Origin of the sequence: Binatus sp. (SeqCode), from assembly GCF_049584895.1 — a bacterium.
GTDB lineage: Bacteria > Desulfobacterota > Binatia > Binatales > Binataceae > Binatus.
Genome location: NZ_JBAUYR010000084.1, coordinates 1 through 56,637, shown reverse-complemented (window position 1 = coordinate 56,637; position 56,637 = coordinate 1). Strand labels below are relative to the sequence as shown.

Here is a 56,637-nt window from a genome sequence, read left to right as displayed (position 1 = left end):
GACAAGGTAACGCATCGAGTAAGAATCATACTTGGCTAATCAGTCAATCGCAGCGGGCTTTTATCGGGACTGCGCCCGCTTGATCAGCCGCGAGAGGGCGCGCACGCTCTCGAAATTTTCCGGCACGACTTCCTCGTCGCGGATCTCGATTCCGAAAGTCTCCTCGCAGAACGCCACTGTATTGATGACTGCCTGCGAGTCGAGCAGGCCACGATGGAACAGCGAGTCGCCCGGTTTGAGATTGCGGACCTTCCGCGCAGAGGGCAGCTGAAGCAGAAATTCGCGAATGATGTTTTCGACGCTGGTAGTGGGCATCACGCGCTCTCGCGCAGACTACGACGATCGACTTTGCCGTTGCTCATCAACGGCAGGCTCGCGCGAAATACTATCGCTTCGGGCACCATGTAGGAGGAGAGCTCCGCCGCGCAATGACTGCGCAGAGTTTGTTCGTCGGCGGCCGAACCGTCCTTCAACACCACTATCGCTTTCAGCCGATTGCCGGTCTCTGGATCGGGGACGGCGATCACCGCCGCTGCCTGAACCGCAGGATGACGACAGAGTGCAATTTCGATCTCCGGAGTTTCAACCCGGTGGCCCCGCACCTTTATCTGTTGATCGGCGCGGCCGAGCAGTTCGAGCGTTCCATCCGCACGCTGGCGCACGATATCTCCAGTGCGACATGCGAGCACACTGTCATCGGGGCTTAGCGTGACGGTGCGCATGAACTCTGCGGTCATCTCGGGAAGTCCGTAGTAACCAAGCATCAGGCACGGGCCGGCGATCCACAGCTCTCCGATCGCACCGACAGCGACGGGATGTTCATTTTCGTCGAGCACCAACAGGCGAGTATCGGCCGAAACCTTGCCGATGGTGCGAGTATCAATCTCTTTAGGCGGAAATTTCACTTCGTGCACCGAGCGAAGCTTCGCCTCAGTGCGGCCGTACATGATTACGAAACGAACGTGAGGCAAAAGGCGCATCAGTTCGTTGAGTCGCTGGGCCGGCAGGTGTTCGCCTCCTACCACGATAGTTCGGAGCGCGGTGAAGTCGAGCCCGCTGAGATTGCCGCGGTTCAGCAGCATCTGGAGCACACTCGCGACTACATACATAAGGGTGATGCGCTGATCGCTCCAGCTTTTCGCGACCGCGGCCGGGAAAGGCGCCAGTTGTGGCGGGACTGGATATACGGTTGCACCCGCGCGAGCGCCGCCGAAGATCTCGAACGTCGACATCGCGCTACTTAGCGGAGTGCAGCCCGGGATGCGGTCCTCGATCGAAAGCCCGAAGGCAGTTACCGTCCACTCCGCCTGGCCGACCAGAGCGCGATGCGAAATCGCCACTCCCTTGGGCGCCCCGCCGGAACCCGAAGTGTACTGCACAAGAGCGAGGGCGTTGTCGTAGATGTGTACCGGCGCCGGATCCGCACTCTCGGCCTCGACCTCGTTCCATCTCAGAGAGGACCACAACGCGCCGCGAACCGGACCAGCGCCATCGCCGGAATAGAAAACCGCGCGCATCGGAGCACCGGCGCTGAATTCATCGTGCAAATCATCGGCGCGGTCCATTGCGGTGACCAGAGCGCGGATCTCGCAATCACGCGCGATGGTTGCAAGGCGTGACACTGGAGCGCTCGGGTCAATTGGCACGAAGGCCGCGCCAGCCTTGAGGATGCCCCAGATAGAAGCGATCGCCTCGAGCGACTTTGGCATCCACATACCCACCCGATCTCCGATGCGGACTCCCTGGCGGATCAGCGCGTTAGCGATCCGGTTGGCGCTCGCGTCGAGCTCGGCATAAGTGAGAACCTGATCGTCCATCGACAGCGCCGGGTGCGCGGCGTGACGCGATGCCGCCGCGTAGAGAAAAGACGGCAGCGTTGGCATCGACCTAGGAATCCTGGGCGCTCGGCTGAAGCGGCTCGCGCAGTTCCGCGCGCTCACTTCGCGCGGGATGAAACTCGCGCAGCCATGATATCGCACGCTCGATGACCGCGGTCTCGCCCTCAGTATTATGAATGCGACCCGGCCAGATCTCGATTTCGAGCCGCGTGCGCGTTTCGCGGTCGAGCTGCGAGAATAGAACCTCCTCGGCCACGGCGAACTCCGCTCGCAGCCGGTCCTGTTCTGCGTAGAGAAAGAGCGCGCGGGCATGCGATCGCACGAGCGCCCTGAAGGGAATCTTGAAACTGTTCAGAATCTTTGGGGCACGCGCGCTCCTGACCTTCGATCGCAGATGCAATGCCGCAGTGCGCACGCGGTTGGTCGCGTACGATCCGCCAAGCTTCTCCTCCAGCACAGTTGCAGTGGCAAAGAAGATGCCGGAAATCGAGTCGGCCTCATCTTTGAACGAATCGAGCGCGGTCAGCGCGTCGTAACAGTAGCCGGCCAGGAGAAATTGCTTCTGCCCGTGCGCTTCACGCAGGTGACGAATCGCGGCGACCACGTCTTCGCCGGGCGGCTCAGTGCGGCTTGGCCGCTCAACTTCGCCGGCGCTCTCGCCGCGGCCTCGCAGGTCGAATCTCAGTACTGCGAATCCCTCGGCGGCAAGGATTCGTGCGGCGAGTACCAGATGGCGGCGAAGTCCTGAACGTGGGCGGCCCGGGAACACGATGCAGTCTCGCGCAGGTGGCGCGTCGGGAGCAGGCGGCGTGAAGATCCCGTGCAGTGCGCCCTTCGGGCCAGTGAACACTACAGGTTGCTCGTCGCGCGCGCGGCTTAGCGTGGCGGGAGTTTCACGCCAGTTCATCGAGCCAGTCCCCCGTCTGTCGTGCGATTTCTTCCGGCGCCCACCAGGGATCGGTTCCGTCCGTCCCGCGATGTAGAAGTGCACGCACGCTTACGCCGCGCCCGACGAGAGTCTCACGCAACTGGTTATGCGGGCGCGAGAGCCGCGAATGCTTCTGAAACTGCGCTATCAGGGTCGGGCTGCGCCATGCTTCGAGCGCGTCCAGCAGGTACGCATCCTGGGCGCTGTCGAAGAACTTCCGGTGGAGATCGAATGCGAGCAGGGAAATCTTGCCTTCGCGCTTCAGGCGCTCACTCATCTGGTCGACTGTCAGCGACGGCCGCTCGCCATGCGACATTTCGCTATAGATGACGTGGCGCATGGACTTCACCAGATAGTCGCGGCCGTTCAGCGCGGGCTCCCAGAGCGCAAGTGCGGTTGAGCCGGCAATTCTGCGGATTGCATGCGCGGCGACAATTGCTCCGAATCGAATCCCGACCCAAACGATCTGCGACGCGCCGGATCGGCTGCGTGCATAGGTCGCGGCGTTCACAGCGTCATCGACCAAATCCTCGAAGGTTAGGTCCTCGGAGTCGCCTGCCGAATCGCCATGCGCCCGCGGATGATAGACGAAGGCGGAATAGCCGTTGGCCGCGATGATCCGCGCCGCAATAGCCTCGGCCCGCCCCTCGCAATGATTCTCGGAGAAGCTATTACAGAAAAGGACAAGCGTCGGGGAAGGCCGCTCAGCGCGATACGTCACCCCGTACAGCGGGCGACCGTCCGATTCGAAATATCGTCGCTCCTCGGTCCACGCTTGTTTCTCTATGGGTTGCCGCGACAGCATAGTGCGCGCGGAGAATACCACTCAGCTTAGTTAAATTTCCAATAGGCGTTACTCGAAGCGCCTACGATCATGCGGGCCGCTGAAATCGATCGCAGGACCCTTCGGGACGATGCGGGTGGGATTAATTGCCTCATGACTGGCGTAGTAATGACGCTTGATTTGATCGAGGTTGACGGTCTCGGCAACGCCCGGGACCTGGTACAACTCGCGCAGATAGTTCCACAGATTTGGATAGTCGACGATGCGCCGCAGATTGCATTTGAAGTGACCGTAGTAGACGGCGTCGAAGCGGACGAGCGTGGTGAACAGGCGCCAATCAGCTTCGGTCATCCGCGATCCAGCCAGGTAGCGCGAACGCGCCAGGCGCTGCTCGAGTTGGTCGAGCGCAGCGAATAGAGAATCGAACGCCTTGTCGTACGCAGCCTGCGTGGTCGCGAAGCCACATCGATAAACGCCGTTGTTGACGTTCGGATAAACCAGGTTGTTGATGCGATCGATCTCGCCGCGCAAATCATTCGGATAGAAATCGATCGACGCATCGCCCCACGCGTCGAACGCTCTGTTCAGCATCCGGATGATCTCGGACGATTCGTTGTTGACTATCGTCGCACACTTTTTATCCCACAGGACGGGAACCGTGACGCGTCCCGAAAAGCGCGCATTCGCGCGGATGTAGATCTCGTAAAGATAGTGCGATCCGAAAAGATCGTCGCGGGTCGAGCCGGGTGATAGCGAGTTATCGGGCGCCGCGAACGCCCATCCGTTTTCGCCCATGAACGGATCGACGATTGAGATGGAGATCGTCGATTCGAGACGTTTCAGTTTGCGAAAGATGAGTGTGCGATGGGCCCACGGGCAGGCGAGCGAAACGTACAAGTGGTAGCGGCCCGGCTCAGCGCGAAACCCGCTTTCACCCGAAGGTCCTGGCGAGCCGTCAGGCGTCACCCAGTTGCGGAATGCGGAGTCGCCGCGGACGAACTCGCCGCCGCTGCTCTTGGTGTCGTCCCACTGATCCTTCCAGACGCCGTCGATTAAGAGTCCCATTGGAAAGCACCTGCCTGGTTAGACTCCTCTCGCCAACCAATTTTACTCTCTCAGATTCCGCCGGGGATGATTAGTGGTGGACGGGGCTGCTTGTCGGCGAAGTCGAAGACCGTCATCAGATCACCGATCGACGGACCGTTGGTCGGGACGTAGGGATTGTCGGGCGCGGCGATCGGGTTGGGCAGGTTGTCGCGACTCCGCGGCGACAGCGGCGCGAGGTTCCAGTTTTTCTCGATGAATTTCAAGATCGATCCGTGATCGGAATAAACGTGATCGATCCTGCCGGGCTTCACGTAGGGCGAAATCACGAGCATTGGAATCCTGGTCCCATCGCCAAAGAAATCGAGCGGCTGGATGTAGCCGGAATCGTAGTAGCCGTCGCCCTCGTCGAGCGTGACCACGATCGCGGTCGAGGCAAACAAGTCCGGTCTGCTGATGACGTTGTTCGTGATGCTCATAACGAAATACTCGTAAGCGGACACGGCAGAGTCAGCTGGATGCCCCGAATACGGCTCGTACGGCCGCACGAACGAGACTTCGGGCAGATTGCCGTTGTGGGCATCGCGGTAGAATTCCGAAACGTCGACAATCTGATTGCGCAGTGCGGTGGTCATGATGTTCTTGCTGTACTGCAGCGGGTTGCAGATTGAACACCAGGTGTCGTTCGCGCCGGAGTGCTGAGCACCGCCGCGTTTGAGCCCGCCAATATAGTACTTCCACGACACTCCAGCTTTGCTCATCGCCTCGCCGATGTTCGGCAGGGTCTGCGGCGGAAGCGTGTAAGGATGTTGCTTCACATCGACGGGAGTTCCGTCTGCGTTGTATGCCGGCCCGTAGTTGTTGACCAGGTAGTAGTGGCCGGGGTCGCATCGAGAGGGCCGATGGTGCGCACGCAGATACGTCGCGATCGGCGCGACGCCTGGTTGCGATTCGTCGGCGCAGTTCACGTATGAGCCGCTCGCGTAGCCGTCCTGCTTGTACCAATTGTTGGAATTGGGCCACGGATTTGGATCTTCGATCAGGCTCGTGGGAGGCGTCGCCGGATTCCCGTTGCCGTCGCTGTAGTAGGCAAGATCGCCGGTGCCCAGGTAAATGAAGCTGGCGCCGGTGCCTCCCATAATTCCCTGGTGAAAGTTGTCGCTCATCGCATAGTGATCGGCGATAAATTTGAAAACCGGCGCGTCGCATTGCGTCATGTTGTAGAAGCCCATCGAGACCGCGCCTTGACGGGTACTTTGATCGGTAAAAGGAACCGGTGGCGGCTTGCCCTCGCTGCCCGTTCCAACAGTGGTCGCCACCCATGGGAAGAGATCGCTTCGGCCGTCATCGAATTGCTGCCACATCTGAAAAAAACGATGAGCGGGGTCGCCAGTGAACGACAACTGATATGGCGCGTAATGACTTAGCTGGAATGGTCCGCTCGGCAAATCCGCGGGAAATCGTGGATCCGGCTCATTCGGTTTGCGTCCGAACGCGAACGTGGAATTCGGCTGCGGCAGCGTCGCGAATGGACGCGTGCGCATGGGAGCGATCGAGTACTTGTCGGTGACGCTCGCTTGCCATTGTTGCGCCTCGACGAAATGAGGCCCCGGCGTTCCATCCTCGTTGATGATCCCCTTGGAGAGCAGATTCGAAACGGTTTGCCCGCCGACCGGCTGATAGGCGCCGAACAAATTATCGAAGCTGTGGTTTTCTCCAACGATAACGATCAAATGACGAATCGGGGTGATCGGAGTATGAGACGTGCCTTCAGCGGCGCGTGCAATCGAGGACATCAACCAGACTAGCAGCGATACTCCCACGAAAATTTTTGCTGCATTTTGCAAGCTCGTCGTTACTGAGAACATCTGTTACTCTCCGCAGTCTCCCGACCGTAAACCGCTCTGAGATTAGTCGCAACGAGTGCTCGCACACGCATTCGATTCAAGCAGACCGCCGCGATAGACACAGATTGGCAGGACAGGTACTGAACAGACTTGGACACTTAGGAGAAGTTGTTCCTATGGCACGAATAATCGTCAATCCTCCGCCCACTAGTCACAACGTTTTGTCGGCTGATTTTTTGAAGGCGCTAACAGTTTTGCACGACGGCGGTTTTGAACTTCGCAGCGGTACCAAGTTGACCTCCAGGTATGCCGTGCTGGTAGTCGAGGACTCGGCAGCCTGCTCCGCGATCGAAAAGCTCGCCTCAGCGAACCTGAAAGTTGTACGCGATTCCCATTAGCGAAACTTCAATTCATCTGTCACGCACTAAATGAACACGCAGACATAGCGTCCCCGCTTTCGAGCTCCTGTTCATCTCGGCAATTCCGGAATTTTGGAGGAGCAATACTTGAGTGAATCGCTACCCGTCGTTTACCTCGCGCGGCACGGCGAGACCGCATGGAGTCTTTCGGGCCAGCATACCGGGCTTACCGATTTGCCGTTGACCGATCGGGGCGAGAGCAACGCACGCCGGCTTGGCGAACGGTTGAAGGGACTGAGTTTCGCCAAGGTTTTCACCAGCCCGTTGCAACGCGCGCGCCGCACTTGTGAGCTGGCGGGATTTGGCGATCGCGCCGAACTCGATCGCGACCTGGTTGAATGGAACTACGGCGAGTACGAAGGGAAACGCACCGAGGAAATCCGCGCAAAGCGCCCGGACTGGCAATTATTTCGCGACGGTTGTCCTGGCGGCGAGTCACCGGATCAGATCGGCGCGCGTGCTGATAGAGTGGTGAAGCGAATACGCGAGGTCCAAGGCAACGTGCTGGTTTTTTCGAGCGGGCACATTCTGCGCGTACTGACTGCGCGATGGCTGGGCCTGGAGCCCGTCGCCGGCCAATACTTCCTGTTGAGCACTGCGAGCTTGAGCGCGCTTGGCTATGAACACAGTTTGTCCCAGCCTGTCATTAAACTGTGGAACGATACAAATCATGTGGGTTCGTGAGCTATATAAAAAAAGAAATGCTCTGGAGGTAAGATCATGAAGGCTACCGAGACGCTGTACAACCTGGGTCAAAGTATCTGGCTCGACAACATCACGCGCGAACTGCTCGATAGCGGCACGCTGAAACGCTACATCGCTGATCTCTCGGTGACAGGGTTGACCTCCAATCCGACGATCTTCGATCACGCTATCACGCACAGTAAATCTTACGATTCAGAAATTCGGCGCCTCGTCGGCACGGGGCTTTCCGGCGAAGGATTGTTCTTTGAGCTGGCAGTGCAGGACCTGGCGCGCGCCGCCGATTTGTTTGCGCCGATTCACGAACGTACTGCTACCGTCGACGGCTTCGTATCGCTGGAAGTCTCTCCACTCCTCGCATACGACACCAAGAATACGGTGGAGCAGGCCAAGGCCCTTCACAAGAAAGCCAACCGGCCCAACCTGTTCATTAAAATTCCGGGAACGAAGGAAGGTGCGCCCGCGATCGAAGAGGCGATCTTTTCGGGCGTAGCGGTGAACGTCACGCTGCTCTTCTCGCGCGACCATTACGTGGCCGCTGCCGAGGCTTATATGCGCGGACTCGAGCGGCGGGTCGCGGCCGGTTTGAGCCCCGACGTCCGTTCAGTAGCCTCGCTCTTCATAAGCAGATGGGACAAGGCCACGATGGACAAAGTGCCCGACCGCGATCGCGACAAACTGGGCGTCGCTATCGGCCAGCAGACTTACAAGGCCTACCGCGACGTACTCGAGTCGGACCGATGGCAGCGGCTGGAGAACTCCGGCGCTCGCGCGCAAAGGCTGCTGTTCGCAAGCACTGGCACCAAGGATCCCAAGGCCTCCGACGTCCTTTATATCGGCGCGCTGGCCGCACCCAACACGGTCAACACGATGCCGGAGGAAACGTTACTCGCGTTCGGCGAGCACGGTCAGGTAAGCGGAGTTATTCCGCGTGACGGCGCTGATTGCGAAAAAGTGCTGACCGAGTTCGGCCGGGTCGGAATCGACGTCAAGAAGCTTGGCGCCGATCTGCAGACCGAAGGAGCCAAGTCATTTGTCGACTCGTGGAAAGATCTGATGAGCGCAATCGAGACCAAGAGCAAAGCGCTGAAATAGTCGGACCGGGTCCGTCCAAGCCGGTATTTCTTCAGTGGAGGAGAGCCTGCGTCATCTCGATATGGCGAGGCATTCCGATCCGCGCGTAAGTCTCCAGCGCCTCTCCGATTAGCGTTTGCGCTGTTTTGCGATCTCCCTGGGCGCCGCGATCCATCAGCATCATAGCGTGGAACCGGCATATCTCAGCTTGTTCGGGAAGATCGGGAAAGAAATCAGCTTGCCGCTTCGCGACATGAAAATGATGTTCCGCCGTTTCCCACTGATGTGTCCCAGCCGCGGCGAGGCCCGCGATAGTCTGTATGTAACGTGGGATCGGCCAGGCTACTACGGCTCCGGTGTCGATCAACTCGCAAACCAGCGGATAAAGCTGTCCGGCTTGCGCATGCTCACCAAGCATGAAAAGGCCCTCGACCACCATCAGTAGCATCCACCACGCTCCCCTGATGTTTTCCCGCCCGCTGACAGGCAGCGACCCGCGATGCTTTTCGAGCAATGCCAATCCGCCGTTGCGATCGCCGGAATATGCCATCTGCCGAAAAAGAGCGCCCTCGCCGAAGCCCTGGATTGAGCTCATTTGCGGGTCGATACGTGCGGCGGTGTGAGCATGCGATAGCGCAGCCGCCCAGTCACCGCGAACAAAATCCAACGCACTGAGTTGTACCTCCGACAGTACGTCCCAGAAAGGAAACTTTACCTTCGCATCGGACTTCGCCACTTCCTGGAAGCCGGCTTCCAGTTTGGCCAGGTCAGGCTCTTTGACAAATTCGAGCCAGGTTCGAGTGCTGAGGCAAAGCGCGAGTGAATAACCTTGACCAATCTTGTTCGCCAGAGGCTCGAGCACTTCCGCTATTCTGACGGCCTCATCCAGCCGTCCAAGGGTTAGCAATGCCTGATGTAGGACTCGCAATTGCAGCGCGCGCTGCCATGCAGCCGCTTCTGCGCCGGCCAGTTGTTCGCTTAACAGGCCGTCCTCCACCGCCTCTCTCAATCGAAAGAAGTGCATATTTACGATCGACCTGGCGCCCAGCACTCTGGCTTCAAGCTTTGGGTCTGCTAGCTTTGACGCAATCTCCAAAGCTTCATGCAGTGCCGCACACGCCCGCTCGCGGCCTGCGGAAGCCGCGCTGGCCTGCGCGATCGCAGCGAGAAGGCGGGCACGGTTGGCACTGACGTCTGCTCCAAGATAGTCCAGCCCGCGACGAGCAGTTTCGGCTGCCTCCCGGAAGCGGCCAACCCAGATGAACGCATCGGTCAACTCCGCAAAGCTGCTGCCGATCCTCTCCCGGTCGCTGAGATTGGTATAAATGTCGAGCACCTCGCGCAGATCCGCGACTGCCGAATCCCATCGTTCAAGACTCAGCTCCGTCTTCGCGAGGCTCGCCAGCAAGTCGGCCTTCTCTCCCGGGTCAATCGCGCCCTGGTACGACAGCGCCGATCGGAAACTGCGCTCCGCTTCTCCAAACGCCGCCGCTTCAAGCGCGTTCTTGCCCGCCAGCACCAGGTAGCGAACCAGTTTGCGGACATCCGCGAATGTTCCCGCCTTGAGTAGATGCTCCGTGATCTCCCCGGCGCGCTCGCTCACGAAGCGTGGATAGACTCGCTCGATCGCGTCGGCGACTCCCGCGTGCATTTGCTGTTTTCGCGGCGCCGACATCCCCGCAAGTAGCGTCTGACGCACGAGTTCATGGGCGAAGGTGAACGGATTCTCGGGTCCCTGCGAGCTCGGGACGATTATTCCCATCCGCTGCGCTTTTTCGATCACTGTGAACAGTTCGTCAACATCCACCCGGCTGACCTCGGTCAGAAGCCGAAAACTGAAACCTCGTCCGATCATCGCGGCGGCTGTCAGCACGCGCTTTTCCTGCTCGTCGAGTCGCTCCAGCCTGCGTCCGATGATCAAGCGGACATTTTCCGGCACGTCGATCTCGTCGATCTCGAGGTCAGTGCGGAATTGCCCGGCCGCGTCGAACACCTTCCCCTCTTCGACCAGATGCCGGTAGACCTCTTCGATGAAAAATGGATACCCCTGGCTCTCCTCGAAGATGAGGCTCACCAGGTTGTCCGGAACTTGCGCCCGGCTCAGGCCATGCAACATCTCCGCTACGCTGTCCCTTGATAGACCGCCCAGCTTCAGCGGACGGACACCCATCCGAATCAACTCTTCGAGGGTTCTGACCAGGGCCGGATTATGCTCCGAATATCCCTCGCGATAAGTCCCGATGATCACCACTGGCAGTTGAGCGACCCGATTGGCCAGATGAATCAAAAGCGCGAGCGTCGATTCGTCGGACCATTGCAGATCCTCGAGGATTCCCAGCTGCGATCGGCTTTGTGCGCCGCGCCCCAGCGCCTCCGAGAAGCTCTGGAAGAGATAGCGCCGCTTTTGTGACGGCGGCAGTTCCATCGGTTGCGGAATATCCGGAAAAACCCGCCGAAGGCTCGGCGCCATCTGCGCCAGTTCCGCCGCGTTTTCCCCCAACACCCGACGGAAGTCATCCAGCCTCGCCGCCTGCGCCAGCATGCTTTCGATGATCTCGACGAAAGGGAGATACGGAAAAGGTTCGTCTCTTTCGTAGCAGTGCCCCACCGTGCATCGGAAGCCGACCCGCCACGCGTAGTCCGCCATCTCCTTTGCCAGACGGCTCTTACCCACGCCGGGTCCGCCACCGAGCATGATCAGCGATCCGTGCCCGCTCAGTGCGCGATCGATCGCCGTACGGATCGCCAGCAGCTCAGTTTCCCGCCCCACAAAGGAGGTTCGTTGCGCGAATGAGAATGGCGAAACCTCGAGCATCACCGGCGCGTCATGCCTAAGCTCCGCGCGCGCAGGCGCTGCATCGTCACTCGCTTTGGCTGGCGCCGGCGAACCCGGCGTCGCAGACACCTCGGAGAACTCCCACTCGATTGGGAAATCGTCTTCAGTTTGATAGGAGCAAAAGGTACCCGTCCTGATACATCGTGCGAGATGGTCTCCAAGCCCGGCATCGCTCTGCGCGATTCTTTCGATCACGGCCTTGATCGTTTTCGTGATGCTCTGCCGGGCGCGCTCCGAAGCTGACGCCGCCCGCCGATTGCGTCCGCCGAGCCCAACCGCGCGCGAGAGTTCCGAGGTCAGCGCGTCGATCTCTTGCTCTGCTTGTTCCGCGCGCTTGACGTTTCCGATCTCCTTTGCCTCGTCCAGTTCTTCTCGCAGCTCGGAGAGCCGTCGCCGGTAAGCGGCCTTCGCTTGATCGTCGAGCATCTCGCCCGCGTCACCCAGGCTCGCGATATGGATTCCCGCCTTTTCGAGGTTCTCATCCCCGCGCGGCAATCCGTGATCGGATTCGTCGTCGTCGCGCTGACCCGGCATTCCACCTGCCAGATCGAGCACGTGAAATTCCACCGAAGGATGACGCAGCAGATGAGCCAGGTAGCCGAGTCCCTTGGTGTCCTTCAGGCGAAAGGCTTTCCCGCCGTAGCCGACGGTCCAGTACTCGCCCTCTTTGCGGAACACACCTTTTTCTTTTCGCGCGAGACGAGTGATCGGCGCCGAGTAGCCAACGTCAGCCGATCTGGATCGAGCGCTGGGGGTCTCATCTGGCATGAGGATCTGCTCGAGGCGGGGTTCGAGTTAGAATTCAGGGAACCGCGTCTAAAAAATCCTAGCACTCGCGCATTTGCCTGCACACACCTTTCTGTTGTGCAGCGATCTTCCGGGCCCGGACTTACCCGCACAAAACAACCCAAGCATTGTGCGGCGGCTTTTCACGCCTCCACCAGTGACGATTCCAATCAAGCATTTTCCGGATCGCCAACGAGAGATAACAGCCATGGACGCCGCAAAGATTGCTCTACTTGCATCCATTGGCGCCTTCGTGATCGGCTCCGCTTCGGTTGCGTCCGACGTTCCGATTTCCCCCGTCAGGAATCCGCGTGCTGCGTTCAATTGCGTCGATCGAGACCATAGAGCTCCTGAAAGTCCCGAAGGCTACTCGTCGATAGGAATCGCGAAGATCAACGGAATCCGCGTCGCAATTAATATCCTCGAGAACGGTGCGAGGATCGACGATGTTGCCGGCGCAGGCCGCGGCTTTGCCGACGTGTTCGACGGTGCCGGTCATCTCATACGTCGCTTTACCTTCAAAGAGAACCTGAATTCGCCACCACAAATTATCGAATACGTCACGGTGCCTGCGGATTGAGAGAACTTATCAAGGTGTGTGTAGAGAAATGAAAACAACAACATTAGTGGCAATACTTATCGGAGCTTCAGCGATCCTCTTCATCCAACCGGTCTTCGCTCAGACCGACAACGATTCCCCCTCGGAAATTGGAAGCGGCGCCTGGGGATCCACCGATCCGGTCGATTCTGACCGGGTTTCCCCTCCCTCCTACGTCGCTAGCGCACCTTCTTATGATCAGACTTGGGGCGACAACCCGGCTTTGACGCCCGCGCCAGACCTGTCTGAGGTCCCGGCGCCTGTCTATTCCGACGAAGCTACCCCTCCTTTGTACGGCGCTATCAATCCTTCATACATCAATCCCCCGTACGATGAGACTGGGGGCGAGGGCGCCGTCCTTGCCCCCGCGCCCGAGCAGCCCGAGGCCCTCGCGCCGGAATCGATGTACGTGCCGCAGGGCCCCGTCGGCCTCATCGAGCGCCCTGGGCTAACTCCAATCTCCCCGACCAGTCCCGAGCTTTTACCGCCGGACTCTTTTGCGCGCCCTGGCGCCGGATTCGACGGCCGCATTCAGTGAACTCCTGAAACCCTGCGCATCACTGTGAGATCGAATAGCACGGCAATCGTGCGTCGATTTGTCACGCCCTCTGGATTGAGAGGTTAAGGAAAATGGAACCGAGATTTGCCGCAGATTACCGGCATTTTACGATGGTTATGCCCCACGAAACACTAGTGATTCATCCAAACGCGATGCCGTACGGGTCTCACGACGAGGACACCATGGCGCTCGTTCTGGCACTGACCGGACTGGCGCTGATGGCGGTCGCGACGGTTTCGATGCTGATTGCTTTCGCAGTCCTTTAGGAGGATCGCGACAATGATTTCACAAAATTCCACGATTGGATTCATCGGACTTGGCGCGATGGGGCAGCTCATGGCGCGCCGGCTTTTGAGCAGCGGCTTCCCGCTCGTCGTGTACGACCACACCAGTCGCAAAACCGTGATGCTCGCAACCAAGGGTGCCGTGGCAGCCCCAAGCGTTCGCCAGCTAGCCAGGAAGGCAGAGGTAATCATCTCCTGCCTGCCCAATGACGAAGCGGTGCTGAGCGTCTACCGAGGCCCCGAAGGAGTTCTGGCCTGCGCCCACCCAGGCAGCATCGTGATCGAAATGAGCACCATCTCGCCGGATACGTCGCGATCGCTCCACCGGATGGGTATCGAGCGCGGACTCCAAGTTCTGGACGTAGCAGTTTCCGGCAGCACGCCCGCGGCAGAGCAGGGCAGCTTGACGCTCCTCGGCGGCGGCGACGCCAGCGCGTTCGACTCCTGCCAGCCAATCTTTTCCGCCATCGCGAAACAGTATTTCCACATGGGACCGAGCGGGTCCGGCACCGCGATGAAGCTCGTGGTCAACGCATTGCTCGGCGTGAACATGCAGGCGATCGCAGAGGCGGTGGCCTTCGGAGAAAAGGCCGGCCTCAACCGCGAACTCCTGTTGGAAACCCTCGCCAAGACTGCGGTCATCGCGCCTGCGCACCAGGGAAAGCTGCTGCGTGCCGAGCACGATGACTACTCACCGCAATTTCCACTGAAGCTCATGAACAAGGATTTCAGATTGATTCTCGAGAAGGCGGGCGAAGTGGGCGCGCCGATGCCGGCGACGGCGGCCGCGCTTCAGATCAACGCGGCCAGGACCGCGGTCGATGGCGACCAGGATTTCTCGATCGTAATCGGCGAGATGGAACGCCTCGCGCGGGTCCACGGCAATTCTCAGCCGACCAGCCTGATTTCAAGACTGAAGACTCGGGCGGCGCGATGAGCGACTGAGGGCGTCGAGGGAGGCATATCAGCCATGATGTGGATCGTAAGACTGGCGCTGCGGCGGCCGCTGTCAGTGGCGGTCATGGCGCTGCTGATGCTGGTGATGGGCGTCCTGTCCTTCACCATGATGAACGTCGACATTTTTCCCGCCATCAATTTGCCGGTCGTGATGGTGGTATGGAGCTACCCCGGACTGAACGCGGTCGACATGGAGCGCCGCCTCGTGATCATCAGCGAGCGCGCCTACTCCACCACCGTCGACGGAATCGAGCACATTGAGTCGCAGTCGATTATCGGGATCGGCATACTCAAGGTCTATTTCCAGCCGGGCACGGATATCGGCGCCGCCATCGCGCAAATCGATTCGGTCTCTGAGACCATCCTGCGCCAGGCGCCGCTCGGCACTACCGCCCCGAATATCATTTCCTACAACGCCGCCAACGTTCCGGTTGCCCAACTCAACATCTTCAGCGAGACGCTCTCGCAACAGCAGCTCTTTGACTACGGTCTGAATTTCATTCGTCTGCAACTTTTCACGATACCTGGATTTTCGTCGCCCGCGCCGATCGGTGGCGTGCAGCGGGCGGTCGTCGCCAACCTCGATCCGAAGCAGATGTACGCCAACGGCCTGTCACCGGTGGATATCGGCAATGCTCTCTCGACCACCAACGTTGTCATTCCATCGGGCACCGCCCGCATGGGCAACTACGAGTACGACGTCGACCTGAACATGAATCCGACCAAGGTGTCGGAGTTCAACCGACTGCCGATAAGAGTAACCAACGGCATCCCGATCTTTCTCGGCGATGTCGCTCCCGTCAGCGACACGCATCAGCCGCAGACTAACGTCGTCCGTATCGATGGGCGGCCTGCAACCTTCCTGCTGGTGATCAAGCATGCGGCCGCCTCGACGCTGTCAGTGGTCGATGCGGTGCGGAACCGTATCCCGGAAATTCTTGCGGTCGCGCCCAAGCGCCTGAAGGTGGCGCTGACCTTTGACCAGTCCGCATTCGTTCGCGCGTCGCTGTGGGAGGTGGTGCGGGAGGCGGTGATCGCGGCGGGACTGGTGGCGTTGATGGTGCTGATATTCATCGGATCGCCCGCCAGCATGCTGATCGTGATCGCGTCGATCCCGCTCTCGATTCTCACCTCGATCGCATGCCTGCATCTTGCCGGCCAGACGATCAACACGATGACGCTGGGCGGGATTGCGCTTGCGGTCGGGATGCTGGTCGATGATGCAACCGTCGAGATCGAGAACATCCATCGCAATCACGCGATGGACAAGCCGCTGCTGGTCGCGATTCTGGACGGCGCTCATCAGATCGCCACGCCGACCTTCATCGGCACGCTTTCCATCTGCATCGTGTTCTTCCCGGTCGTGCTGCTGACGGGAGTCGCCCGATTTCTTTTCACTCCGCTCGCGCTGGCCGTCGTGTTCGCGATGCTGACCTCGTACCTGTTGTCGCGCACGCTGGTCCCGGCGATGGCGTCCCACCTGCTGCCGGAGAAGCATCAGGAAGTCCACGGCAACAATCTCTGGCAGAAGTTCCTGCGTGGGTTCGAAGCCGGCTTCGAGCGCATCCGCAAGCACTACGTGTCGGCGGTCACCACCTTCATCGAACATCGCGGCCTCGCGCTGACCTGCGCCGCGCTGATGATCGTCGGGACCCTCCCGCTTCTGTACGTGACGGGCGAAGATTTCTTTCCGACGGTCGACGCCGGACTCATGAAATTTCACGTGCGCGCGCCGAGCGGAACCCGGATCGAGCGGACCACGGTGATTGTGGACGATATCGAGCGCTCGATCAGGCAGATAATCCCCGCCGACGAGCTGCAGCAGATAAGCGACGACATCGACCTGCCGCAACCCTATGCGATGGCGTTTTTCCCGAGCGACAACATCGGCCCTCAGGACGGCGAAATCCTGATCCAGCTAAAGCCCCAGCATCATCCGACCGCCGTCTACCAGGATCGCATCCGCGAAATGATGAGCACAAAGTTTCCGAACGTCGAAGGCTACTTCATGGCCGCGGACATCGTGAACCAGGTGTTGAACTTCGGGCTGCCGGCGGCGATCGACGCTCAGATCAATGGCAACGATCTCCACTCCGACTACAACATCGCCACCCGTCTCGCCGCGAAGATGGCGCTGATTCCGGGCGTCAACGACATGCGGATTGCGGAACCGCTCGACTACCCGTCGTTTAAGATCAAGGTCGATCGATCCAAAGCGCTCGAGCTGGGGGTAACCGAGCAGCAGGTCGCGTCGGGACTGCTCTCGTCGCTCAGCGGCGACACTCTCATCTCGCCGAACTACTGGCTCGATCCGGTCAACGGCGTCAACTACAACGTCGTGACCCAGGCGCCGATTCAGACGATCGCGTCGGTCGATCAAATCGCCAACACTCCCCTGACCAACGGCACCGGTACGCAGGCGGTTCAATTTCTCGGCAACGTTGCGTCGATTGGTCACAGTAACGACCCCGCCGTGGTCGCGCATTACACGGTGCAGCGAGTTATCGACGTGGACTGCGGCGTCAGCGGACGAGACCTGGGCAGTACGACCGCCGCGGTTCAAAAAGCGATCGACGGTCTTGGCCAATTGCCGGCCGGCACCCACGTCGTCATTCGCGGGCAAAGCCAGGCGATGAACCAATCGTTCAAGACGATGGGCCTTGGCCTGATCCTCGCGATCGTCCTGGTCTACCTGCTGATGGTCGCGAATTTTCAGTCATGGCTCGAGCCTTTCATCATCATAATGGCGGTGCCGGGCGCCTTGGCCGGCGTGCTGTGGATGCTGGTGTTCACCGGCACGACGATCAACGTCGAGTCGCTGATGGGCGCAATCATGGCGGTCGGCGTCGGCGTCGCCAACGGCAACCTGCTCATCACTTTCGCCAACGAGATGCGCGAGGAAGGGATGGGGCCGGTCGAGGCCGCGATCGAGGCGGGCCACGTCCGCTTCCGGCCAATCATCATGACGGCACTCGCGATGATTCTCGGGATGCTGCCGATGGCGCTCGCGCTAGGCGAGGGCTCGGAGCAGAACGCTCCACTCGGGCGCGCCGTCATCGGCGGACTCTTTGCCGCAACCTTGATGACACTGTTCGTGGTGCCAGCGGTCTATTCAATCTTCAGCCGCACGCTGATCACCAAGAAGCAGCGCGACGAACGCATACAAGCGATCGCAGAGCCCGGAGCCTGAGGGAGGAGTTCAACAATGTCATCGCAAGAGGATCGCAATAAACCCAAATCCGGCCGGGTGCTGATGATTGCGCTGTTTGCGGCAGTGATCGTCGCCTTCATTGTCTCCGGCGGATTCGTGCTCGCGAAGCAGCAGCTCATTCAACGGCAGACAACGGAACTTTCCCAGACCGCGGCGCTCGGACCGCATGTGCTGGTGGCGCAGATATCGGGCGGCGGTCTCTCGCGGACGATAGAGCTGCCGGCGACCATTCACGGATACATCGAGACTCCGGTTTACGCGAAGGTCGCCGGATATATGAAGACCATCAACGTGGACAAGGGCGATCATGTGAGCGCCGGAGAAGTTATCGCGCTGATCGAATCGCCGGAGACGGACAAGATGGTGGCGGATGCGCGCTCGTTCTATTGGATTCAAAACGTTACCGATATCCGCAATCAGGAACTCGTCCGCCAGGAGGTGGTTCCGCAACAGACCGCCGACGAGACGCATTCCGCGATGTTGCAGGCCAAAGCCGCCTACCAACAACAACTCGCGATGCAACAGTACGAGATAGTGCGGGCTCCCTTCGACGGTGTCGTGACGGCGCGCTTCATCGATCCTGGCACGTTGATTCCGGCGGCCACCGCGCCCGTCTCCGCAACGGCGAGCGCAATTGTCACCACGAACAGCACGACCACACCGATCGTCTCGCTGGCAAGCCAGACGCCGCTCCGGGTTTACGCTTTCGTACCGCAGAGCGTGTCATCGTTCATCAAGGACGGCGATCCCGCGACGGTAACCGTCATCGACTATCCGAACCGCAAATTCACCAGCACCATCACGCGTCATCCCGAGGCTATCGATCAAGTTACGCGCACGATGCAGGTCGAAGTCGATCTGGCAAATCAGGATCGAGCACTGCTTCCCGGCATGTACGCGAACATGAAGATGACCGCGCACGTTACGGTCTCGAGCCTGACCGCGCCGGACGACGCGCTCGTATTTCGTAACGACAAAATTTATCTGCCCGTGGTGCGTGAGAACCATCTCAGGCTGGTCGAGGTGACGCTCGGCCATGACGACGGTTACACGGTCGAAGTCAACGGCGACCTTCGGGCGGGCGAGCAGATCGCAGTTAACGTCGGAGAGGCAGCGCGCGACGGCGAACCGGTTCAACCGGTAGAGAGCAATGCGAGCAAATCGTGAAAGGAGAAAAAAATGGAGTTCAGCACAATTGGCAATACGGGCGTCGAGATATCTCGAATCGGTCTTGGAACCTGGGCGATCGGCGGCTGGATGTGGGGTGGCACCGATGAGAAGGAATCGATCCGCACTATCCAGTCGGCGTTCGACCGCGGCATCACCCTAATCGATACCGCGCCGGTGTACGGATTCGGGCGTTCGGAAGAAATCGTCGGCAAAGCGCTGGCGGAGGGTGGCCTGAGGCATAAAGCGGTGCTCGCGACCAAGGTCGGGTTGGACTGGCGTGGCGCTCAGCCTATTCGCGACGCCAGCCCTCGACGGATTTTCAAGGAGATCGATGCGTCCCTGAAACGGCTCAAGACTGACGTTATCGACATCTACCAGGTTCATTGGCCCGATCCCGCGACGCCCATCGAAGAGACGGCGGAAGCGATGGGCACGCTCTTCAAGCAGGGGAAGATTCGAGCGATCGGCGTCAGCAATTTCTCGCCGGAGCAGATGATCCGGTTCAGCAAGGTCGCGCCGATTCACACCGCGCAACCGCCCTACAATCTTTTCGAGCGAAGCATCGAGGGCGACGTGCTGCCGCATTGCTGGTGGTACGGCATTTCGACCCTGGTGTACGGATCGATCTGCCGCGGCCTGCTGAGCGGGCGGATGAACGCCCAGACGGTTTTCGGAGGCGACGATCTGCGCCGCACTGACCCAAAATTTCAGCAGCCTCGCTACGGCCAGTACCTCGACGCGGTCGAGCGGCTGGATCGATTCGCTCGCGAGAAGTTCGGGAAAAGGGTTATCCACCTCGCGCTCCGATGGGTGCTGGATAGAGCGGGAGTCAGCGCCGCGCTGTGGGGGGCTCGCCGGCCCGATCAGCTCGATCCGGTTGAGGAAGTGATGGGCTGGCACCTTACTCGGGAAGAGCGCGAGCAAGTTGTGCGCATCACCGAAGCGGCAGTGGTGGATCCGGTCGGACCCGAATTCATGGCGCCGCCCGCCAGGACGCTCGACTTGCAGCATGACGCTCCGGCGTCCCGGCGAGTTCATGCAGATGGCTAATCGATAGGCATCAATGTTGTGCGATCAATTTTCACGCCTTCTTTTAGAACGACCCGAAGTACGAGGCTTACAAAAACGTCAATCTAATAAGAGGTTTAGAATCATGAAGAGAATTTCAACGTTGTTTACCGCTGGACTCCTAACTTTCGCTTTGTCTACGCCGGTTCTGGCAGGCCCCGTTGGAGTTTCGAGAAGTTATCCAGTCGCCCAGCCCAATATGCAGACGATCGCCGATCTGCAGCAGGCTGCGGAGGCGGCGCAGCGCGAAGCGCGCGACGGCAACAAGAATAACCCTGCCTTTGGGCAGAAGAGCTACCAGATCGAACAGGTCGTAGCGCGCATAGAGAACGGGCAGCAGGTCGATCAGCAGCAGGTTGACGAAGCGCTTCAACCGGTCAGGGTTTGGTAACGAGCGCGATCCCAGGAAGGCGGCGGAGATTGGCCAAGCCTGAAATCTCCGTCGCCCTACGAATTGAATTTTCGAAGTCTGGCGGAGAAGAGGGATGGACCCCAAGAACATTCTAACAACGGACAGCGGAGCCCCGGTCACCGACAATCAGAACTCGCGGACCGCGGGTCCGGCCGGGCCGGTTCTTATCGAGGACCATCACCTGATCGAGAAGCTGGCGCATTTCGACCGCGAGCGGATTCCCGAGCGCGTGGTGCATGCCAAGGGATCGGGCGCCTACGGCTATTTCGAGGTACTGACCAACGTGACGCAGTGGACGAGAGCAAAATTTCTCGCGCCAGTCGGAAAGCGTACCGAGATTTTCATCCGTTTCTCGACGGTCGCGGGTGAGAAGGGATCTGCCGACACGCTGCGCGACCCGCGCGGCTTTGCGATCAAGTTCTACACCGAAGACGGCAACTACGACCTGGTCGGCAACAACACGCCGGTCTTTTTTATTCGCGATCCCTTGAAATTCCCCGACTTCATTCATTCGCAGAAGCGCGATCCCTACACGAATATTCAGGAGCCCGACAACATCTGGGACTTTTTCTCACTGAGTCCCGAGGCGACGCATCAATTCACGATCCTGTTCAGCGATCGGGGCATTCCTGCCACGTTCCGCAACATGGACGGATTCGGATCGCATACCTTTCAGTGGGTGAACGCGCGCGGCGAAATCTTCTGGGTGAAGTATCATTTCAAGACTGATCAGGGGATCAAGAATCTGGTCGCCGACGACGCCGCGCGCATCGCGGGCCAGGACGCGGACCATCATCAGCGCGACCTGCTGAGGGCGATCGATCGGGCTGAGTATCCGTCGTGGACGCTTAAGATGCAGATCATGCCAGCGGCAGATGCCGCCAAGTACCGCTTCAATCCATTCGACGTGACCAAGGTCTGGTCGCATCGCGACTACCCGCTGATTACGGTCGGCAGAATCGTGCTGAATCGCAATCCAGAAAACTATTTCGCCGAAGTTGAACAGGCGGCCTTCAATCCCGCGCACTTCGTGCCGGGCATCGGTCCCTCCCCCGACAAGATGTTGCAAGGCCGCCTGTTCTCCTACGGCGATACCCATCGCTACCGGCTGGGCGCGAATCATATGCGCCTGCCGGTCAACCAGCCGCACGCAACTCATGCAAACAATTTCGGACGCGACGGCGCGATGCGCACGGACGGCAACCACGGGCGCGAAAAAAATTACGAGCCGAACAGCTTTGGCGGTCCGCAACAAACCGGCCAGCCGCAATGGGCGCCAATCGAAGTTTTCGGGCCCACCGGAAATCACGTCCCGGTGCATCATCGCGATGACAACGACTTCGTGCAGGCTGGCGACCTCTATAGGCTTATGAGCGACGATGAGAAGCAACGACTGATCGCTAACATCGCGGGCAGCCTCGCGAAGGTCAGCAAACGGGATATCATCGAGCGGTCAATCGCCAATTTCCGCAAGGCCGATACCAACTACGGAGATCAAGTCGCCAGGGCGATCGAGCAACGCCGCAATCAGCGATGAGATCTGTGTGAGCGGAAAACGATCGACCTTGGTTCTTGTCGCAAGTAGTTGCGGAGAGTTAGCCTTGTTCTAACAGGGAGCACCTCTCATGAAGATAGTCGTCCTCGATGGTCACGCTTTGAATCCGGGCGACTTGAGCTGGGACAGGCTGCGCTTGATTGGCGAGCTACAAGTCTTTGATCGCACTGCCGAGGATCAAATCGTAGCCCGCGCGCACGATGCCGAAATCGTCCTGACCAACAAAACGCACCTGTCTGCGCAAACCTTGAGGCAGCTCAAAAAGACCCGCTACATCGGTGTGCTCGCGACCGGGTACGACGTCGTCGACATCCGGGCGGCGCGCGAGCTCGGAATCTCTGTCACCAATATCCCGACATACGGTACCGCCTCGGTAGGACAATTCACTTTCGCGTTGCTGCTCGAGCTGTGCCATCACGTGGGCCTTCACAGCGAGGCGACTCGCGCCGGAGAGTGGTCGCGATCTCCGGATTTCAGTTTCTGGAAAGCGCCGCTGATTGAGCTGGCGGGCAAGACTATCGGGATCGTAGGCATGGGTCGGATCGGCCAGCGCGTGGCCGAGCTAGCAGTGGCGTTCGAAATGCGCGTGGTTGCTGCCGATGAGATCAAGCGGCCGGTTCCCGCCTGGCCCGGCTTTCGATGGTACGAGGTCGATGAACTGCTGGCGCATTCCGACGTCGTGAGCCTGCATTGCCCGCTGCTACCGCAAACCCAGGGAATAATCAACGCTAAGTCCCTGGCTAAGATGAAACCGAGCGCGTTTCTAATCAACACCTCGCGTGGACCACTAGTCGTAGAGCAGGACCTGGCTGACGCGCTCAATAGCGGGCGTCTGGCAGGCGCTGCGGTGGATGTGCTTTCGAGCGAGCCGCCGTCCCCCGACAATCCGCTGCTTCGGGCGAAGAATTGTATTGTGACGCCGCACATCGCGTGGGCCACTAAGGAAGCACGAACGCGGCTGCTCGAGGCGGCGATCGCCAACCTGCGAGCGTTCCTGGATGGGCATCCGATCAACGTCGTGAATTAGACTTGCGACTATATTGCAGAAGCTGTCGCGAATCTGCTCAGGATTCGCAAGCTTCCTCGGATGCTCCACCGCCGCGGGGACATCTCGTTCCTCCAGGCCGGCTCTGATAAAACTCGTCCCCTGTGCTGATTTTCACCGGCGCTGCGAGGGGGACGTAAATGCATCGATCGATTTTCAGTTTCGTGGGCGCGGTCGCGCTCGCCGTAGGACTGATCGCGAGCCTGTCGGTGACGCCGGCCGTTGCCGACGAAGCGGATCGCTTTGCCACCACGACACCTATCAAGCACCTTGTGATCATTTTTCAGGAGAATGAGACCTTCGATCACTATTTCGGGACTTATCCCAACGCCGCCAACCCTGCTGGCGAGCCTCAGTTTTTTCCCGCTCATGACACGCCGTCGGTTAATGGATTCACCCCGACGCTGCTGAACTCCAATCGTAACGGTGTCAATCCATTTCGCTACGATCGAACGCAAGCCTACACGTGCGACGGTCTCAACGGCTACATGGCGGAGCAGCAACAGTTTGACTTCGGCCTGATGGACCAGTTCGTTACCTTTACCACGGTTCCTGCAGGATGCCCCGACTACGGTCACGGCAGCGCTTTTATAATGGGTTATTTCGATGGCAACACTGTGACTGCGTTGTGGAATTACGCCCAGCATTTTGCGATGAGCGATAACTCCTTCGGCACGACTTTCGGAAGTACGCTGCCAGGACATATCAATTTGGTATCGGGACAGACCAACGGTGCTATTCCTACACCGCCCAACCCTCAGCTGGTCCTGGACGGCACACTTATCGCCAATGCGCAGCCGACCGGCGACGTCTGCTTTGCCAGCGCTACTCAGACCGTTCAGATGTCCGGTATGAACATAGGTGATCTGCTGAACGCAAAGGACATAAGCTGGGGTTCGTTCGAGGGCGGCTTCAATCTGCAGACGGTGAATCCCAATGGCACCACGGGATGCAAGCGCAGTCATACCAATCCAGTAAGTGGTATGGTCATCGCCGATTACAACGGCCAATACACGCCGTTTCAGTACTATCCTCAGACAAGTAACCTGAATCACATGCGGCCTGCCGATATTTCCGAGATAGGACATCCAGGTCAGGCCAACCATGAGTATGACCTGGCCGATCTTCTAGCTGCTGCAAAGGCCGATAACTTGCCCGCGGTCAGCTATGTCAAGGCGGAGCGCTATCAGACCGGGCACGCAGGCGGCATTTCAGATCCGCTCGATGAGCAAGTGTTCCTTGTGCAAACAATCAACGCACTCGAGAAGACGCGGCAGTGGAAGAGCATGGCGATAGTAATCGCATTCGACGACAGCGATGGTGACTACGATCATCAGATGAGTCCTATCTTTAACGGTTCGACTTCGCCACTCGACGCGCTAAGCGGGACCGGAGTCTGCGGGTCAGGCGATCCTTCGCTTGGCGACGCAGAGTTGCGATGCGGCTACGGGCCGCGGTTGCCGTTGCTGATCATATCGCCTTACGCGAGGCCTAATTCCGTTGATCATACGATTACAGATCTGACCTCGATAACGCGCTTTATCGAAGACAACTGGTCACTAGGTCAGCTAGGTGGAGGCTCCTACGACGCAATAGCCGGTCCGCTCAGCAACATGTTCGATTTCACGGGACGACATCGCACGCGGACGCTTTTCCTAAATCCAGGCACCGGAGAACTCACTCATTAGCTACTTATTCGAGTTAACAATCCGGCGAAAGGTCAAATTGATCCGGGGCCCGCACGGACGGCCCTGTTTGTTGACGCCATGCATCCAATATCGCTGCGTTTCACCTTTCATCAGTAAGAGGCTCCCCGATGCAAGTCTCAGACGGACAGGTTTCGCGAGCTTATTAGTCTTGTGCTTCAGCACGAATGTTCGCTCTTCGCCAAGGCTTATCGACGCGATCACCGGTCTGTCTCCAAGCGTCGGTTCGAAGTCGCTATGGAATCCCATGCTATCCCGGTTATCGCGATAGTAGTTAAGCAGTACGCTGTTGAAAGATGCCGCAGTAGCAGCCTCGACGCGCTTTCTTATTTCAAGTAGCAAATCGGTCCATGGCAGCGGCTCTAATGTGATACCTGAGTAGGTGTATTCCGTGTCCGGGTCTCCGTACCAGGCGACCAGGCGCGGCTGCAAGTGCATTTTGCCCCACACGAGAATTCTGTGCTGTCGCCACGGCACGTCGGAGATCAGCTCACGCAAAATTTCATCGGGATGGCGCCCCAGGTCAAGGTTGCTCTGGTAGTAGACTTTCGCGTCGGGCAGCGGAATCGGTTCAAGATGATTCGTCTCTTCAAACAAGCCCGACATCAGGGCCTCCTCGACACTAAACTGCTCACCTTCGACTCTATCTTCAAAGTTTCGCCAAACCCTTGCGATAATCAACTGTTTCGGTGTTAGTAGCGACTCGTTGCCTCGGGTTATGCGCATGGTGTAAAAATTTCTCCGGGCAATCGTGGGAGTACAAACATGAGTGATTGGAAAAAGCCAGAGTTTGTCGAGATTCGAATGGACGCGGAAATCAACTGCTACAGTTCGGCCCTCGCCGACGATCCCCGGCGCGCCCTGAAGCAGCCTTTGATTCGCGACGACGGATCGGAAACCAAGCAGGAATCCTAAGACCCGGCCGTCGTGCGGGTCCATATTCTTGGTTCGGCTGCCGGCGGCGGCTTCCCGCAGTGGAACTGCAACTGCGTTAATTGCGCTGGGCTGAGGACCGGGGTGCTTCACGCGAAAGCGCGGACACAATGTTCGGTGGCAGTCAGCGCGGACGGCTCGCGATGGTCGCTGCTGAACGCGAGCCCTGATCTTCGAGCGCAGATTTTTTCATTCCCCGAATTGCTGCCAAAGAGCCGCGTCAGAGGATCGGCCATCGACGCGGTACTGCTTTCCGACGCGGAACTCGATCACATCGCCGGCCTGCTCTCGTTGCGAGAGGCTCAGCCAATCCGGCTGTATTGCACGCCACGGGTTTTCGAATGGGTCTTCGCAACCAACCCGATTTTTGCTGCGTTGAATCAATCGGATAGATTCAATGTGACGAGGCTGGAAGATCGCAAAGCCGAGACCGTCGGATGCGGCTTCGGCTTCGAGACGATTTTCGTCAGCGGCAAAGTCCCAACTTATGTTAAGACGCCGACCGCCAATTGCGACGGAGCCGTGGTCGCCTACAAACTCATCGACAAAAGCTCTGCCTCGTCGCTCCTGTATGTTCCTGCGATAAAAGAAATCGACGAAAGGTTTATCGCAGATGCCGCCAAGTGCGACTGTCTTCTGTTCGATGGCAGCTTCTGGTCAGAGAATGAAATGGATGGCCGCGGGACCGGGACGCGGACCGCATCCGAGATGGGTCACATCGCTATCTCGGGACCCGCCGGCAGTCTCGCGCGACTCAGCCATCTTCGAATCAGAAAAATCTATACTCACATCAACAACACTAATCCGATTCTCGATGAGACCTCGGCCGAGCGCCGCGAGATCGAAAGAGCGGGATGGGAGGTAGCCGAAGACGGCATGGATTTTACGGTCTGACTTCAGCGTGAACGATATGGCGGAAAATAAATCTGACTCGGCGGAGAAATTTGTCGCGCGCCTGCGAGCGATTGGCGAAGCTGCCTACCACGACAAGCATCCGTTTCACGTCCTGATGCATCAGGGCAAGCTGACGAAACGGCAACTGCGGGCGTGGATTGAAAATCGCTTCTACTACCAGTGGACGATTCCTAAGAAGGACGCGCTGATCCTGGCCAAGGCTGACGACCCGGAATTTCGCCGCGCGTGGATTACGCGAATTATCGACCACGACGGGATGGGCGACAGCGAGGGTGGCATCCGCAAGTGGTACAAGCTGTCGGAGGCCGCGGGCCTCGACGTCGCCGACGTCGCGAGTTTGCGCTACGTGCTGCCCGGCGTGCGCTTCGCGGTTGACGCGTACCTGCATCTGTGCGCGTCGCGTCCGCTGACCGAGGCGGTCGCATCGTCGCTGACAGAATTGTTTGCGCCGACCCTGATGGCCGATCGAATCGCAGTCCTCGAGAAGTTATATCCGTGGCTCGACAGCCGTGGCCTCGAATATTTTCGCGGACGCCTGGTGCAGGCACCGCGCGACTCCGAGTTCGGCCTGGATTACGTCGTCGCGCATTGCACGACGCTTGAGTCGCAGGACCGCGCCGCCGACGCGCTCACGCTCAAGTGCCACATACTGTGGAGTCTTCTGGACGCTATTCACTACGCCTACGTTTCTCCCGGACATTTGCCGCCGTTGTGGCACGATCCGCGAAAACTCGGATGAGTGCAGACGACGCATGGCGGCCGCGGCTGGCCTCGCGCGCGCGGCTGAAGTTCGATCCCATCGCGCAGCAGGAAATGCTGCTGTTCCCGGAAGCAGCGCTGGCTCTCAACGAAACGGGCGCGGCAATCGTGCGGTTATGCGACGGCGCACGTTCGATAAATGAAATCATCGATCAGTTGTCGAAAAAATATGAAGACGCCGATTGCGACGCGCTGAGGCGCGAGGTGATGGACTTCCTCGACACCATTCGCGCGCGCGGGTTGCTCCAATGACCACGGCGCCGCGCCCATACACTCTCGTCGCGGAGCTCACCTATCGATGCCCGCTGCGATGCGTGTACTGCTCCAACCCGGTGGATTTCCACCGATCGCGCGCCGAACTCTCAACTGACGAATGGCGCCGCGTTTTTTGCGAGGCCGCGGAACTGGGCGTCATGCAGTTGCATCTCTCGGGCGGCGAACCTGTCCTTCGCGATGATCTCGTCCAACTAATTGAGCAAGCGCGAGCCTGCGATCTCTACACAAACCTGATAACCGGCGGCACGCTGCTGGACGACGATAAGCTGCGACACTATCGCGAGGCTGGCCTCGATCATATTCAACTGAGCATCCAGGGTGCGGCGCGCGAAAGCGCCGAGATGGTCGCAGGCGTGCGATCGCATCGAAAAAAACTGGACGTCGCGCGGCTCATCCGCCAGATCGGCTTTCCGCTAACGCTCAACGTCGTGATTCATCGGCTGAATATCGCCGAGGTGCCCGAACTGATCGCGCTCGCACTAGAATTGGGAGCGGATCGCCTCGAGCTCGCGAATACCCAGTTCTACGCATGGGCGGATGAAAATCGTCGCGCGTTAATGCCGACCCGCGAGCAGTATGATCGCGCCGAAGAAATCGCGCGCGCGGCGATCGCGAAATATCGCGGTACGCTCGAAATCGCGTTCGTGCAGAACGACTATCTCTCGGGTGAGCCCAAGCCATGCATGGGCGGATGGGGCCGCAGCTACATGTGCATCAATCCAACTGGCGAGGTGATGCCATGCCACGCCGCCGCGGTGATTCCGGGCCTGCGTTTCGAATCTGTCCGTGATGACGCGTTGGAAAAGATCTGGCGCGATTCGCCCGCGATGAATGCGTTCCGTGGCGACGACTGGATGATGGAGCCGTGCCGCAGCTGCGCACGTAAAGAAATCGATTTTGGTGGATGCCGTTGTCAGGCCTTCATGCTGGCCGGAAACGCGGCCGAAGCCGATCCGATTTGCCGCCTGTCACCGCATCACGGAATCGTCGAGTCGATACGCAACGATTCCGGCGCCGACGAACCGCTGATTTATCGCGACGCAAAGACCAGCCGCGAACTCGCTTCGCGCTAGCCGATTCCCGATTTGCCCATGAGATCCTGTGGACGCGATGACGCCTTACACTGACGGTAACGGCTCTCTCTGAACACCGCGACGGGATCGATCGCGCCGCCGTTTCGTTTGCGCGCCATTTTGATCGCCGGCTCGACGTCCATCCGCACCGCGTTCTGTAGTGTGCGATTTGCCAACAGAGCGTCGTTCGCCTCCTGCGCTGAATTCAACGCGTCGCGGTCGACAATCAACGCCTGCGTGTACGCGCGCTGAAGGGCACGCGCTTCTTCCGGCGAATCGACGCGCCTAGCGCCAGGCCGCGGGATCGCTGCCGAGCGGTGCGGGCGGAAGATCCCATCGCGGCGGCGTTTCCGACATCCGCGCGATCGGACCGAGACGCGTTAGAGGTCCCCAAGCGGTGTTCATCTCGATGATCCACGGAGTGATCGAGGCCATGTCGAATCCGCCCGGCTTGTCCTCCGGCGCGGTGCGCGGCAACGACATGATCCACATCGCAGTGCGCGCGAGCGATACGCGAACGTGCCAGCTGCCGCCTTCGGTTGCGCGTCGCGCGAGCGCGCACATCACGCCGAGCGCGCCAAGGTAGCCAGTCGTGTAGTCGTTGATCGCGGCTGGCACCAGTGCGGGATGCTCGTCGCCAGCATGCTCGTGCGCCATGCCGGTGACTGTCTGCGCGAGTTGTTCCCATCCGGGCCAGCCCGCGAACGGACCTTCGTGTCCGTAACAGTCGATCGATACTGCGATGATGCCGGGCCGCATCTCGGCCAATCCTTCCGGCGAGAAGCCGCGCCGCGCGAGAGCGCCCGGACGGTATCCTTGCGAGAATACGTGCGCATCGCGGACCAGTGCGCGCATTCGCTCGGCATCCTCCCGGCTATCGAGATCGAGAAAACACGAGCGCTTGCCGGGGTTGGCGTCGATTACGAAAGGCTCGATTGGCGGCAGCTTGGGGCTGCGCACGTGAAGGACTTCGGCGCCATGCTCGGCCAGGGTGCGCGCGCAGGTCGGTCCGGCGAGCACGCGCGTGAGATCGAGAACACGCACGCCTGACAGTGGGCGAGCGCCATGCGCGCCGGCGCGCGGCCCGGGAATCGGCTCTGGCGCCGCGTCGCCGAGGCGAAGAACCTCGACGACGGGCACTTGCGCGAGCGCGACACCTTGAGGATGCGCGCGCCACTCGTCGGCGCTACGCAACTTCGCACCGCACACTCCGCGGTCGGCGAGCGCATCTTCGAGCGCCTGCGCATCCCACGACGCGACCGCATTCGCGATCGCACCGGCGTCATCGTCGCATTTCAAAAGTGCGAGCGTGCCTTCGCGTGAACTGAATCCGCCGTGCAGATGAACCCATCGCCCATCGCGCGCGCGATAGAGGGCGGTCGTGGGCTGCGGGCTGCGGTCTAATGAGGCGCCCTGACATCGTTGGTATAGGAACGACACGAGCGACGCGGCCGCGGCGCGCACATCGACCTCGATACGCTGCGGACGTCCGCCGCGCGCGCACCAGAGGTCGGCGGCCGCGATCGCATTCGCGGCGAGGACAGCAGCGGCAGCCTCGCCGGCGCGAAAGCGCGTCGCGATAACAGGATCGCGTCCGATTATTTGCAGCGCGTGTTGATTTGAAGTGTCCGCGCGCCCGAGTGAGGCAAGCAGATCGCGAGTCCATGATGCGCGTTCGATCGCTGAAGGGGTTGCCACGCGTCGAAATTAGCACTCGATCGAATGGATTGAGAAACGTTGACCACTACGGGTTGAGAAGTTTGCTGAATGCTGGGGGACCGTGCTTAATTCGGGGCGAGGACGACATCATGAATTCGGAAATCGAATTGCGCGATCATTTGTTGGTCGGTCCGTTGCGGCGATCGGTTAATAATGCGAGCAAAGTGGCCGGGAGCATCCACGATGACGCGACGGCGACCAAGTTGGGGTTTCGCGGAGGCACGGTTGCCGGATCGATTCATCTGGAGTTGTTTCCGCCGCTCCTGTTGAAGTCGTTCGGCAAGCGATGGTTCGAGCGCGGGACGATCTCGATGTACTTCCTCAACGCGACGACTGATCGAGAGGCGGTGCGCGCGTTCGTGAAAGAGCCGCCGCTCGATGCGACGGACGCGCAGGTCGAAATCTGGATCGAGCGAGATGATGGGATGCGGGTTGCGGAAGGCACGGCGTCAGTAGGAAGCCCTGAGGAGCGGAGCGCGTTGCTACGGCGTCCGCTCGATCGATTCGACCCTGGTGAGCTGCGGATTCTTGGCGGGCTTAAGGTCGGCGATCAGTTCGAAGAGTGCGATGCGTTTCTGACGAACGGTGCGATGGCCGGGCGGATGAAGGTCATCACGGAGCCGATGGATTGGTACATCAAGCCTTCGCCGTGGGGTGGTGCTATCGCAACGCCGGCGACGATGGTGCAGTTGCTCTATTCGCAATCAATCGCGACGCTGCGCGGCAAGCTCGGTCAGGCGGTGGGACTGTTCGGGGCGATCGAGCTGCGCAATATCAATGGGCCGGTGCGGGTAGAGCATCCGTATCGCGTCGGCGGGAGTATCGTGGCGCTGGGTCAGAGCCCGAAGACTGAATATATGTGGTTCGAGACGGCGCTGAATGAGAAGGACGGCAAACGCATCGCCGAGATGAGGATGCTGCTGCGCTTCATGAAAGCATCGTCGCCGAAGTACAAGGACGCGACCGCGAGCTGATGCGCAGAATCTCTACCTGGGCGCACGCCGCTCGTGCATATCCATATGAGTAAGCGACTTGCCATCAACCATAAACATCACCACTTCGGCGATGTTGGTGGCGTGTTCGGAGATTTCGTTCAAGTCTCTTGAGAGGAAGGCGAGCTTGGTGTCGTGCGCGACTCGATCGGGATCTTTTGCAACCGTGGCGGTGAGCTGGGCGAAGGTCTTGCCGTAGAGCGCGTCAAACTCCTTATCCTTCTCGAAAACCTGTTTAACGAGTGAACTGTCCGCTTGGGAGAAGGCCGCCAGGCTGTCGCGGACCATCGCAAGCGCGAGCGATCCCATTTGTGAGACTTCGGCGTGGGAGGTTGTCGGATCGCGATCGTCGCGATCGTGAACAATCTCGCAAATGTTAACCACCCGGTCTCCGATCCGCTCGAGTTCGGAGGTGACCTTCATCGCAGCGGTTATGAGGCGGAGGTCCTTGGCGACGGGTTGATGAAGGGCGAGGAACTGCAGACACATTTCTTCGAGGTCAATGTCCATCTGGTTCACGTTGCTGTCCTGCTCGATGATCATGCGGGTGCCGGGAACGTCATGTTCGCTGAGACATCTGAGCGCGCTCTCGATCTGCGCGATGACCAGGTCTCCCATTTGACTGACCTTGGTTCGGAGATCGGAAAGTTCGAGATCAATGTTTTTGTGCGTATGTTCCATGAGTGGGTTCCCGGTTCGGTGATCAATTCTTGCAGCGCGATCGCGGCAGCAGGCGCGCAGAATTGATTATGAAAGAAGCGGCGGTTTCAATCGAGCGGCGAATTGAAGGCGCTGATGGAGGGCGGGTCGCCTTCGAACTTTTCGACCTGGACAAGAGTTGTTTGGGCGCTGGGGCCCTGGGCCAGGCGCGAGGTTCCCTTGTCGAGGGTCAGGACGTTGGGGTTGCCGTGCTTGTCGAGAGTGCCGATCGTGCCTGGATCGAGCGGGTCGTACCATGCGCCGGTTGAGATTTGGATCACGCCCGGGCGGATGTCGTCGGTGAGAACTGCGCCGGCCAGGATTGCGCCGCGATCGTTGAAGACCCGGACGATATCGCCGTCGCTAATTCCGCGCGCGGCAGCGTCGTTGCGATTCATGCGCATCGGCTCGCGACCCGCGACTTTGCTTTGTTGGCTGACGCGCGCCATGTCCATCTGGCCGTGCAATCGCGTGCTCGGCTGGGTGGTCAGAAGATGCAGCGGGAATTTGCGGGCGGCGTCGCTGCCCAGCCATTCGGCGGGTTCGAGCCAGGTGGGATGTCCGGGGCAGTCGTCGTAGTTATAGCTGGCTATTTTCTCTGAAAAAATTTCGATTCGGCCTGACGGCGTTGGCAGCGGATTGGCGTCGGGATTCATCCTGAATTCTTCGAACAGAATGTGCGGGGTCGAGGCTTCGGGAATTTCGAGATATCCACGGCTCCAGAACTCGTCGAAGGCGGGCCATTCCGCGACGTGACGATTCGCGTGTTCGCGGGCGGCGTCGTAGATGTGACGCAACCATTGAATGGTGGTGCGGCCTTCGGTGAACGACTCGCGAGTGCCGAAGCGGTCGGCGAGATCGCTGAAGATTGCAAAGTCATCGCGCGCGTCGCCGACCCGCGCGATCGCCTGCTTCATCGCGATGATGAATCTGTCGCGCGCGCTGGCGCCGACGTCGTCGCGCTCAAGCGTCGTGGTGCTCGGCAGAACGATGTCGGCATGGCGGGCGGTCGCGGTCCACCATGGATCGTGGACGATGATGGTCGAAGGACGGCGCCATGCGCGGATGAGGCGATTGAGATCCTGATGATGATGAAACGGATTGCCGCCGCACCAATAGACGAGATCGATGTCGGGATAGACCAGGTCCTGCCCGTCGTACTGGAACGGCTGAAGCGGATTGAGAAGGAGGTCGGCGATTCTGGCCACCGGGATGAAACTGCGAACCGGATTGCGGCCGAGGGGCAGAGTCGGAACCGGCATGTCCGGCAGCATGGTCGCGAGGCCCTCCATACTTCCGTAACCGAAGCCGAAGCCGCCGCCGGGAAGACCGACCTGGCCGAGCACGGCGGCGAGAGCGATTGCAGCCCAAACTGGCTGCTCGCCGTGGTCGCCGCGCTGCAGAGACCAATTGACGTTGATGAAAGTTCGCGACGCGGCCATCTTGCGCGCGAGGCTGCGAATTTTGTCGGCGGAAATCTCGCTCAGGCCGGCGGCCCATTCGGCGGACTTTGGGAGGCCGTCGTCGGTGCCGAGCAGATAGTCGCGGAAGCGATTGAAGCCGGTGCAGTAACGAGCGAGGAAATCCGCGTCGTGCAAGCCCTCGACGATGAGCGTGTGAGCGAGCGCGAGCATCAGCGCGGTATCGCTATGCGGGCGCGGCGCGATCCATTCGGCGTCGAGGAAGCCGGCCGCATCGTCGCGCATCGGGCTGATGTTGCAGAACTCGACACCCGCGGTCTTGACCTTCTCGAGCCATCCGCGGGTCGTATGCTCGCCGACACCACCGGGAGTGACTTGAGTGTTGCGGGTCGGGATGCCGCCGAACATCACGACCAGGTCCGCATGATCGGCGATGCTCTTCCAGCTGGTGCCGGGACCGTTCATGGCGTGCAGGCTGCCGAGCACGTTCTTCACGAGCACGGCGCCTGCCGCGTTGCTGTAAGTGTCGCGCGCGCCGGTGAATCCGCCGATGCCGCCGAGGAAGCGCTGCAGTTGCGTGCGCGCGTGATGGAAGCGGCCGGCGCTGGCCCATCCGTAGGAGCCGGCGTAGATGGCGTTGTTGCCGCGATCGCGAATCACGCGCTTGATTTCGTCGGCGATCAAATCGAGCGCGCGGTTCCACGTTACCGCGACATAACGATCTGAGCCGCGGCGATCGCGGGTACTGCCGGGGCCGTGCTCGAGGAATCCTGCGCGCACTGCTGGTTGCGCGACGCGGCTGGCATGATGGAGCGCGTCGGGAATCGAGTGTAAGAGGGGCGAAGGATCAGGATCGCGGGCGAAAGGGCGCGTTTCGGTGACTCGTCCGTCGAGGATGATGGGCTCGAAGGTGCCCCAGTGCGAGTGGTTGAGGGCGGGCGCGGTGTGTGGAGGTTTTTCTGACATCGAGCTCACGCAAGCAGCCAATTCATCTAGGAAACATCTTCGAACAGTGAGGTGCTCAGATATCGTTCGCCGGAATCTGGAAGTATCACGACGATCGTTTTGCCAGCGTTTTGCGGACGCTTGGCGATTCGCGCGGCAACAGCGGCGGCGGCTCCACATGAGATGCCTGAAAGGATTCCTTCTTCACGGGTCAAGCGACGCGCGTATTCGATAGCCTCCTCGTTGCTGACCTGCTCGACGACGTCGACCATCGAGAGGTCGAGATTTTCAGGGACGAAGCCTGCGCCGATGCCCTGGATTTTGTGCGCGCCCGGCTTCAGCGGCTGGCCGCTACGCTGCTGCGTGATGACGGGACTCGCAGTCGGCTCGACTGCGACCGAGGTGATCGGTTTGCCCATGGTTTTTTTGATGTAGCGCGAAACGCCGGTGATAGTGCCGCCGGTGCCGACTCCCGCCACGAAAATATCGACCGCACCTTCGGTATCGTTCCAGATTTCCGGACCGGTAGTCGCTTCGTGAATCGCGGGATTGGCGGGATTCCTGAACTGCTGCAGCAGGACGTAGCGGCCGGGCGCCGAAGCAACGATTTCCTCGGCCTTCGCGATCGCGCCGGTCATGCCGCGCGCGCCCTCGGTCAACACGAGCTTTGCGCCGTAGGCGACGAGCAATTTGCGCCGCTCGAGGCTCATCGTATCGGGCATCGTGAGCGTCAGCGGGATCTTGCGGGCGGCCGCGACGAACGCGAGCGCGATGCCGGTGTTGCCACTGGTCGGTTCGACCAGCTCCTTCCCCGGACCAAGCAGACCGCGCTTCTCGGCGTCCCAGACCATCGCGGCGCCGATGCGGTCCTTGACGGAATACGCGGGGCCGCGTCCTTCAATCTTGCCGAAAACGGTGGCAGGAGCGCCGTCGATGACGCGGTTGAGCCGCACCAGCGGCGTATGTCCGATCGAGCGCGAATTGTCTTCATACCAATGTGGCATCGGCTGTCTCCGCTTGGGAAGTCGTCGAATTATATTACCTGTTCAATCGGAAAAATAACGATTGAGCCAAGGTTCGAGAATCAAAGATGTCCATCCCTGCTTTTCTGCGAACAGCCCGCTCCGGCTTCCCGCTACAATTTAACGAATTTGTTGCCTCATGGTAGACGACGGAATGCGGCTCAATCTTCTGCGGCGCCGCGCAGCGGGATCACCCCAACAGGGGCAGTGTCTGGATGCATGGTTTCCCACTTGATGAGCTTCAAATCGAGCACGAATATCCCGTAGAACACCGGCACCAGCAGCAGTTCGATGAAGGTCGCAACACTAAGACCTCCTATCTGCGCGTAGCATAGGGGTTCCCACAAAGGGCCGCCGCGAACCGAGAGAGGGACCAATGCCAGCACCGCGGCGCCGACGGTGATCAATACGGGGCGCAATCGCTCGATGCCGGCGTCGAGCACTGCTTCCATGAACGGTTCGCCTTTCTCGTGCATTTCTTCGATGAAATCGAATAGCACTATGACGTGACTGACTATGACACCTATCAGACTGGCTATACCTAGAAATGCCATGAAGCCGAACGGCGTACCCATCACAAGCAGCGCGAGCAATGCGCCAACTACGCCATATGGCACGCAGGCAAATACCAGAACGGGTTTGATAGCACTGTTGAATTGGATGACCAGGGCTACATAAATCATCAGGCATGAAATCAGAAGAATGATGCCTAACTCTCCAAATCCCGTCTGTTGTTTGGCATATTCGCCGCCTATGGTGATGCTGTAGCCGGTTGGTACGGTAGCCTGCAACTCTTTAATCTTTGGCAGCGCCTGGTTGAGTACTTCTGAAGCGAGCACGCCGGGTGCGGTGAAAGCTGCGACAGTGATAGTGCGATAGTGAGCGCGGCGCCGGATTCGCTGAGTCTCTAGTTCGTACTTCACCGACGAAATTGCTTTCAGTGGAACCGGCTGGCCTCCGTTCGAAGGATAGACGTAGAGATTTTCCAAATCCGGCACAGTTGCGCGTTCGCGGCGGTAAAGGCGTGCGACGACTGGAATCTGTTTGTCTCCGTCGAGCAGGGTCGCGACTCTGGTGCCGCTCAGGCTTGCGGTAGTTGAAGCGGCGACATCTTCGTTGGTAACGCCGGCAAGGTTGGCACGATCGGGATCGATTTGGAGCCGCGCGACCATCGTTTGCCCCATCCAGTCGTCGCGCACTCGGCGCGCATCCGGAACCGCGCGCAGTATGTCTTCGAGGTTGTCGGCTAACTTGCGAAGCGTCGCGATGTCTTCGGTCTCACCGCCTGTCGTGGACTCGGCGCGGCCGCTGACGAAGATTTCGACGGGATATTTGGAGCCATTGGTCTGCAACTCCTGGACGTCCACGTATGCGCCCGGAATCGCTGCCGATAGTGCGGGTTGCAGAATGTTTGCGAAGCGCGACATCGCGCGCCGATCGTCAATTTCGATGACTACTTGCGCATAGTTGACCTGTTTCGTCTCGGGAGCCAGCGAGTACCAGAAGCGTGGGCCACCTCCGCCGACGAAAGTCGTCAGCGACTTTAATAGGTGATGGGTACTTTCGGCGCCTTCCGATTCCTTGAGGTCGATCTGGTGCGCCTGCTGCTCAATTATCTCACGCGCCTTCGCTGCCGCGGCCGTAGTCTCGGTCAAAGCACTGTCGTTAGGAAGAAAAATATCCACCGTGGAAAGGAATTGTAGATCGATGGGGAAAAACGCGGACTTCAGCATTCCGCCCAGTTTGAATCCTACGACCAGGAAGACAAGCGAGGCTATGAGCGTTAACCATCGATGCTCGAGGCACCAATGTCCCGTGCGATAGTAATAGCCACTGAAGCCCTGGCGGCGCTGCTCTTCTATCGGCAGCGGTTTCTTTTTTGCAGGGCGCAACCAGTAATAACCTAGCATCGGGATAAAGGTCATCGACACCAGTCGCGACGCGATCAAGGACGCCGTCATGACAACCGGCAGGGAAATCATAAACTTGCCAGTGTCTTTGCTAAGCAGGCCGAACGGCAGGTACGCGACGATGTTAGTGATCGTGGCATACAGAATTGCACGCGCCAGCTTGGTAGGTCCCAGCCATGCCGACACGATTCGCGGATGGCCCGAATCAAGGTCACGCTTGATTGCGTCGCCGGCCACTACGGGGTCATCAATAAGGAGACCTAGCGCGATTATCAGTGATGCAATTGAGACCTGCTGGATGTCCCAGCCGACCAGATCCATGAAGCCGAAGGTCATCAGCAGCGTCAGCGGGATCGATACAGCCATCAGCAGGGCCGAGCGCCATTCCCAGAACCCGATCAGCGCCGTGATGACGACGAGCACGATCGCTTCCTCGAGCGCATGATTCAGCAGCTGGACGTTTTCCTCGACCTGGCGCGGTTGATCCGAGGTCCGCGCCATAATCAGATCCGACGGAAGTTGTTGGCGGAGCAGGGCCAGCTGGTGATCGACGTTTTCACCGAACAGGTGGATCTGTTCGCCCGAGCGCATCTGAACGGCGATAGTAATCGCGCGATGCGTCTGCCATGCGTCGCCAGCGTCGCGGATCGTGTAGGTGTTGAGATAGCGCGCCGGGTCCTGGTAGCCGCGCGTGATCGTGACGAGATCGCGAAGATAAAGCGGCGAGCCGGTCGCGGACTTGCCGATGATCGTGTCTCCTATGTCCTTTTCGTTTTTGAACTCGCCTGAAGGGAGCACGATGAGATTGCGGCCGTTGGTTTCGATCGAACCGCCGGGTGCGACAATATTTCGTGCCGCCAGCACCTGCGAAATCTTACCCGGAGTGATGCCGTAAGCGGCGAGGGTGGACTGCGAATATTCCAGATTGATCCACTGCGGGAGATCTCCGGAGATCAGAATTTTCGAGACCTGCGGGACTCCAGTCAGGCCGCGCCGGATCAAATCAGTGAAGTCGTCTAGCTCGCGGTAACTGTACTTATCCCCGGCGACCGTCTCGAGGCGCGCCTGCGCGTCGTCGGGATTGCGAACTACGACTGGCTGCCAGATGTCGGGATCAAAGGAGGCGGAGCCGTACTTCTCCTCGACGCATCCCATGAACGCGCGTTGCAATTCGTCGTCAGAGTTCGCGACACCATCGAGGCCGACGAAGCCTCGGCCCGTAATCGGCCGGATATCACCTAGAGTTCCACCCTTAGCGAGACAAGGACCAAGCGTTCCCCTAAGGCTCTCGCCGATATTCGGTGAATCGAGACCTTGCGGGAATGCTACTACTATTGTCGCGCGCTTCGACGAGTCCCCGCCGGCGCTGCGCACCGCTCTTATTGCGGCCGCGATCTCTCTGGCGCGCAATGAAATCGCGACCTCGCTTTCCTTGGGACTTGCAACAGTCAGCATCAGAGCCGCGGTATCGCCAAAGCCGCTGAAGAACTGAATCGGACCCGCGCCCTTAGGCAGGTCCGTAATGCTTCTCAGCTTCAGGTCCATCTCGTTGAAGACGGGCTTCGTGTCCTTGACGTTGTAATCGACCTGTACGTTCACGACGGATAGGCCATCGAGTGTTAGCGACTTAATCGAGTACTCTTCGGCGGATGGCGCGCGAACCTCGGAGACCTCAGCCAGCTTCTGCTCGATCTTGCGAGTGACGAGCTGCTCGACGCGGTCGGCGCTGACGCCCGGCCATGCGCATATCACCTGCGCTTCCTTGACCGGGATGTCAGGATCCTTGCGCTTGGGCATTTTCTGGTAGCCATAGATGCCCCATGCGATCACGATCAGCAGCGCTACCCACGAAATCTGGCGGTTCTCGGTAAAGAAGCGCGCAGTATTGTGAGTCGTCGCGATTATTTCTGCGTCAGGCCGATGCGCCATTGGAATCGCGCCTAGGGTACCACGTTGATGGTGGCGCCGTTGGATACGATGTCGGAGCCCCTGACTATCACTTGCGCGCCCGGGTCGAGGCCAGACTCAACCGAGACCTGGTCGCCGACGATAGTACCTATCTCGATCTTCTTAAGTCTCGCGACCATCTTGCCGTCGGCGTCCTTGTCGGCTACATACACCGCATAGCCCTGGGGATCGTCGGGCGGCCGAACGATTGCGCGAGTCGGTACTACCAGCACGTTCTTTGCCTGGGTGGCATTGGGCAAATGGAGTGCGGCGATCATACCGACCCGCAGGCGAGCGTCGGGGTTGGGAATGGTCGCCTCGATATCGAATACGCGAGCGTTGGGATCGGCAACGGCTGCGACTTTGGAAATCGAGCCTTTGAAGGTCTGACCGGGGAACGCGTCGACCGTAGCGGAGATCTCTGCGCCGGGCTTCAAGTCGCCAACGATTGCGCCGGGCACACCGAACACCACTTTGACTTTGCTGGTATCGCCAATCTGGAAGCCGATGGTGTTGGGCGCGACAAGAGTACCGACCTCGATCTTGCGATCGAGCACCAGCGCGCTCATGGGAGATTTGAGTTTGCAGTCGTCGAGATCGACTTGTGCCTGCTGTACCGCGGCTTGCGAAGCGCCGACCGAGGCCTGCGCGGACTCGTATTGCTGCTTGGAGGCGTCATAGTCGGCCTTCGAGACGACGCGTTGCTCCAACAGATGTGTGTAGCGGGTGAAATCGGCTTTGGCTTTGCTGAGTGAGGCGCGCGAATTCTGCAATTCGGCCTGAGCTTTGGCAAGACTGTTGCGGTAGGTGTCGTCCTTGACGACGGCGAGCACGGTACCGGACATTACGTGATCGCCGGCCTGCACATTGCGCAGTTTTCCGTCCGCCGCTTTCACCTGGAGGATCGATTGCACGTAGCCATTAACCTTGAAGGCCACGTCGACCTGGGTGTCGGCAATAATGTTCGCCGAGTAAGCGCCGCCGGCCGCGCCGCTGGCGGTCGCGACGGTCTGCACGGTGACCGGGATCGATTCGGGCGCGGCAGGCTCCTTGTGAGCGCATCCAAACATCGCGATCACAGCGATGAGCAGAACGAAAGCGAGCAGGCGCCCGGGCCTTTTTCCCATGATGGCAGACAATATAGATGTACGCAGTTTTTTGCCAATCGCGGCAATCGCCCTGCGGTGTCGGTGGAAACAAAAAAAGACTATAAGACCTTATGAAGAAGGCTCTTCCAAAATTCAGGACCAAAGATGCTGAACGTGAGTTTTGGGCATCGCATGACTCGACCGATTACATCGATTGGCGCAGAGGCAAGCGAGTGACGCCGGCGAACCTCAAGCCCTCGTCGCAAACCATCTCGATCCGGCTGCCGAAGCCAATGCTGGATCGTCTGAAGCTGCTGGCAAACAAGCGCGACGTACCATATCAATCACTGCTGAAGATGTTCGTCGCCGAGCGGCTGAAGGCTGAATTCAAATCCTGATCGCGGAGCCAACAATGGCGCGCTTCAGACGTGGTTGCGGAGCATCAGTTCCTTTGGGTGAGGCTCGAGATATACCTGGCCCCGCAGATAGCTGATGTCGAATTCGCGGACGTAGTGCCGAAATAGGGTGATGGGTACGACCAGCGGTACGAAGCCGCTCCGGTAGTCGTCGATCAGTTCGATTAGTTCGGCGCGGGCGGTTGAGTCGAGATGATCGCGTAGGTAGCCGAGCATGTGATGTAGCACGTTGGTATGACGGGACGTCGTCGCGAGTTTTTTGAGCGCGTCCATGAACCCGCGCTCGTAATCATCGCGCACCTGGTCGCGCGCGAGTTGCTTCGCATTGGCAACGAACCGGCCCAGTTCGCTGTATGCTTTTGGCGAATGCGCCATCAGCACAAGCTTGTGGACGGTGTGGAACTGGACCAGGTCGCCGAGAGTCCATCGTGTTGAGAAGAAAGAACGCATCCGGCGATAGGCGAAGACTCGCTCGACAAAGTTCTCGCGCAAATGCGGGTCGTTGAGGCGTCCTTCCTCTTCGATCGGGAGGCTTGGATAGCGACGCATCAAGGCTGATGCGAACAGGCCGGCGCCGTCGCGCATGGCTGTCCCGGACGGGCCGTAAACTCGCACGCGTTCCATTCCGCAACTCGGCGAATCTTTTTTCAGCACGTAGCCGGAAAGATCCTCGCGGTCGAGTGCGGTGGTGCGGCGCTCCGCGTATGCCGTCATCTTGTCGGTGTGGTCGAGGCCAGTTTTATTGCCGACCAGTCTAACTGCGCGAGTATCGTCGCGGATAAGGCGGATGCTTTCGCGCGGAGCGCCGAGGCCGATTTCTATTTCGGGGCAGACGGGAACGAACTCGACGAAGCGTCCTAAGGTGTCTACAAGAAAATCACTGCGCTTGTGGCCGCCATCGAAGCGCACCTGCTCGCCGAGCAGGCATGACGACACGCCGATTCTGATAGGACCTTCGCTGGCGTAGAGTCGCTCCACGATTATTACGCTTTCTAGCCGCGCAGGAAGTGGGTGATCAGAAAGATAGCGAGCATTCCCGTGCAGGTGGCGACACCTACCAGTGGAGAGTCGTGCTCGCGCGCTTCCGGCAATAGGTCCGAGGCGCCGATATAAAGAAAGGAGCCGGCGAAGAATGCGAGCATGAATGGCAGCAAACCTGCCTTCAGATTGAACATCAGCGTCGAGGCCGCGCCGAGAACAGGCGCCGCCATGTCGACTATGAGCCAAAAAATTGCGTCTCGGTGCGACTTTCCATGAGCGAGAACGACAGTCACCGTGTTCAATCCGTCGCTGAAGTCATGCGCGATAATGCCGAAGGCAATCAGGAGCCCGACCTTAACGCTGGTCTGAAAGCCTACGCCGATTGCGACTCCGTCGAGGAAACTATGGAAGGCCAGGCCCGCCGCGGACATGGCGCCAAGCTCGGCCTCATGAGTTTCCGCCAGATGGGGATGCTCGCGCGCGCGATGCATCGCGGTGTAGCGTTCAAGTCCGAAGAACGCGAGAAATCCGAGCGCGGTGATCGGCATGTACGACGCGCCGTGGTCGAATGCGAAAACTTCCGGCAGAATATCGAACAGAGCGACAGCCAGGACTGCGCCCGAGCTGAAACCGAGCAGCAGATGAAGCCGGTCGCGCAGGCGGATCGCGGCGGTCCCGCCCAGGCCGGTGGAGACGAGAGTTACCAGAGCAAGCAGAATCGGCGCGAATCGCATGGGTTGGATTTTGCTCAGATCCGGGCGGTCGAATTCAACCCGCTGCGGGGAACCGGACGCGGGGCTTCGGCGTTGCTAATATGATGAACATGGAATTGCGAACGAAGTGGATACCGGGGCTTTTTTTCATCGTGGCGGTGCTATTCGGCATGACGGCGATCGACGCTTTCGCGCAGACCGCTAGCAGTGACCATGATACTGCGGTTTTTTCGGGCGGATGTTTCTGGGGCGTCGACGCTGTCTTCAAGCATGTGAAGGGCGTGGACCAGGTGGTTTCCGGATACGCAGGCGGCGCGGCGAACACCGCGCAGTACGAGACGGTCAGCACGGGGACGACGGGACATGCCGAGTCGGTGCAAGTTACTTACGATCCGTCGAAGGTCTCGTACGACGATCTGCTGAAGGTGTTCTTCTTCGTGGCGCACGATCCGACTGAGCTGAATCGGCAGGGTCCGGATACCGGGACTCAGTATCGGTCATCGATTTTCTATGAGAATGATGCTCAGAAGAAGATGGCCGACGATTACATCGCGCAACTAGATCAGAAGCACGCATTCTCAAAGCCAATCGTCACCAAAGTGGTCCCGCTGACGGGATTCTATCCGGCGGAAGACTACCATCAGAACTACCTCGAGTTGCATCCGGATCAGCCCTATATCGTGTTCAACGATTTGCCGAAGCTGGAGCAGTTTCAGAAGGACTTACCGGATCTGTACCAGCCACAAGTCGCGAAGTAGATCAGCCGGCCGCGGCGCGGCGAAGTTCGATCTTGCGCATCTCGTCGGCGCGCGCGCGGGCCTGATCGGCGGCGCGGACGGCAGAATCTGAGACGTGGTATAGCTCGAGGTCGGCGTCGAACTCGCCGTCGACAACCGGGCTCAGAGCTACATCCATATAATGCTTCGAAGCGGGATCGTTCTCGATCTTTTTGCGCAGGCGTTCGAGGCGCCAGAAGAACCATAAGCCCGGCAGATAGGTCGTTAGCGTCTCGCGGGTGCGGCGCGCGAAAAAGCTGAGCGGGTTCTCGCGCTTGTATCCGGGACGCCGCTGCGTGCGCGGCTTGCGGCGAAGGATTCCACCTTGCAGCGGATGCACGTGCTCGAAGGCGTGACTGCCGTAGAAGTAGAAAATCATCGAGGTCATCCGCCGTGAGCGCATCCCGCTGGCGACTGCTCGCTTGATCAAGGTCTCGATGTGCGACGGCGAATAGTAGAGGTGCCATGCGCGCTGGTAGATGTCCTGCCATTCGGCGGCGCTCATCCGCGGATGGTCAGCGGTCGCATGCTCGGCGTCGTACTTGTTGGTGTCGGCTTCCATCCGCTCGCCGCGCAGGTACATGTCCTGGTGATCCTTTGAGCCGGGCAGCGGAGTGAGCATGAAGAATTCCATGATGTCGATCGGGAGTTCGCGCTGGATGATCGCGATGTCGCGCTCGATGCTCGCTGGCGTGTCAGACGGGAAGCCGAGGATATAGCCGGCATAGGTCAGCACCTTGGCGCTCTTCCATGCTTGCAGCATCTTGCGGTATTCGGTGATGCGATTCTGACCCTTCGACGCGCCCTTGAGACTGTCGGGATTGATGTTCTCGAGCCCGATGAAAACTTTCTTGCACCCTGCGCGCACCGACTTCTCGACGAAGTGCGGAATTTTGTGACACATGGTGTCGACCTGCATGATGATGTTGATCTTCAGGCGGTCGCGGCGCTTGAGTTCTATGATGCGGTCGAGAATAGCTTCCCAATTCTTGTTGCGCGCGAAGTTGTCATCGGTGATGAAGAAGCTTTTGACGCCTTGCGCTGCGTGAGCGCGAATCAACTGCTCGATGTCGTCGGCGCTGCGATAGCGCGACTTGCGACCCTGAACATTTATGATCGTGCAGAAGCTGCAACTGAAGGGGCATCCACGGCCCGCGTCGAAGCATCCGAGCGCGCCGGCGTAACGCTTGACGTACTTCATCGGCAGGAAGGGCAGCGGACCGCCTTCCATTCCGGGCAAATCAGCCATGAAGTTGTAAACGGGAGGCAGACGATTCTCGAATGCCGCAAGCAGCAGCTCGTCGAGCCGATGCTCAGCCTCGCCTGCGAAAACCGTGATGCCGAGCGCGAGCGCGTCCTTTATCTCGGGAGGCATCTCGGGCAGCATCGCGAGGCATCCGCTGACATGGAATCCACCGATCGCGACCTGGATTCCAGCGTCGCGCAACTCGCGCGCGATATCGACCGCGCGCGCGAACTGGTTAGTCTGCACGCCGACCAACAGCACGATGCCGCGGTTGGCGTTGCGTTTGAACCGGCGGATTATTCCATCCAAAGGCACTTTCTTGTTGGTCTCGTCGTGCGCCTCGATATCGAGATCGACGTCCTCACCGAGGATGTGCCGCGACTGCGCGTCGAGCGCGAGGCCGTAGAGGTTCGACAGCGAGCTTGACGGCACGAATCCGCGCCACCATTGGATCAGGTAGCCGTCGTCGTCGTAGTGCGAAGGTTTGATGAGCTCGACGAGAAATTTTGTGCGGTTTGCCTGGTTCACACTCTTTCCGGGAATGACGCGGCTCAACTCTATCCGCAATGGAAGTTGTTGGCTACCGATCAATTCGACCGCGGTTGATTTTCATTCTCAACGACCGAGTTGCCGAAATTCCGCAAAACTGGTCCCCGGTGAAAGAAAGACTAGGTATTGCACTGGCGCTAGTAAGCGTGCACACCTATCTAGGGACGTTAATCGTGACGAACTGTTAAGAAGGACGCGTGAGCGTCAAAGGAGCTACACTTGGATCTTGAAAAATTAGTATCGGACCTGGGGAAGGAGCGGGACAGGCTTGGGCGGGCGATCTCAGCCCTACTGGGAACGGCAGGAGCGGCCTTGTCTGGCGGCGGCGGCAGGAAGAAGAGAATCGGCAGGCCCAAGGGAGCGACGACCAAGAAGCGCAAGCGCGGGGGCCTGACGCCAGAGGGCAGAAAGCGCCTGTCGATTGCGATGAAGAAGCGTTGGGCTGAGCGCAAGAAGAAGGGCGCTTAGCGACAGCAGCTGGATTGTTCGCACATAACAGTGTCGAGCTGTTGGTGCTGGCCAGTTACGTCAATCGGCGGGAGGCGATCCCGATGAGGCTCGTGCTTCTCCTTGTTGCAGTGGTCGCACTTGGTGGATGCTCCAGTGCCGATCAGGACGTGGCGCATCTTCAGCAGGAGCAAGATGCGATCAGCGCTGCAACCAGGAAGATAAAGGTGGTCGCGCGCGCCAACGTCAAGGGCAATCTGCAGTACACCGTGCTTGGCCGGGCCGAGGGCTACTGCTTCAACCGGCCGAATGAGACCGGCGGCCAGGTTATCCACGGCGACGGACTCAGGGCGGCGGCGTATCGCGAGTATGGCGACCAGGTCGATGCGATCGTTAACACGAGCGTATGGTTCGTCCCGGATGACGACTACGGCGCATACGAGCCTTACACTGAAGGTGGATACTTCGAATGCGCCGGCACCGCGGTTCACTTCACGGGAGAGTCGGCGCCTTTCGCTAAACCTAAGACGGCGCCAGCCAGTTGACGCGGGATTGGCAACTCAAACCAAGGTAGTCAAGGGGATACCGCAATGGCTTTGCTTGTACCGGTGTTGGGAATCGAAGAGGTAAGGGCACATCGCGGCTGGTTCCTGTTCATGGGAGTGGCGCTGATAATCCTCGGCACCATTGCGATAGGCAGCGCGGAAGTCATGACGATGGTTTCAGTGATGCTGATTGGATGGCTGTTGCTATTCGGCGGGCTGTTCGAAATTGTTCACGGATTCGCGCGACGCGCTTGGGGTGGCTTCTTCGTCAATCTGATGAGCGGCCTGCTGTATGCGGTGACGGGACTGCTGATGGTCACGCATCCGGGAGTAGCGGCGGTGACGCTGACCTTTATGATCGCGATGCTGCTGATAGTGGCGGGCACCTTCAGAATCTTCGTGGCCTTCGCGACCCCGATACCTCATCGGGGATGGCTGGTGCTGAACGGCGTCATCTCGTTGTTCCTCGGATTCTCGATCATGAGCTCGTGGCCCGTTTCAGGACTGTGGGTCATCGGGCTTTTTATCGGCATCGACCTGATCTTCGACGGCTGGACTGAAGTGATGCTGGCGTTGAGCGCTGGGAGTGGCGGCGGGCCAGCATCCGCACAACCTGCGACTGCATAAACTAGCCAGTAGGGGCGTCGGCGGAACGAAAAGCTTCCAGCGCCGTGCGGACTCGTTCTGTTTCCGCGACCATCGCAAGGACCGCCACGTCAATATTACCGGCTGGTTGGCGCCTGGCTTGATCTTCGAGATCACGCGACAGCTCTACCAGTCGCACCGCGCCAAAATGGCCGCAGCTACCCTTGATAGCATGCGCGGTTGCCGCAACTCCGGCGCGATCACCCTGCTTCATTTGCAATCCGATGGTGAGGACGCGTTCGCTTAAGTCGTCGAGAAAGACCTTGATGATCTCGGCGACAAATTGGTCGCCCGCGTCATCGTTGTCGGCCAACTGCATAATCGCGCTCATGTCGATCGCGGGCACGCTCGCGGTTTCAGTGCTCACTCCATCAATCATTCAAGTTGCGTGCCGTGAGCAGGTAACCTCCGCTAACCATCACCTATTTCACCAAATGACTGGCAGCGTGGGGCATCGGCGCGCAGTATCAGCCAAGAGGCAGTCTTGAATGGTGACACGAATATGAAGGCGCCAGTGTCGCGTCGAGTCAGAATCGCGTCACCGTGTCATTTGTTTGCCGCCCGCGCGCTTTGCGTCATGCGTGGCTACCTCGACGCGAAGCGGCTGACTTCGTCCTGCCATTTGTCGCCGAATACCAGAATCATCACCTGCTGATTGATGTCGGCGTCATGACTCAGGCTGCGGATCGAGCCGCCGCCGGTGGCCGCCATCACCTTGTATGCTGCCTGAGCCTGCTTTGCGAAAGGTGGAAGCGGTCCGATGTCCGCAGGCGTTGGCTCTTCGCGGTGTACCTTGATCCAGAATGCGCGCATATAGCGCACGTGCTCCTCATCCTGCACATCGACGCCGCTCAGCGTGCCGTTGTTGCGTCGGAAGTCCTTGATGAGCGCAAGCAGTGGCGCGAAATCCTGCTGCTCCGGCGGGGAATCGCCTATCAACACGATCACTTTGCGCGCATAAGGCTTCCAATCCATTTTGGTGACCGCGGCCTGGACCGCGCCGAGGGTGTTCTCCTGCCATTCGCCGCCGCCCTTGGCCTGAATCGAGCCGAGGAACGTCTGCAGCTTCGCGGTCGAAAGTGTCAGCGGCTGCATATCGAGAGGCTCGCCCTTGCCACCGAACACGACGACGCCGATGCGCGCGATCGGAACGAGTTGGCGAACTCTGATGGCGAGCCGCGTCATCCGCGCCTTCACGTCATCCATCACGAAATCCATCGACTTGGTGCCGTCGATCACGAGCACAATGTCGAGTCCCTTATGACGCAGCGTGTCGATAAACCATGGGAAGGTCCCGCCACCATTGCCACCGGGTCCTGGATGAATATTCAGGTAATCGCGGAAATGGCGAGGGCCAATGTCGAGTCCTGTGTCAGACGGAGTTGCGGCAAGATCGCTGGAGTTCGCGCCTAGCACCTTGTTGACGTCCACCACCGGCGGCGAATCGTCGGGCCATTCAGTGTTGGGAGGAGGCATAGACACGTCGGGAATCTCGATCGGCTCGAGGGCTTCCGATGGATGAATAGAACCCGGGTTCATTGTGATGATTAACAGCTCGCGGGCGCGGGTCTCATGCACGGCGATGACGAGCGCGAGAATGATTGCGAGGTGAATCGCAATTGAAAAGGAGAATGGGCCACCGGCGAAACGAGCCGCGCTGCGAAAACCTGGAGGCATTATTGTTGAGATGGGAACGCCGCGGATTCGGTTCCATGCAAAGGCGACGATCAATATTGAGCTTGATACGACAAGGCAGACCGTCAGGATCGCGATCATGGCATCCTCCTGTGCGCCAACTGCGGCCCGTGCGTTGGCGTCTCCTGAAACTGAGATCGGAGGAGGAGCTATTTTCTTGCGATTTATTTTGACGGCCGCAGACAGGGTCTAAGGATCTATGGACTCGAGCCGCTGCCGTTGAGGCCGCGACCGAAAGCCGCGACTTGCGTCTGCCACTGGTCGCCGAACGCGAGGATCAGCACCTGTTGGTTGATGTGGGCGTCCTTGGTCAAGGATTTCATCGAGCCGCCGCCTGCGGTAGCCAGGACTTTGTACGCGGCTTGGGTTTGGCGATAGAACGCGGGCAATGGCGAGATCTTTGGTGGCTCCTCGCGATGAACCTTCAGCCAGAACTCGCGCTCGAAGCGTTCGTGCTCTTCTGCGGCCACATCAACCGTGTTGAAGGTGCCGTTGTTGGCCTTGAACTGGCGAATGAGTGCGAGCAGAGGCGCGAAATCTTCGGTGCGCGGGGGCGAGTCGCCTACCAGCACCACCACCTTCTTCGCGTAGGGCTTCCAGTCCATCTTGTTGATCGCGGTCTGGCATGCGCCCAAGGTGTCCTCTTCCCACTCGCCGCCACCCATCGCCTGGATGCCATTCAAGAAGTCGCTCAACTTTTGCGGCGACAGCGTCAGCGGCTGGATGCCCATCTTCTCGCCCTTACCGCCGAACACGATTATTCCGATGCGCGCGATTGGCACCAGCCGGTGAATCGACTGCGTCAGTTGCATCATCTTGGCTTTGACGTCGTCGATGATCAGTTTCATCGAGCCGGTACCGTCGATGACGATCACCACGTCGAGGCCTTTGCGGCGAAGCTCACCGATGAAGCCGCCGAAGCCCGAGCCGATGCCGTGGCCGTAGCCAGCGCCCATCCCGCCGCCGCGTCCGATGCCGATACCGCCGCCGCCCGCGGCGCGCACGTAGTCACTCGCGAGACCTACGGCTTGCGACGTATCGACCGCAGTCGGCTCCATCTGCTGCGGCGCAGAGTCGGGCATCGGAACTTCGGGCATGTCGAGATCCTGCATCTCATTGCCGCCGCCACCGCCGCCGCCCGCTTCGAGGTTCACCATGATCAACTCGCGCCCGCGCTGCTCGTGGATCGTGATGATCAGAACCAGCAGGAGAGCTACGTGGAGTGCGACCGACAGTGGGAACGGCCCTATTAGGAATCGTATCGCGCTGCGGATTGCGGGCCAGAAACCGCCAGCCTCCTCGCGAGCTTCTTGGGCGTCTACGGTTTCAACGTCGACTTCCTGCGCGGGCGCAATCGCGGCGCCGAACGCTCCTGCCCGCGCCAGAGCTGCGAGTTGGCGTTGGCAAATCGCGCATCCGGCGAAGTGAATATTCCATTTCGCGCGCTCATCGGGCGCGAGCGTGTTCTCCGCAAACGCTGCGAGCAAGTCGGGGTCGGGGCATGCGGCGCCCGAGGCGTCGAGGCCGGACGCGAGGCTTGTGCGAATCATCGCGTCGAGGCGTTTTTCTTGTGTCTTCTGGTCGGACATCATTTTCCCAGCGCGAGCACGCTGCCGAGGTCGAAGGGCCAGTCGCCGGTCGCATACTCGAAGCATTGTTCAATTTGATCGTCACTGAAACGATATTCGCGGCGCAGAGTGCGGGTGACGTGGTCGCGGATCGCGGTTCGCGCGCGCGCCAGATTGCGCGACGCGCTCGACTCATGCTCACCAATCAGAGCCGCAGTCTGTGCGAGCGTGAGGTCGTGAACATAATAATATGAGAGCCGCAGGCGGTCGTCCGCCGAAAGTGCGTTCAAAGCTTCATTGAGGGAACGCTCGAGGGCGCTGATCAGTTTTGTGCGATCGGGATCGGGCGACGCGGTTCCATTCTCGAAGACGGCAGAATTGCCGTCGCGCTCTTCGTCGAGAGCTTCGGTGCGACGGGTCGCACGCCATTGATCGGCTTCGAGGCGAGTGACCACCACTCGCATCCAGGACATCAGCGAGCTGCGGCCGCCGTAGTGCTCGAGGGGAGAACGGCGAGCGCCGTCGGAAGATCGCAGACCGTAGAGATCGGCCCAGAGAGAATCAGCGATCTCGCTCGCGCGCGAGGAGTTGCCGAGGACGGTGCGCGCGAACGCGTCTACCGGGGCGCGATAGGTCAATACCAGATGACGCCAGGCGTCGGCGTCGCCGTCACGGCATCCGATGGCGAGAGCGAGGTCGGCAACGTGCAGCGAATCGAGAAAGCGGATGCCCTCAGTGCGCGTGAGAGTGATCGCATCAGTACTGAAGCGGCGATCGAAACTTCGCCACAACGCGCCTGCGAAAGATGATCGCGAGACGTGCCATGCCGTGGCGTTGCTAACAGAAAACAGGCGATCGATTGGGTCGCGGTAATTTTCGAGGAACCATTCCAGCGACGTCGCCGCCATGATTCCTATACTGAGCCTGCGTCAGGGCGAATCTCAATCCCGCCCGCGCGGAGCGATCAGACCCATGAGCAGATTTGGCATGGCGCTATGAAACTCCATCGAGGAGCCAGATACAGGATGGCGAAACTTGAGCTCGCACGAATGTAGGGCCAGGCGTCGCGCCGGATCGGTAGTTGCACCGTATTTTCGATCGCCGACGATAGGATGGCCGAGACCGGCCATCTGGACGCGAATCTGATTTTTGCGGCCGGTTTCGAGGGTTAGCTCGATCAATGAATTGTGACGACCTTTTCGCAGGACTTGGTAGTGAGTAATTGCCAACTCGCCGCCGCGCTCGACGCGATGCATCCTGAGCGACTTGCTCTCTTCAAGGTTGTCGCGCAGCGTACCTTCGGCCTTCGCGGGAACACCTTCGACCACTGCCAGGTATTTCTTGGTGACACTCTTCCAGCTCTGCTGAAGGGCCGCCTGGATCGAGGGACTGCGAGCAAACATCATCAGGCCCGAGGTCTCCCGATCGAGGCGATGCACGATAAAGGCCTGCTGCGATGGCGAACCCGTGAGCGCCTTCAGATGGTCGTTGAGGATTCGATGCGCGGTGCGCTCTTTTTCGGCCTCGGATCCCATCGAAAGCAGGCCCGCGGCCTTGTCGACCACGACGATATCGTCGTCGAGATGGACGATTTTCAAGCCCCGGCGCTCGATCGATGCCGCCGGGATCTGCTTACCCGCCGCAATCGTCACCACATCGCCGGGTTCCAACCGAGTGTCGTGCTTGACGGTAGTCATCCGCGAGACGGTCACGGCGCGGAAGCGGAGAAGGTCCTTGGCCGCTTTGCGTGATAGGCCAAGTGGCAGGGTGAGCAGATACGGCAGCAGTTCGCATCGCGACGAGACGTTAAACTGGTGTTCACGCGAAGGCATCGCGATAACTTTCCGATCAGATGCGGACTAGAAAAGTATATCCGCTCAATTCGTTCTTGAAAGCACCTGATTGGTGTTGGCGGGATTACTTATTTGACCGGGGACGAAATACACTCGATCTTAGAATGAAACCCATAGTAATGATTGGCGCGATCGTCGCGCTGCTTGGTTTACTCGCTCTTGCTCAGCCGGTTTTCACCACCAATCAGACCAAGAATGTTGCCACGATTGGCGACCTCAAGATCCAGGCGAACGAACAAACTTCACACGCGATACCGCCGATTCTAAGTGGAGCGGCGCTAATCGTCGGGTTGGTCATGGTGGCGGGCGGGCTGTACCAGAAACGCTAGAAGGCGGTCTGCGCTCAGATCCTGAGCAACATGGTGGAAAAACTCTCGACCGCGCCGCTGATTCCCGAGCACGAGCAGGAAGAGCGGCTCGACGGCCATAGTTCGGCCGGCCCGGTGGTCGCGATAATCGTCGCGACCCTGGTCCTCTCGTTTGCGAAAGACATACTGATGCCGCTGACGATGGCGGTGTTGCTGGCAGTGATCTTCAGCCCGATTGCTACCCGGCTCGAGCGGTTTGTCGGAAGCTTTGTGAGCGCTGCGATGGTGGTGCTTGCGGCGATCACGATTGTTGCCGGGCTTGGCTACTTCGTTACGGTCGAGCTTACCTCGGTCGCGGTCCAGGTCACCGACTATACCGACAACATCGCGACCAAGTTGAGCGCATTGAAGGGCAGCACGCCTGAGTGGATGCTGCGGGTGCAGGACGGAATCAAGGACGTCGAGCAGCAGCTCAACGAGCTGACGCCGCGCGCCAACCACTCGAAGTCAAAGCCTGCCAGCGTCATCCAGGTGCCGGCCGCCCAGTCGGACCTGGAAGAGGCGGTAAAGCCGGCTATCCCGATCCTGTCGGGCCTGTTCGAGGCGCTGCTGATCGTAGTCCTGATGTTTTTTCTGCTGTACGGCCGGAACGATTTGCGCGATCGGTTGGTGCGGCTGGCGGCGCGCGGCCGAATCACACTTTCGGCCGAGGCCATTGGGACTGCGGGCGAAGCGGTAGGTCATTACCTGTTGCTATTCTCATTGACTAATCTCGGCTACGGAGTAGCTATTGGACTGACTATCTGGATAATCGGCTTGCCCAACCCGATATTGTGGGGAGCGCTGGCCGCCCTCTTTCGATTCGTGCCGTACGTTGGGGTTCCGATAGCCGCGCTGTTGCCGATGTTTGTGGCGTTTGCGGTATCTCCCGGATGGAGTGAGTCAATCGAGGTTCTGGTCGCGTTCGTTGTTCTCGATCAGATCGTCAGCTACTTGATCGAGCCTTTTTTGATCGGCCGGGGAATCGGTTTGTCTCCGCTGGGTCTGTTATTTTCCGCGATGTTCTGGGGGTGGCTGTGGGGACTTCCGGGACTGCTTATCGCGACGTCGCTGACCGCGTGCCTGAAAGTTGCCGGTGACTATATTCCGGCGTTGGGGTTTTTCGCGGTGCTGTTCGGAGACGATAGCGCCCGCGAGGACTATCACGACTACTACCGCAGCCTGCTCGAGCTGGACCAGCCGAGCGCGCGGAATATAGCAGTCAGATACTGCGACAAGAATGGCCTCGAGCCGACCTTCGATGACGTACTGATCCCCGCGGTTGTTCTGGCCGGCGAAGAGCGGGCCGAAAATCACATCAGTGAACAGAATCAAAGTCTGGTTTTCGAAACGACTGCGACGCTGGTCAAGGAGCTTGGAGACCGGTTCAACAAGCCTCGCTTCAGAGGCAGACTGCGCATCGTGGGCATCGCGCCGCCGGGCGAGGCGCACAGCCTGGGGCTGACGATGCTGCTGGAACTGCTGCGGCGGACGGGGATCGCGGCGAATTTCTTTGGGCTGGACAAATCGGCGGCGGAAATTTGCGCGTTCGTAAACGAATACGCACCCGACATGGTATTTGTTTCATGCAGCACGACGGAATGCATGCCGGCCGCGATCGAGCTGGTGCGCGCGCTGATGGTGGAGTCGCCGCATCTGACTATCATCGGCGGCGGCCCGTGCGCGTTGATGCATCGAGCGGAACTGCTCGAGGCCGGCGCCACGGAAATCTGCGGCAGCAGAGGCGAGGTCCGTCATGCGGTACGTCTGTACGCGTTGAGACGCTCGGTTTCACGATCGTCGCAGATCAAGAACGTGCGCCCTTTGCCTGATACCCGAACCGCAACGGCTAGTAAGGTCGCCTGAGCCGAAAGTGGAAACGCCGAGTCCACGGGCAGACGCTCCGTTTAACATCGGAAAAGGCACACGAATTGATTAGAAAGAGCTAAATTACTAGCTAATTAAGTAATGTCTAAGTTGTTCTTCCAAGCACTCAATTAGTATCTAAGTTAGTAACCTTAGTGACATTCTCAATTACTATGATTACTATCTACTTGTCGGAATCGATATAGGATTCGAGTCCGGCTCTGATCCAGCTCTACAGTGGTCTTTCCGCTCGCCTTCGACCACGTTCCGCTAGACCATCGTCAAATCGACATCACCAAGGCTTGAGGAGGTCCGCGCGAGAGACCCTGTCTCACGGTGCTTGTTTCTTATGAAAATAAAATTGAAAAACAAATTCAAAAAGACGATTGCCTTGTCTGGCGCAATCCTGGCGTTCTTGATTGCGGCACCGTCGTTCGCTCAATATGGTCCCGGTCCCGGCTATGACGGTCCGGGCAATTACGGGCCGGGCTATAGCGGCCAGGGCTACTATGGCGGACCCGGAGAAGCGGGATGGGGCGCTTATGACAACGGTCATCAGTGGCACGGCGCGCGATGGTGGCATCAGCACGACATCATGTGGTTCTACCGCAATCATCCGGAATGGGCGGTGATGGATTCGCTGTGGCTCAATCAGGACGGCGACTACGACAACGACAACAACTGGCACGACGCCTACTGGTGGCATCAGAACAATCCGGACTTCTTTTACGCCAATCACCCGAACTGGATTTCGTGGTATCCGGACTGGCGTAACACGGACGGCGCGTACGACGCCCAGCACAATTGGCACTACGGTCAATGGTGGTACAACCAGAACCCGAACTGGGTTTCCGCCAACCATCCCAACTGGATCAGCCAGCATAGCAACTGGGCAAATCACACGGAGCCAAGTGATCACCGGGCCGTGATGCGGACCGAGAACGAAGGCTCAGCGCGTACTCGCGAGCAGGCAGCGGTTCAGCCAAACCGAGTCAATGAGCAGGCCGCTACTACTCAGCGCAACGAGGCGAATCGGCAGGAGCAGGCGTCGCGCGAACAGCAGACGCGGGTGAACGAGAAGGCTGCAACCAACCAGCGCAATGAGGCGACTCGACAGGAGCAGGCGTCGCGCCAGCAGGCTACTCGCAATGAGCAGGCGGCCACGCGCAATCAGCAGCAGGCGACGCACAACCAGGAGCGGGCTACTCAGAACCAGGAGCGGGCCACTCGCAACGAGCAGCAGGCCTCGCACGAGCAGGCTTCTCATAATGAGCAGGCTTCGCATCAGCAGGCCTCCCATCAGCAGCAGGAGCGTCCGCAGCAGGTTCAGCATCAGCAGGCGAGTCATGAGCAACATTCGTCTCGCCAGCAGCCTCAACAGAACAGGCAGTCGAGTGCGAGCCACGAAGGTGGTGGGCATCAGAGCGGTGGCCATGACGGCGGAGAGCGCGAAGCGAAGAAATAATTGCAGGCGCGATATGCCCACAACGGGCGCGTCGCGCGTCACTCACAAACTAACAACTAAAGTCTAAAGGAGAACTAAAGAAATGAATTCAATCAAACGAATTGCGATCAGTGCCGTAGGTATTGCAGCTCTGGCTTGCGTAGCGGGATGCGGCACCAGCACCAAGGAAGTGGATTCCACCACTTATGTTCCCGCAGCCGCGCCGGCAGTCGTAGTGCAAGCCCCGCCGGTAGATGTGATTCCGCCGACCACAACCACCAGCACGTCGGTGGATAAGTCGCGCGATTCGAGTGAGTCGAGCATGGGCGGGACAGTCGATAGCTCGAGTTCCCATCACAGCGAATCCACTACCGTGACTCCTAGCAACTAGTTCCGAGCCCGGGGAGGATCCACGATGCGAAACAAAGGCAATCAAAAAAGAAAGGCCGTGCCGGCACTGGCGATCGCGCTGTTGATTGGCGGCGGACTGCTTGCTTCCACCGCGCGCTCTGAACCGGGCGATACCGACACCTCGAACTCTGCGGCCAGCGAGAACGATAGCGTAAACGTGAAGGCCGAGCATCATTACAATTCGCCGGCTGAGCGCGCGAAGGACGACTTGCTCATCACCGAGGTCAAGAGTGCGCTTGCTCATGACGGCGTCGGCGACGGTTACCTGATCGCGGTCGATTGCGATCATGGCAAAATCCTATTGAGCGGTGTGGTCAAGTCGGCTCAGGACGCAAAGCATGCCGGCGATATTGCGGCGGCCGCGGAAGGCGTCACCGGCGTAAACGACAAACTGACGTGGCATTAACAGAGGCATTAGCACGCTGCCGGCTTAGGTAGGAGCTGAAACTCACGATGTTACTAATTCTGATCATCTTGCTGATTCTATTCGGCGGCGGCGGTTACAGGACTTATCATCACGGTGCCCGGGATCCGGGTGGCCTGGTGATGCTGATACTCATGATCGTGTTAATCGTCTGGTTGATTAACGGCGGCCTGCACGTCTAATCATTTC

The 56,637-nt window shown here is 59.4% G+C and carries 54 protein-coding genes; 30 read left to right on the top strand and 24 right to left on the bottom strand.

Going from position 1 to position 56,637, the window contains the following annotated elements:
- Positions 1-60: 60 nt before the first annotated feature.
- From WB650_RS14940 to WB650_RS14915, 6 genes are read right to left on the bottom strand one after another with little or no spacing between them, the layout of a single operon-like run.
- Positions 61-315, bottom strand: coding sequence for an acyl carrier protein (locus WB650_RS14940; protein WP_422303693.1), 255 nt, complete (start codon positions 313-315; stop codon positions 61-63).
- On the bottom strand, positions 315-1,883 hold the full coding sequence (locus WB650_RS14935) for an amino acid adenylation domain-containing protein (protein ID WP_422303692.1): 1,569 nt from the start codon (positions 1,881-1,883) through the stop codon (positions 315-317). The genes WB650_RS14940 and WB650_RS14935 overlap by 1 nt, the downstream gene beginning before the upstream one ends.
- A 4-nt stretch (positions 1,884-1,887) precedes the next feature.
- Positions 1,888-2,745, bottom strand: coding sequence for an alpha/beta hydrolase (locus tag WB650_RS14930; RefSeq protein ID WP_422303691.1), 858 nt, complete (start codon positions 2,743-2,745; stop codon positions 1,888-1,890).
- Positions 2,732-3,571 carry a serine aminopeptidase domain-containing protein gene (locus WB650_RS14925; protein ID WP_422303690.1) on the bottom strand — a complete coding sequence of 280 codons (840 nt, stop codon included), beginning with the start codon at positions 3,569-3,571 and terminating at the stop codon, positions 2,732-2,734. The genes WB650_RS14930 and WB650_RS14925 overlap by 14 nt, the downstream gene beginning before the upstream one ends.
- A gap of 48 nt (positions 3,572-3,619) precedes the next feature.
- The gene (locus tag WB650_RS14920) at positions 3,620-4,615 is read right to left on the bottom strand and encodes a glutathione S-transferase family protein (protein ID WP_422303689.1); all 996 of its coding nucleotides are present in this window, start codon (positions 4,613-4,615) and stop codon (positions 3,620-3,622) included.
- 50 nt (positions 4,616-4,665) lie between these two features.
- Positions 4,666-6,462 (bottom strand): alkaline phosphatase family protein, encoded by a 1,797-nt coding sequence (locus WB650_RS14915; RefSeq protein WP_422303688.1) that lies wholly within the window; start codon positions 6,460-6,462, stop codon positions 4,666-4,668.
- 155 nt (positions 6,463-6,617) lie between these two features.
- Here WB650_RS14915 and WB650_RS14910 point away from each other — a divergent pair, with 155 nt between their 5' ends.
- From WB650_RS14910 to tal, 3 genes are all read left to right on the top strand, one after another.
- The gene (locus tag WB650_RS14910) at positions 6,618-6,839 is read left to right on the top strand and encodes a hypothetical protein (RefSeq protein ID WP_422303687.1); all 222 of its coding nucleotides are present in this window, start codon (positions 6,618-6,620) and stop codon (positions 6,837-6,839) included.
- 108 nt (positions 6,840-6,947) lie between these two features.
- On the top strand, positions 6,948-7,544 hold the full coding sequence (locus tag WB650_RS14905; RefSeq protein ID WP_423961013.1) for a histidine phosphatase family protein: 597 nt from the start codon (positions 6,948-6,950) through the stop codon (positions 7,542-7,544).
- A gap of 36 nt (positions 7,545-7,580) precedes the next feature.
- Complete coding sequence (gene tal, locus WB650_RS14900; RefSeq protein ID WP_423961012.1) at positions 7,581-8,657, top strand: transaldolase; 1,077 nt, start codon at positions 7,581-7,583, stop codon at positions 8,655-8,657.
- A gap of 31 nt (positions 8,658-8,688) precedes the next feature.
- On the opposite strand, the gene WB650_RS14895 is transcribed toward tal, so the two are convergent.
- Entirely contained in the window at positions 8,689-12,240 is a 3,552-nt protein-coding gene (locus WB650_RS14895; protein ID WP_423961010.1) for an ATP-binding protein, read from the bottom strand.
- A 226-nt stretch (positions 12,241-12,466) separates the two neighbouring features.
- On the opposite strand from WB650_RS14895, the gene WB650_RS14890 reads away from it, so the two are divergent.
- The 7 genes from WB650_RS14890 (at position 12,467) to WB650_RS14860 (ending at position 20,087) form a co-directional block, all read left to right on the top strand.
- The gene (locus WB650_RS14890; RefSeq protein ID WP_423961009.1) at positions 12,467-12,838 is read left to right on the top strand and encodes a hypothetical protein; all 372 of its coding nucleotides are present in this window, start codon (positions 12,467-12,469) and stop codon (positions 12,836-12,838) included.
- Positions 12,839-12,884: 46 nt separating this feature from the next.
- Positions 12,885-13,394: a hypothetical protein gene (locus WB650_RS14885; protein ID WP_423961007.1), complete on the top strand. Its 510-nt coding sequence runs from the start codon at positions 12,885-12,887 to the stop codon at positions 13,392-13,394.
- A gap of 92 nt (positions 13,395-13,486) precedes the next feature.
- A complete protein-coding gene (locus tag WB650_RS14880; RefSeq protein ID WP_422303681.1) occupies positions 13,487-13,681 on the top strand; it encodes a hypothetical protein in 195 nt (64 codons plus the stop codon).
- Between the two features lie 13 nt (positions 13,682-13,694).
- Entirely contained in the window at positions 13,695-14,636 is a 942-nt protein-coding gene (locus tag WB650_RS14875) for an NAD(P)-dependent oxidoreductase (RefSeq protein WP_422303680.1), read from the top strand.
- A 33-nt stretch (positions 14,637-14,669) separates the two neighbouring features.
- Positions 14,670-17,846, top strand: a complete 3,177-nt coding sequence (locus WB650_RS14870) for an efflux RND transporter permease subunit (RefSeq protein WP_422303679.1) — start codon at positions 14,670-14,672, stop codon at positions 17,844-17,846.
- A 15-nt stretch (positions 17,847-17,861) separates the two neighbouring features.
- A complete protein-coding gene (locus WB650_RS14865; RefSeq protein WP_422303678.1) occupies positions 17,862-19,034 on the top strand; it encodes an efflux RND transporter periplasmic adaptor subunit in 1,173 nt (390 codons plus the stop codon).
- Positions 19,035-19,046: 12 nt separating this feature from the next.
- On the top strand, positions 19,047-20,087 hold the full coding sequence (locus tag WB650_RS14860; RefSeq protein ID WP_423961004.1) for an aldo/keto reductase: 1,041 nt from the start codon (positions 19,047-19,049) through the stop codon (positions 20,085-20,087).
- A gap of 139 nt (positions 20,088-20,226) precedes the next feature.
- Here WB650_RS14860 and WB650_RS14855 read toward each other — a convergent pair whose 3' ends face one another.
- Positions 20,227-20,478 (bottom strand): hypothetical protein, encoded by a 252-nt coding sequence (locus WB650_RS14855; RefSeq protein WP_422302736.1) that lies wholly within the window; start codon positions 20,476-20,478, stop codon positions 20,227-20,229.
- Positions 20,479-20,590: 112 nt separating this feature from the next.
- On the opposite strand from WB650_RS14855, the gene WB650_RS14850 reads away from it, so the two are divergent.
- The 3 genes from WB650_RS14850 (at position 20,591) to WB650_RS14840 (ending at position 24,805) form a co-directional block, all read left to right on the top strand.
- Positions 20,591-22,054: a catalase gene (locus WB650_RS14850; RefSeq protein ID WP_422302738.1), complete on the top strand. Its 1,464-nt coding sequence runs from the start codon at positions 20,591-20,593 to the stop codon at positions 22,052-22,054.
- 88 nt (positions 22,055-22,142) lie between these two features.
- Positions 22,143-23,099, top strand: coding sequence for a D-2-hydroxyacid dehydrogenase (locus WB650_RS14845; RefSeq protein WP_422302740.1), 957 nt, complete (start codon positions 22,143-22,145; stop codon positions 23,097-23,099).
- A 158-nt stretch (positions 23,100-23,257) separates the two neighbouring features.
- Positions 23,258-24,805, top strand: coding sequence for a phospholipase C (locus WB650_RS14840; RefSeq protein WP_423961001.1), 1,548 nt, complete (start codon positions 23,258-23,260; stop codon positions 24,803-24,805).
- On the opposite strand, the gene WB650_RS14835 is transcribed toward WB650_RS14840, so the two are convergent.
- On the bottom strand, positions 24,806-25,549 hold the full coding sequence (locus WB650_RS14835) for an alpha-ketoglutarate-dependent dioxygenase AlkB family protein (RefSeq protein WP_423961000.1): 744 nt from the start codon (positions 25,547-25,549) through the stop codon (positions 24,806-24,808).
- A gap of 39 nt (positions 25,550-25,588) precedes the next feature.
- Between WB650_RS14835 and pqqA the strand changes: the two genes are divergently transcribed.
- Genes pqqA through pqqE form a run of 5 tightly spaced genes read left to right on the top strand, consistent with a single transcriptional unit; the run spans position 25,589 to position 28,779 of the window.
- Positions 25,589-25,738 (top strand): pyrroloquinoline quinone precursor peptide PqqA, encoded by a 150-nt coding sequence (pqqA, locus tag WB650_RS14830; protein WP_422301361.1) that lies wholly within the window; start codon positions 25,589-25,591, stop codon positions 25,736-25,738.
- A 12-nt stretch (positions 25,739-25,750) separates the two neighbouring features.
- Positions 25,751-26,650, top strand: a complete 900-nt coding sequence (gene pqqB / locus WB650_RS14825; protein ID WP_422301359.1) for a pyrroloquinoline quinone biosynthesis protein PqqB — start codon at positions 25,751-25,753, stop codon at positions 26,648-26,650.
- A 16-nt stretch (positions 26,651-26,666) separates the two neighbouring features.
- Entirely contained in the window at positions 26,667-27,410 is a 744-nt protein-coding gene (gene pqqC / locus WB650_RS14820; protein ID WP_422301357.1) for a pyrroloquinoline-quinone synthase PqqC, read from the top strand.
- Positions 27,407-27,682: a pyrroloquinoline quinone biosynthesis peptide chaperone PqqD gene (pqqD, locus tag WB650_RS14815; protein WP_422301355.1), complete on the top strand. Its 276-nt coding sequence runs from the start codon at positions 27,407-27,409 to the stop codon at positions 27,680-27,682. Before pqqC ends, pqqD begins: the two co-directional genes overlap by 4 nt.
- Positions 27,679-28,779: a pyrroloquinoline quinone biosynthesis protein PqqE gene (pqqE, locus tag WB650_RS14810; protein WP_423960997.1), complete on the top strand. Its 1,101-nt coding sequence runs from the start codon at positions 27,679-27,681 to the stop codon at positions 28,777-28,779. Before pqqD ends, pqqE begins: the two co-directional genes overlap by 4 nt.
- Here the strand turns inward: pqqE and WB650_RS14805 are convergent.
- Positions 28,776-28,955 carry a hypothetical protein gene (locus WB650_RS14805; RefSeq protein WP_422301351.1) on the bottom strand — a complete coding sequence of 60 codons (180 nt, stop codon included), beginning with the start codon at positions 28,953-28,955 and terminating at the stop codon, positions 28,776-28,778. The two genes, pqqE and WB650_RS14805, sit on opposite strands and share 4 nt — an antisense overlap.
- Positions 28,956-29,064: 109 nt before the next feature.
- Positions 29,065-30,477 (bottom strand): CoA transferase, encoded by a 1,413-nt coding sequence (locus WB650_RS14800; protein WP_423960995.1) that lies wholly within the window; start codon positions 30,475-30,477, stop codon positions 29,065-29,067.
- 110 nt (positions 30,478-30,587) lie between these two features.
- Between WB650_RS14800 and WB650_RS14795 the strand changes: the two genes are divergently transcribed.
- Entirely contained in the window at positions 30,588-31,472 is an 885-nt protein-coding gene (locus WB650_RS14795; RefSeq protein WP_422301348.1) for a hypothetical protein, read from the top strand.
- A 12-nt stretch (positions 31,473-31,484) separates the two neighbouring features.
- Here WB650_RS14795 and phoU read toward each other — a convergent pair whose 3' ends face one another.
- The 5 genes from phoU to WB650_RS14770 all read right to left on the bottom strand — a co-directional run bounded on the left by phoU (position 31,485) and on the right by WB650_RS14770 (position 40,561).
- Positions 31,485-32,171, bottom strand: a complete 687-nt coding sequence (gene phoU / locus WB650_RS14790; protein WP_422301346.1) for a phosphate signaling complex protein PhoU — start codon at positions 32,169-32,171, stop codon at positions 31,485-31,487.
- Positions 32,172-32,257: 86 nt separating this feature from the next.
- The gene (locus WB650_RS14785) at positions 32,258-34,576 is read right to left on the bottom strand and encodes a molybdopterin-dependent oxidoreductase (RefSeq protein WP_423960992.1); all 2,319 of its coding nucleotides are present in this window, start codon (positions 34,574-34,576) and stop codon (positions 32,258-32,260) included.
- A gap of 26 nt (positions 34,577-34,602) precedes the next feature.
- A complete protein-coding gene (gene cysK, locus WB650_RS14780) occupies positions 34,603-35,559 on the bottom strand; it encodes a cysteine synthase A (protein ID WP_422301342.1) in 957 nt (318 codons plus the stop codon).
- Positions 35,560-35,738: 179 nt separating this feature from the next.
- Complete coding sequence (locus tag WB650_RS14775; RefSeq protein ID WP_422301340.1) at positions 35,739-39,416, bottom strand: efflux RND transporter permease subunit; 3,678 nt, start codon at positions 39,414-39,416, stop codon at positions 35,739-35,741.
- A gap of 11 nt (positions 39,417-39,427) precedes the next feature.
- The gene (locus WB650_RS14770) at positions 39,428-40,561 is read right to left on the bottom strand and encodes an efflux RND transporter periplasmic adaptor subunit (protein ID WP_422301338.1); all 1,134 of its coding nucleotides are present in this window, start codon (positions 40,559-40,561) and stop codon (positions 39,428-39,430) included.
- 92 nt (positions 40,562-40,653) lie between these two features.
- Here WB650_RS14770 and WB650_RS14765 point away from each other — a divergent pair, with 92 nt between their 5' ends.
- A complete protein-coding gene (locus WB650_RS14765; RefSeq protein WP_422301336.1) occupies positions 40,654-40,920 on the top strand; it encodes a BrnA antitoxin family protein in 267 nt (88 codons plus the stop codon).
- A 24-nt stretch (positions 40,921-40,944) separates the two neighbouring features.
- Here the strand turns inward: WB650_RS14765 and WB650_RS14760 are convergent, their stop codons facing one another.
- Both WB650_RS14760 and WB650_RS14755 read right to left on the bottom strand, forming a co-directional pair.
- Positions 40,945-41,916, bottom strand: coding sequence for a YbgA family protein (locus WB650_RS14760; RefSeq protein ID WP_422301334.1), 972 nt, complete (start codon positions 41,914-41,916; stop codon positions 40,945-40,947).
- A 14-nt stretch (positions 41,917-41,930) separates the two neighbouring features.
- Positions 41,931-42,653 (bottom strand): ZIP family metal transporter, encoded by a 723-nt coding sequence (locus tag WB650_RS14755; RefSeq protein WP_422301332.1) that lies wholly within the window; start codon positions 42,651-42,653, stop codon positions 41,931-41,933.
- A gap of 83 nt (positions 42,654-42,736) precedes the next feature.
- Between WB650_RS14755 and msrA the strand changes: the two genes are divergently transcribed.
- Positions 42,737-43,390 (top strand): peptide-methionine (S)-S-oxide reductase MsrA, encoded by a 654-nt coding sequence (msrA, locus tag WB650_RS14750; RefSeq protein ID WP_422301331.1) that lies wholly within the window; start codon positions 42,737-42,739, stop codon positions 43,388-43,390.
- 1 nt (position 43,391) lies between these two features.
- Here msrA and WB650_RS14745 read toward each other — a convergent pair whose 3' ends face one another.
- Complete coding sequence (locus WB650_RS14745) at positions 43,392-45,182, bottom strand: B12-binding domain-containing radical SAM protein (protein ID WP_422301330.1); 1,791 nt, start codon at positions 45,180-45,182, stop codon at positions 43,392-43,394.
- Positions 45,183-45,422: 240 nt separating this feature from the next.
- Here WB650_RS14745 and WB650_RS14740 point away from each other — a divergent pair, with 240 nt between their 5' ends.
- The 3 genes from WB650_RS14740 (at position 45,423) to WB650_RS14730 (ending at position 46,822) form a co-directional block, all read left to right on the top strand.
- Positions 45,423-45,671 carry a hypothetical protein gene (locus WB650_RS14740; protein WP_422301329.1) on the top strand — a complete coding sequence of 83 codons (249 nt, stop codon included), beginning with the start codon at positions 45,423-45,425 and terminating at the stop codon, positions 45,669-45,671.
- 83 nt (positions 45,672-45,754) lie between these two features.
- On the top strand, positions 45,755-46,195 hold the full coding sequence (locus WB650_RS14735; protein WP_422301327.1) for a hypothetical protein: 441 nt from the start codon (positions 45,755-45,757) through the stop codon (positions 46,193-46,195).
- A 45-nt stretch (positions 46,196-46,240) separates the two neighbouring features.
- The gene (locus tag WB650_RS14730) at positions 46,241-46,822 is read left to right on the top strand and encodes an HdeD family acid-resistance protein (RefSeq protein ID WP_422301325.1); all 582 of its coding nucleotides are present in this window, start codon (positions 46,241-46,243) and stop codon (positions 46,820-46,822) included.
- A gap of 1 nt (position 46,823) precedes the next feature.
- Here the strand turns inward: WB650_RS14730 and WB650_RS14725 are convergent, their stop codons facing one another.
- The 5 genes from WB650_RS14725 to WB650_RS14705 form a co-directional block, all read right to left on the bottom strand.
- Positions 46,824-47,207 carry an Hpt domain-containing protein gene (locus tag WB650_RS14725; RefSeq protein ID WP_422301323.1) on the bottom strand — a complete coding sequence of 128 codons (384 nt, stop codon included), beginning with the start codon at positions 47,205-47,207 and terminating at the stop codon, positions 46,824-46,826.
- A 218-nt stretch (positions 47,208-47,425) separates the two neighbouring features.
- Entirely contained in the window at positions 47,426-48,616 is a 1,191-nt protein-coding gene (locus WB650_RS14720) for a vWA domain-containing protein (protein ID WP_422301321.1), read from the bottom strand.
- Between the two features lie 116 nt (positions 48,617-48,732).
- A complete protein-coding gene (locus tag WB650_RS14715) occupies positions 48,733-50,124 on the bottom strand; it encodes a VWA domain-containing protein (RefSeq protein WP_422301319.1) in 1,392 nt (463 codons plus the stop codon).
- Positions 50,124-51,011: an RNA polymerase sigma factor gene (locus tag WB650_RS14710; protein ID WP_422301317.1), complete on the bottom strand. Its 888-nt coding sequence runs from the start codon at positions 51,009-51,011 to the stop codon at positions 50,124-50,126. The genes WB650_RS14715 and WB650_RS14710 overlap by 1 nt, the downstream gene beginning before the upstream one ends.
- A 33-nt stretch (positions 51,012-51,044) precedes the next feature.
- Positions 51,045-51,935: an RluA family pseudouridine synthase gene (locus tag WB650_RS14705; protein WP_422301315.1), complete on the bottom strand. Its 891-nt coding sequence runs from the start codon at positions 51,933-51,935 to the stop codon at positions 51,045-51,047.
- Between the two features lie 125 nt (positions 51,936-52,060).
- On the opposite strand from WB650_RS14705, the gene WB650_RS14700 reads away from it, so the two are divergent.
- From WB650_RS14700 to WB650_RS14675, 6 genes are all read left to right on the top strand, one after another.
- A complete protein-coding gene (locus WB650_RS14700) occupies positions 52,061-52,285 on the top strand; it encodes a hypothetical protein (protein ID WP_422301313.1) in 225 nt (74 codons plus the stop codon).
- Between the two features lie 33 nt (positions 52,286-52,318).
- Positions 52,319-54,169 (top strand): AI-2E family transporter, encoded by a 1,851-nt coding sequence (locus tag WB650_RS14695; protein ID WP_423960988.1) that lies wholly within the window; start codon positions 52,319-52,321, stop codon positions 54,167-54,169.
- 349 nt (positions 54,170-54,518) lie between these two features.
- Complete coding sequence (locus WB650_RS14690) at positions 54,519-55,634, top strand: hypothetical protein (protein ID WP_423960986.1); 1,116 nt, start codon at positions 54,519-54,521, stop codon at positions 55,632-55,634.
- A gap of 82 nt (positions 55,635-55,716) precedes the next feature.
- Entirely contained in the window at positions 55,717-56,004 is a 288-nt protein-coding gene (locus WB650_RS14685) for a hypothetical protein (RefSeq protein ID WP_422301307.1), read from the top strand.
- Between the two features lie 24 nt (positions 56,005-56,028).
- Positions 56,029-56,430, top strand: a complete 402-nt coding sequence (locus WB650_RS14680) for a BON domain-containing protein (RefSeq protein WP_422301306.1) — start codon at positions 56,029-56,031, stop codon at positions 56,428-56,430.
- A 47-nt stretch (positions 56,431-56,477) separates the two neighbouring features.
- Complete coding sequence (locus tag WB650_RS14675; protein ID WP_422301304.1) at positions 56,478-56,630, top strand: DUF3309 domain-containing protein; 153 nt, start codon at positions 56,478-56,480, stop codon at positions 56,628-56,630.
- Positions 56,631-56,637: the final 7 nt, after the last annotated feature.

Bases quoted from the DNA above. Each gene is read 5' to 3' on its own strand.
- WB650_RS14940 (WP_422303693.1), bottom strand. From the start codon at position 315: ATGCCCACTACCAGCGTCGAAAACATCATTCGCGAATTTCTGCTTCAG.
- WB650_RS14935 (WP_422303692.1), bottom strand. From the start codon at position 1,883: ATGCCAACGCTGCCGTCTTTTCTCTACGCGGCGGCATCGCGTCACGCC.
- WB650_RS14930 (WP_422303691.1), bottom strand. From the start codon at position 2,745: ATGAACTGGCGTGAAACTCCCGCCACGCTAAGCCGCGCGCGCGACGAG.
- WB650_RS14925 (WP_422303690.1), bottom strand. From the start codon at position 3,571: ATGCTGTCGCGGCAACCCATAGAGAAACAAGCGTGGACCGAGGAGCGA.
- WB650_RS14920 (WP_422303689.1), bottom strand. From the start codon at position 4,615: ATGGGACTCTTAATCGACGGCGTCTGGAAGGATCAGTGGGACGACACC.
- WB650_RS14915 (WP_422303688.1), bottom strand. From the start codon at position 6,462: ATGTTCTCAGTAACGACGAGCTTGCAAAATGCAGCAAAAATTTTCGTG.
- WB650_RS14910 (WP_422303687.1), top strand. From the start codon at position 6,618: ATGGCACGAATAATCGTCAATCCTCCGCCCACTAGTCACAACGTTTTG.
- tal (WP_423961012.1), top strand. From the start codon at position 7,581: ATGAAGGCTACCGAGACGCTGTACAACCTGGGTCAAAGTATCTGGCTC.
- WB650_RS14895 (WP_423961010.1), bottom strand. From the start codon at position 12,240: ATGCCAGATGAGACCCCCAGCGCTCGATCCAGATCGGCTGACGTTGGC.
- WB650_RS14890 (WP_423961009.1), top strand. From the start codon at position 12,467: ATGGACGCCGCAAAGATTGCTCTACTTGCATCCATTGGCGCCTTCGTG.
- WB650_RS14880 (WP_422303681.1), top strand. From the start codon at position 13,487: ATGGAACCGAGATTTGCCGCAGATTACCGGCATTTTACGATGGTTATG.
- WB650_RS14875 (WP_422303680.1), top strand. From the start codon at position 13,695: ATGATTTCACAAAATTCCACGATTGGATTCATCGGACTTGGCGCGATG.
- WB650_RS14870 (WP_422303679.1), top strand. From the start codon at position 14,670: ATGATGTGGATCGTAAGACTGGCGCTGCGGCGGCCGCTGTCAGTGGCG.
- WB650_RS14865 (WP_422303678.1), top strand. From the start codon at position 17,862: ATGTCATCGCAAGAGGATCGCAATAAACCCAAATCCGGCCGGGTGCTG.
- WB650_RS14860 (WP_423961004.1), top strand. From the start codon at position 19,047: ATGGAGTTCAGCACAATTGGCAATACGGGCGTCGAGATATCTCGAATC.
- WB650_RS14850 (WP_422302738.1), top strand. From the start codon at position 20,591: ATGGACCCCAAGAACATTCTAACAACGGACAGCGGAGCCCCGGTCACC.
- WB650_RS14845 (WP_422302740.1), top strand. From the start codon at position 22,143: ATGAAGATAGTCGTCCTCGATGGTCACGCTTTGAATCCGGGCGACTTG.
- WB650_RS14840 (WP_423961001.1), top strand. From the start codon at position 23,258: ATGCATCGATCGATTTTCAGTTTCGTGGGCGCGGTCGCGCTCGCCGTA.
- WB650_RS14835 (WP_423961000.1), bottom strand. From the start codon at position 25,549: ATGCGCATAACCCGAGGCAACGAGTCGCTACTAACACCGAAACAGTTG.
- pqqA (WP_422301361.1), top strand. From the start codon at position 25,589: ATGAGTGATTGGAAAAAGCCAGAGTTTGTCGAGATTCGAATGGACGCG.
- pqqC (WP_422301357.1), top strand. From the start codon at position 26,667: ATGGCGGAAAATAAATCTGACTCGGCGGAGAAATTTGTCGCGCGCCTG.
- pqqD (WP_422301355.1), top strand. From the start codon at position 27,407: ATGAGTGCAGACGACGCATGGCGGCCGCGGCTGGCCTCGCGCGCGCGG.
- pqqE (WP_423960997.1), top strand. From the start codon at position 27,679: ATGACCACGGCGCCGCGCCCATACACTCTCGTCGCGGAGCTCACCTAT.
- WB650_RS14795 (WP_422301348.1), top strand. From the start codon at position 30,588: ATGAATTCGGAAATCGAATTGCGCGATCATTTGTTGGTCGGTCCGTTG.
- phoU (WP_422301346.1), bottom strand. From the start codon at position 32,171: ATGGAACATACGCACAAAAACATTGATCTCGAACTTTCCGATCTCCGA.
- WB650_RS14785 (WP_423960992.1), bottom strand. From the start codon at position 34,576: ATGTCAGAAAAACCTCCACACACCGCGCCCGCCCTCAACCACTCGCAC.
- cysK (WP_422301342.1), bottom strand. From the start codon at position 35,559: ATGCCACATTGGTATGAAGACAATTCGCGCTCGATCGGACATACGCCG.
- WB650_RS14775 (WP_422301340.1), bottom strand. From the start codon at position 39,416: ATGGCGCATCGGCCTGACGCAGAAATAATCGCGACGACTCACAATACT.
- WB650_RS14770 (WP_422301338.1), bottom strand. From the start codon at position 40,561: ATGGGAAAAAGGCCCGGGCGCCTGCTCGCTTTCGTTCTGCTCATCGCT.
- WB650_RS14765 (WP_422301336.1), top strand. From the start codon at position 40,654: ATGAAGAAGGCTCTTCCAAAATTCAGGACCAAAGATGCTGAACGTGAG.
- WB650_RS14755 (WP_422301332.1), bottom strand. From the start codon at position 42,653: ATGCGATTCGCGCCGATTCTGCTTGCTCTGGTAACTCTCGTCTCCACC.
- msrA (WP_422301331.1), top strand. From the start codon at position 42,737: ATGAACATGGAATTGCGAACGAAGTGGATACCGGGGCTTTTTTTCATC.
- WB650_RS14735 (WP_422301327.1), top strand. From the start codon at position 45,755: ATGAGGCTCGTGCTTCTCCTTGTTGCAGTGGTCGCACTTGGTGGATGC.
- WB650_RS14730 (WP_422301325.1), top strand. From the start codon at position 46,241: ATGGCTTTGCTTGTACCGGTGTTGGGAATCGAAGAGGTAAGGGCACAT.
- WB650_RS14720 (WP_422301321.1), bottom strand. From the start codon at position 48,616: ATGATCGCGATCCTGACGGTCTGCCTTGTCGTATCAAGCTCAATATTG.
- WB650_RS14715 (WP_422301319.1), bottom strand. From the start codon at position 50,124: ATGTCCGACCAGAAGACACAAGAAAAACGCCTCGACGCGATGATTCGC.
- WB650_RS14710 (WP_422301317.1), bottom strand. From the start codon at position 51,011: ATGGCGGCGACGTCGCTGGAATGGTTCCTCGAAAATTACCGCGACCCA.
- WB650_RS14705 (WP_422301315.1), bottom strand. From the start codon at position 51,935: ATGCCTTCGCGTGAACACCAGTTTAACGTCTCGTCGCGATGCGAACTG.
- WB650_RS14700 (WP_422301313.1), top strand. From the start codon at position 52,061: ATGAAACCCATAGTAATGATTGGCGCGATCGTCGCGCTGCTTGGTTTA.
- WB650_RS14690 (WP_423960986.1), top strand. From the start codon at position 54,519: ATGAAAATAAAATTGAAAAACAAATTCAAAAAGACGATTGCCTTGTCT.
- WB650_RS14685 (WP_422301307.1), top strand. From the start codon at position 55,717: ATGAATTCAATCAAACGAATTGCGATCAGTGCCGTAGGTATTGCAGCT.
- WB650_RS14680 (WP_422301306.1), top strand. From the start codon at position 56,029: ATGCGAAACAAAGGCAATCAAAAAAGAAAGGCCGTGCCGGCACTGGCG.
- WB650_RS14675 (WP_422301304.1), top strand. From the start codon at position 56,478: ATGTTACTAATTCTGATCATCTTGCTGATTCTATTCGGCGGCGGCGGT.